At 37.2% G+C, this 57,671-nt stretch carries 57 protein-coding genes (1 of these 57 running past the window's edge); 28 read left to right on the forward strand and 29 right to left on the reverse strand.

Translation table 11 applies throughout. The annotated features are described in order from the left end of the window. Nucleotides 1-369: 369 nt before the first annotated feature. The 3 genes from ispD to RFW85_RS01685 all read right to left on the reverse strand — a co-directional run bounded on the left by ispD (nt 370) and on the right by RFW85_RS01685 (nt 3,914). Entirely contained in the window at nt 370-1,086 is a 717-nt protein-coding gene (ispD, locus tag RFW85_RS01675) for a 2-C-methyl-D-erythritol 4-phosphate cytidylyltransferase (protein WP_170248758.1), read from the reverse strand. Further along, on the reverse strand, nt 1,052-1,441 hold the full coding sequence (ftsB, locus tag RFW85_RS01680; RefSeq protein WP_170248757.1) for a cell division protein FtsB: 390 nt from the start codon (nt 1,439-1,441) through the stop codon (nt 1,052-1,054). The genes ispD and ftsB overlap by 35 nt, the downstream gene beginning before the upstream one ends. Before the next feature lie 277 nt (nt 1,442-1,718). Next, nucleotides 1,719-3,914 (reverse strand): TonB-dependent siderophore receptor, encoded by a 2,196-nt coding sequence (locus RFW85_RS01685; protein ID WP_328704628.1) that lies wholly within the window; start codon nt 3,912-3,914, stop codon nt 1,719-1,721. Between the two features lie 373 nt (nt 3,915-4,287). Here RFW85_RS01685 and RFW85_RS01690 point away from each other — a divergent pair, with 373 nt between their 5' ends. Together RFW85_RS01690 and RFW85_RS01695 are read left to right on the forward strand one after the other, a co-directional pair. Beyond that, nucleotides 4,288-4,968 carry a hypothetical protein gene (locus RFW85_RS01690; RefSeq protein ID WP_170248756.1) on the forward strand — a complete coding sequence of 227 codons (681 nt, stop codon included), beginning with the start codon at nt 4,288-4,290 and terminating at the stop codon, nt 4,966-4,968. Between the two features lie 347 nt (nt 4,969-5,315). After that, a complete protein-coding gene (locus tag RFW85_RS01695) occupies nt 5,316-5,993 on the forward strand; it encodes a DUF421 domain-containing protein (protein WP_170248755.1) in 678 nt (225 codons plus the stop codon). A gap of 82 nt (nt 5,994-6,075) precedes the next feature. Here RFW85_RS01695 and eno read toward each other — a convergent pair whose 3' ends face one another. The 3 genes from eno to RFW85_RS01710 all read right to left on the reverse strand — a co-directional run bounded on the left by eno (nt 6,076) and on the right by RFW85_RS01710 (nt 9,954). Next, nucleotides 6,076-7,365 carry a phosphopyruvate hydratase gene (gene eno / locus RFW85_RS01700; RefSeq protein ID WP_170248754.1) on the reverse strand — a complete coding sequence of 430 codons (1,290 nt, stop codon included), beginning with the start codon at nt 7,363-7,365 and terminating at the stop codon, nt 6,076-6,078. A gap of 63 nt (nt 7,366-7,428) precedes the next feature. Then, nucleotides 7,429-8,286, reverse strand: coding sequence for a 3-deoxy-8-phosphooctulonate synthase (gene kdsA / locus RFW85_RS01705; protein ID WP_017400378.1), 858 nt, complete (start codon nt 8,284-8,286; stop codon nt 7,429-7,431). Nucleotides 8,287-8,316: 30 nt separating this feature from the next. After that, nucleotides 8,317-9,954, reverse strand: coding sequence for a CTP synthase (locus RFW85_RS01710; protein WP_002121060.1), 1,638 nt, complete (start codon nt 9,952-9,954; stop codon nt 8,317-8,319). 223 nt (nt 9,955-10,177) lie between these two features. Between RFW85_RS01710 and RFW85_RS01715 the strand changes: the two genes are divergently transcribed. Continuing rightward, complete coding sequence (locus tag RFW85_RS01715; protein ID WP_170248753.1) at nt 10,178-10,633, forward strand: internalin; 456 nt, start codon at nt 10,178-10,180, stop codon at nt 10,631-10,633. 241 nt (nt 10,634-10,874) lie between these two features. Beyond that, nucleotides 10,875-11,720 carry a metal-dependent hydrolase gene (locus tag RFW85_RS01720; RefSeq protein ID WP_309171079.1) on the forward strand — a complete coding sequence of 282 codons (846 nt, stop codon included), beginning with the start codon at nt 10,875-10,877 and terminating at the stop codon, nt 11,718-11,720. Nucleotides 11,721-11,783: 63 nt separating this feature from the next. On the opposite strand, the gene RFW85_RS01725 is transcribed toward RFW85_RS01720, so the two are convergent. From RFW85_RS01725 to RFW85_RS01740, 4 genes are all read right to left on the reverse strand, one after another. Next, nucleotides 11,784-12,878, reverse strand: coding sequence for a YheT family hydrolase (locus RFW85_RS01725; RefSeq protein WP_170248752.1), 1,095 nt, complete (start codon nt 12,876-12,878; stop codon nt 11,784-11,786). Between the two features lie 19 nt (nt 12,879-12,897). Continuing rightward, nucleotides 12,898-13,614 (reverse strand): SGNH/GDSL hydrolase family protein, encoded by a 717-nt coding sequence (locus RFW85_RS01730; RefSeq protein ID WP_170248751.1) that lies wholly within the window; start codon nt 13,612-13,614, stop codon nt 12,898-12,900. A gap of 38 nt (nt 13,615-13,652) precedes the next feature. Next, nucleotides 13,653-14,060: a nuclear transport factor 2 family protein gene (locus RFW85_RS01735; protein ID WP_170248750.1), complete on the reverse strand. Its 408-nt coding sequence runs from the start codon at nt 14,058-14,060 to the stop codon at nt 13,653-13,655. A gap of 71 nt (nt 14,061-14,131) precedes the next feature. After that, on the reverse strand, nt 14,132-16,156 hold the full coding sequence (locus tag RFW85_RS01740) for an NADPH-dependent 2,4-dienoyl-CoA reductase (protein WP_170248749.1): 2,025 nt from the start codon (nt 16,154-16,156) through the stop codon (nt 14,132-14,134). 136 nt (nt 16,157-16,292) lie between these two features. On the opposite strand from RFW85_RS01740, the gene RFW85_RS01745 reads away from it, so the two are divergent. Next, on the forward strand, nt 16,293-16,853 hold the full coding sequence (locus tag RFW85_RS01745) for a PadR family transcriptional regulator (protein ID WP_213034441.1): 561 nt from the start codon (nt 16,293-16,295) through the stop codon (nt 16,851-16,853). Between the two features lie 2 nt (nt 16,854-16,855). Beyond that, on the forward strand, nt 16,856-17,773 hold the full coding sequence (locus RFW85_RS01750; RefSeq protein WP_086265563.1) for an alpha/beta fold hydrolase: 918 nt from the start codon (nt 16,856-16,858) through the stop codon (nt 17,771-17,773). Nucleotides 17,774-17,821: 48 nt separating this feature from the next. On the opposite strand, the gene RFW85_RS01755 is transcribed toward RFW85_RS01750, so the two are convergent. The 6 genes from RFW85_RS01755 to argC all read right to left on the reverse strand — a co-directional run bounded on the left by RFW85_RS01755 (nt 17,822) and on the right by argC (nt 24,268). Then, entirely contained in the window at nt 17,822-18,877 is a 1,056-nt protein-coding gene (locus tag RFW85_RS01755) for a 3-deoxy-7-phosphoheptulonate synthase (RefSeq protein ID WP_086265564.1), read from the reverse strand. Nucleotides 18,878-19,303: 426 nt separating this feature from the next. Continuing rightward, on the reverse strand, nt 19,304-19,666 hold the full coding sequence (locus RFW85_RS01760) for a YnfA family protein (RefSeq protein ID WP_086265565.1): 363 nt from the start codon (nt 19,664-19,666) through the stop codon (nt 19,304-19,306). 3 nt (nt 19,667-19,669) lie between these two features. Continuing rightward, nucleotides 19,670-21,946, reverse strand: coding sequence for an ATP-dependent Clp protease ATP-binding subunit ClpA (gene clpA, locus RFW85_RS01765; RefSeq protein WP_032036333.1), 2,277 nt, complete (start codon nt 21,944-21,946; stop codon nt 19,670-19,672). Between the two features lie 9 nt (nt 21,947-21,955). Next, complete coding sequence (gene clpS, locus RFW85_RS01770) at nt 21,956-22,369, reverse strand: ATP-dependent Clp protease adapter ClpS (RefSeq protein WP_002121129.1); 414 nt, start codon at nt 22,367-22,369, stop codon at nt 21,956-21,958. A 9-nt stretch (nt 22,370-22,378) separates the two neighbouring features. Then, entirely contained in the window at nt 22,379-23,137 is a 759-nt protein-coding gene (locus RFW85_RS01775) for a DUF6776 family protein (RefSeq protein ID WP_108010783.1), read from the reverse strand. 75 nt (nt 23,138-23,212) lie between these two features. Then, nucleotides 23,213-24,268 carry an N-acetyl-gamma-glutamyl-phosphate reductase gene (argC, locus tag RFW85_RS01780; protein ID WP_309171111.1) on the reverse strand — a complete coding sequence of 352 codons (1,056 nt, stop codon included), beginning with the start codon at nt 24,266-24,268 and terminating at the stop codon, nt 23,213-23,215. 184 nt (nt 24,269-24,452) lie between these two features. Between argC and RFW85_RS01785 the strand changes: the two genes are divergently transcribed. After that, a complete protein-coding gene (locus tag RFW85_RS01785) occupies nt 24,453-25,973 on the forward strand; it encodes a hypothetical protein (RefSeq protein WP_170248747.1) in 1,521 nt (506 codons plus the stop codon). Here RFW85_RS01785 and RFW85_RS01790 read toward each other — a convergent pair. Continuing rightward, complete coding sequence (locus tag RFW85_RS01790) at nt 25,970-26,650, reverse strand: SprT family zinc-dependent metalloprotease (protein WP_170248746.1); 681 nt, start codon at nt 26,648-26,650, stop codon at nt 25,970-25,972. The genes RFW85_RS01785 and RFW85_RS01790 overlap by 4 nt on opposite strands. Continuing rightward, complete coding sequence (gene rpiA, locus RFW85_RS01795; RefSeq protein ID WP_170248745.1) at nt 26,650-27,321, reverse strand: ribose-5-phosphate isomerase RpiA; 672 nt, start codon at nt 27,319-27,321, stop codon at nt 26,650-26,652. The genes RFW85_RS01790 and rpiA overlap by 1 nt, the downstream gene beginning before the upstream one ends. A gap of 101 nt (nt 27,322-27,422) precedes the next feature. Between rpiA and ilvA the strand changes: the two genes are divergently transcribed. From ilvA to RFW85_RS01810, 3 genes are all read left to right on the forward strand, one after another. Beyond that, entirely contained in the window at nt 27,423-28,970 is a 1,548-nt protein-coding gene (ilvA, locus tag RFW85_RS01800; RefSeq protein ID WP_170248744.1) for a threonine ammonia-lyase, biosynthetic, read from the forward strand. A 143-nt stretch (nt 28,971-29,113) separates the two neighbouring features. Further along, the gene (locus RFW85_RS01805; RefSeq protein WP_033847250.1) at nt 29,114-29,764 is read left to right on the forward strand and encodes a TrkA family potassium uptake protein; all 651 of its coding nucleotides are present in this window, start codon (nt 29,114-29,116) and stop codon (nt 29,762-29,764) included. 18 nt (nt 29,765-29,782) lie between these two features. Next, nucleotides 29,783-31,120 carry a TrkH family potassium uptake protein gene (locus RFW85_RS01810; protein WP_086265572.1) on the forward strand — a complete coding sequence of 446 codons (1,338 nt, stop codon included), beginning with the start codon at nt 29,783-29,785 and terminating at the stop codon, nt 31,118-31,120. A 38-nt stretch (nt 31,121-31,158) separates the two neighbouring features. Here the strand turns inward: RFW85_RS01810 and RFW85_RS01815 are convergent, their stop codons facing one another. Further along, on the reverse strand, nt 31,159-32,310 hold the full coding sequence (locus RFW85_RS01815; protein ID WP_068557099.1) for a phospholipase A: 1,152 nt from the start codon (nt 32,308-32,310) through the stop codon (nt 31,159-31,161). 20 nt (nt 32,311-32,330) lie between these two features. Further along, complete coding sequence (locus RFW85_RS01820; protein WP_216076554.1) at nt 32,331-35,270, reverse strand: insulinase family protein; 2,940 nt, start codon at nt 35,268-35,270, stop codon at nt 32,331-32,333. A 380-nt stretch (nt 35,271-35,650) separates the two neighbouring features. Here RFW85_RS01820 and RFW85_RS01825 point away from each other — a divergent pair, with 380 nt between their 5' ends. The 8 genes from RFW85_RS01825 (at nt 35,651) to RFW85_RS01860 (ending at nt 41,327) form a co-directional block, all read left to right on the forward strand. Further along, complete coding sequence (locus tag RFW85_RS01825) at nt 35,651-36,655, forward strand: adenosine kinase (protein WP_017480985.1); 1,005 nt, start codon at nt 35,651-35,653, stop codon at nt 36,653-36,655. Nucleotides 36,656-36,671: 16 nt separating this feature from the next. Further along, on the forward strand, nt 36,672-36,980 hold the full coding sequence (locus RFW85_RS01830; RefSeq protein ID WP_002121079.1) for a Rieske (2Fe-2S) protein: 309 nt from the start codon (nt 36,672-36,674) through the stop codon (nt 36,978-36,980). Between the two features lie 25 nt (nt 36,981-37,005). Continuing rightward, a complete protein-coding gene (locus RFW85_RS01835; protein ID WP_002121106.1) occupies nt 37,006-37,614 on the forward strand; it encodes an OB-fold-containig protein in 609 nt (202 codons plus the stop codon). A gap of 378 nt (nt 37,615-37,992) precedes the next feature. Further along, nucleotides 37,993-38,187, forward strand: coding sequence for a cytochrome oxidase putative small subunit CydP (gene cydP, locus RFW85_RS01840; protein WP_005073962.1), 195 nt, complete (start codon nt 37,993-37,995; stop codon nt 38,185-38,187). Then, the gene (locus RFW85_RS01845) at nt 38,187-39,773 is read left to right on the forward strand and encodes a cytochrome ubiquinol oxidase subunit I (protein WP_170248743.1); all 1,587 of its coding nucleotides are present in this window, start codon (nt 38,187-38,189) and stop codon (nt 39,771-39,773) included. The genes cydP and RFW85_RS01845 overlap by 1 nt, the downstream gene beginning before the upstream one ends. Beyond that, a complete protein-coding gene (gene cydB / locus RFW85_RS01850) occupies nt 39,770-40,915 on the forward strand; it encodes a cytochrome d ubiquinol oxidase subunit II (RefSeq protein WP_170248742.1) in 1,146 nt (381 codons plus the stop codon). Before RFW85_RS01845 ends, cydB begins: the two co-directional genes overlap by 4 nt. Nucleotides 40,916-40,925: 10 nt before the next feature. Further along, entirely contained in the window at nt 40,926-41,027 is a 102-nt protein-coding gene (cydX, locus tag RFW85_RS01855; protein ID WP_002120988.1) for a cytochrome bd-I oxidase subunit CydX, read from the forward strand. After that, nucleotides 41,028-41,327 (forward strand): cyd operon YbgE family protein, encoded by a 300-nt coding sequence (locus tag RFW85_RS01860; protein WP_004791954.1) that lies wholly within the window; start codon nt 41,028-41,030, stop codon nt 41,325-41,327. It abuts the gene before it with no gap. 64 nt (nt 41,328-41,391) lie between these two features. Here RFW85_RS01860 and RFW85_RS01865 read toward each other — a convergent pair whose 3' ends face one another. From RFW85_RS01865 to RFW85_RS01885, 5 genes are all read right to left on the reverse strand, one after another. Continuing rightward, nucleotides 41,392-42,063, reverse strand: coding sequence for a DUF2057 domain-containing protein (locus RFW85_RS01865; protein ID WP_086265578.1), 672 nt, complete (start codon nt 42,061-42,063; stop codon nt 41,392-41,394). 221 nt (nt 42,064-42,284) lie between these two features. Next, on the reverse strand, nt 42,285-42,881 hold the full coding sequence (locus RFW85_RS01870; protein ID WP_031948528.1) for a nitroreductase family protein: 597 nt from the start codon (nt 42,879-42,881) through the stop codon (nt 42,285-42,287). Between the two features lie 189 nt (nt 42,882-43,070). Next, nucleotides 43,071-44,183: a signal recognition particle-docking protein FtsY gene (gene ftsY / locus RFW85_RS01875; protein ID WP_170248741.1), complete on the reverse strand. Its 1,113-nt coding sequence runs from the start codon at nt 44,181-44,183 to the stop codon at nt 43,071-43,073. Between the two features lie 120 nt (nt 44,184-44,303). Beyond that, nucleotides 44,304-44,630 carry a hypothetical protein gene (locus tag RFW85_RS01880; RefSeq protein ID WP_002120920.1) on the reverse strand — a complete coding sequence of 109 codons (327 nt, stop codon included), beginning with the start codon at nt 44,628-44,630 and terminating at the stop codon, nt 44,304-44,306. Nucleotides 44,631-44,729: 99 nt separating this feature from the next. Beyond that, nucleotides 44,730-45,089: a hypothetical protein gene (locus RFW85_RS01885; protein ID WP_170248740.1), complete on the reverse strand. Its 360-nt coding sequence runs from the start codon at nt 45,087-45,089 to the stop codon at nt 44,730-44,732. A gap of 216 nt (nt 45,090-45,305) precedes the next feature. On the opposite strand from RFW85_RS01885, the gene RFW85_RS01890 reads away from it, so the two are divergent. The 3 genes from RFW85_RS01890 (at nt 45,306) to RFW85_RS01900 (ending at nt 46,904) form a co-directional block, all read left to right on the forward strand. Next, nucleotides 45,306-45,539, forward strand: a complete 234-nt coding sequence (locus tag RFW85_RS01890; RefSeq protein ID WP_002121063.1) for a hypothetical protein — start codon at nt 45,306-45,308, stop codon at nt 45,537-45,539. A 411-nt stretch (nt 45,540-45,950) separates the two neighbouring features. Next, nucleotides 45,951-46,325 carry a DUF2750 domain-containing protein gene (locus tag RFW85_RS01895; protein WP_025470625.1) on the forward strand — a complete coding sequence of 125 codons (375 nt, stop codon included), beginning with the start codon at nt 45,951-45,953 and terminating at the stop codon, nt 46,323-46,325. A gap of 147 nt (nt 46,326-46,472) precedes the next feature. Beyond that, complete coding sequence (locus RFW85_RS01900) at nt 46,473-46,904, forward strand: CBS domain-containing protein (RefSeq protein ID WP_170248739.1); 432 nt, start codon at nt 46,473-46,475, stop codon at nt 46,902-46,904. A gap of 58 nt (nt 46,905-46,962) precedes the next feature. Here RFW85_RS01900 and RFW85_RS01905 read toward each other — a convergent pair whose 3' ends face one another. Then, the gene (locus RFW85_RS01905; protein ID WP_170248738.1) at nt 46,963-48,171 is read right to left on the reverse strand and encodes an aspartate aminotransferase family protein; all 1,209 of its coding nucleotides are present in this window, start codon (nt 48,169-48,171) and stop codon (nt 46,963-46,965) included. 227 nt (nt 48,172-48,398) lie between these two features. Here RFW85_RS01905 and grxD point away from each other — a divergent pair, with 227 nt between their 5' ends. Further along, on the forward strand, nt 48,399-48,740 hold the full coding sequence (gene grxD / locus RFW85_RS01910; protein WP_002120913.1) for a Grx4 family monothiol glutaredoxin: 342 nt from the start codon (nt 48,399-48,401) through the stop codon (nt 48,738-48,740). Nucleotides 48,741-48,787: 47 nt separating this feature from the next. Here the strand turns inward: grxD and RFW85_RS01915 are convergent, their stop codons facing one another. Further along, nucleotides 48,788-49,111 carry a hypothetical protein gene (locus RFW85_RS01915; RefSeq protein ID WP_125740062.1) on the reverse strand — a complete coding sequence of 108 codons (324 nt, stop codon included), beginning with the start codon at nt 49,109-49,111 and terminating at the stop codon, nt 48,788-48,790. Between the two features lie 242 nt (nt 49,112-49,353). Between RFW85_RS01915 and RFW85_RS01920 the strand changes: the two genes are divergently transcribed. Next, entirely contained in the window at nt 49,354-50,253 is a 900-nt protein-coding gene (locus RFW85_RS01920; protein ID WP_170248737.1) for a LysR family transcriptional regulator, read from the forward strand. A 48-nt stretch (nt 50,254-50,301) separates the two neighbouring features. On the opposite strand, the gene map is transcribed toward RFW85_RS01920, so the two are convergent. Beyond that, nucleotides 50,302-51,096: a type I methionyl aminopeptidase gene (gene map / locus RFW85_RS01925; protein ID WP_170248736.1), complete on the reverse strand. Its 795-nt coding sequence runs from the start codon at nt 51,094-51,096 to the stop codon at nt 50,302-50,304. Between the two features lie 352 nt (nt 51,097-51,448). On the opposite strand from map, the gene brnQ reads away from it, so the two are divergent. The 3 genes from brnQ (at nt 51,449) to RFW85_RS01940 (ending at nt 53,873) form a co-directional block, all read left to right on the forward strand. Continuing rightward, nucleotides 51,449-52,750: a branched-chain amino acid transport system II carrier protein gene (brnQ, locus tag RFW85_RS01930; protein ID WP_170248735.1), complete on the forward strand. Its 1,302-nt coding sequence runs from the start codon at nt 51,449-51,451 to the stop codon at nt 52,748-52,750. Nucleotides 52,751-52,939: 189 nt separating this feature from the next. Further along, nucleotides 52,940-53,359, forward strand: coding sequence for a heme-binding protein (locus RFW85_RS01935; RefSeq protein WP_170248734.1), 420 nt, complete (start codon nt 52,940-52,942; stop codon nt 53,357-53,359). Nucleotides 53,360-53,618: 259 nt separating this feature from the next. After that, a complete protein-coding gene (locus tag RFW85_RS01940) occupies nt 53,619-53,873 on the forward strand; it encodes a hypothetical protein (RefSeq protein WP_005068965.1) in 255 nt (84 codons plus the stop codon). Nucleotides 53,874-53,898: 25 nt separating this feature from the next. Here RFW85_RS01940 and RFW85_RS01945 read toward each other — a convergent pair whose 3' ends face one another. After that, the gene (locus RFW85_RS01945; RefSeq protein WP_309171080.1) at nt 53,899-54,354 is read right to left on the reverse strand and encodes a hypothetical protein; all 456 of its coding nucleotides are present in this window, start codon (nt 54,352-54,354) and stop codon (nt 53,899-53,901) included. A gap of 143 nt (nt 54,355-54,497) precedes the next feature. Here RFW85_RS01945 and RFW85_RS01950 point away from each other — a divergent pair, with 143 nt between their 5' ends. Together RFW85_RS01950 and ptsP are read left to right on the forward strand one after the other, a co-directional pair. Then, nucleotides 54,498-55,358, forward strand: a complete 861-nt coding sequence (locus RFW85_RS01950) for an alpha/beta fold hydrolase (RefSeq protein ID WP_170248732.1) — start codon at nt 54,498-54,500, stop codon at nt 55,356-55,358. 314 nt (nt 55,359-55,672) lie between these two features. After that, nucleotides 55,673-57,671: the 5' portion of a phosphoenolpyruvate--protein phosphotransferase gene (gene ptsP / locus RFW85_RS01955; protein ID WP_170248731.1), read on the forward strand. It continues 854 nt past the right edge of the window; 1,999 of the gene's 2,853 nt are visible here — the first part of the coding sequence; its start codon is at nt 55,673-55,675; its stop codon lies beyond the right edge, outside the window.

Raw genomic sequence — 57,671 nt, forward strand, 5'->3', positions numbered from 1 at the left:
GGACTTACTTTTGTCAATCATTAGACAACTCCATTGTGCTCATTGAAGAAGAGATAGGTAAGAGAGTTAGGCACACTGAGGCGAGAAGAATAGATAAATATTTCACTCAATCCCGAGTGTTTCCCTTAGATTTCCCTTTTAAACATTTTTGATAATTTTCGTATTTTGATCTAGTAAGCTACATACAGTTTTGTTCGGTATAAATATATTTTGCTCGATGATCGAACATTATCTAAGTAAATTACTCAACTAATCTTATAGATTTGAGGTGTAAAAAACATTAATTCTTATAAATAGATATGTAGAAATGAAATGTTTACTTAGGCTATTTTTCAAATAAAACTACAAATATTATTATGTATATCTATCTTAAGACTGTGATTGTAAAATTAAACGTGCAAGTTCTAAATCATCAGGATAAGTAATTTTAATATTATCAGAACGCCCCATCACAACCTGCACAGTTTCACCCATATATTCGAGTGCGCTTGCCTCGTCGGTAATAGCAATGTTATTTTCTAAAGCGTATTCAATTGCTTTTTTGAGCTTCCCAATTTTAGAAATTTGAGGCGTTTGAGCCTGCCATAATGAATCCCGACTTACCGTTTTATTAATATGATTATTTGCCTCAACCTGTTTTAGCGTATCACGAACAGGAATCGCTAAAATAGCACTATGATTTGATTTAATTGCTTGTTCAACAAGGGTATTTAAACATTCAATTGTTACACAAGGCCGAGCTGCATCATGCACAAGTACCCAATCATTTTCATTAGCAAAAGTTAAAAGATGATTTAAAGCATTTAATACCGAATGGACTCGTTCAGCCCCACCTATACAAAAATGCGCCTTATCTATATTTTGAAATGCGAGCGTCTGAGCAAAGGTATCTTGGGTACCAATTGCCAGAACATAACCATTTAATGGAAGCTGGCTTATGCGTCGAACAGTATGTTCTAAAACAGTCGTATTCTGAATATATTGATACTGTTTCAATTCAGTTTTAGAAAATCGACTTCCTGAACCTGCAGCTGGAATAACTGCCCATAATTTAGTCTGGGATATCTGGGGATGCAGGTGTCTCATTCGTTTCCAAATCAACTTTAACGTTCGGGTCAATATAAATAGGCTTGTAATGGGTACTAATTGTACTCATTTGAACAAATGTCTCGTGTGGTTTAACCAAACCAAGATCAAGGCGAGCATGTTCTTCTATTGCTTCTGTACCATTTTTCAGGTCAAAAACCTCTGCTGCCAAAATACGGTTTCGTTCTTTAAGCTCTTCATTTACTTCAGCTTGTTGCTGAATTTGTTGCATGAGAGCTTGATGAGGGAGATAGCCACCCTCACCTAACCAAAATTGATATTGCAGTATGGCTACCAAAACAATAACCAGTAGTAATATCAGTTTGCTTGAAGTGGATCGAAATACTTCTAACATATCATTAAGATTTTTAATTAAAAACTTTTGTTAAGAGATTGTATTGTATAGTAATTAAGAAGTAGCATGCGAAATTCCTGCAAAAATTTAAGCAAAATTATTAATGGGCATATTACTTTAATTGACCATTGTGACATGTTTCATTTTGTCAAAAATGAATGGAATTTGAAAGGGAAATAATATTTATAAGTACAACTGCTTATAAATCAATCTACGCACAAAAAAGCCCTCTTTTAAGGGCTTTTATAAATCGGTTACTTATATGAGTATGTCTGTATCAAAAATTATAACGAACACTCAGCGTTGCATTTCTCGGTGTTCCCCAATTCATTGAGTTTTCACCAATACCTTCGTAATACTTCTCATCAAAAATATTATCGATATTAAATTGAAGTTTAATATTTTTATCTACTTGATAGCCAAACATCGCACTTGCTAAAACATAAGCATCTTGCTCAATACGAGAGCTTCCACTACCCGTATAGTATTTACTCTTATAATTTAAGCCAAGTCCTGCACTCCACTGATTAAGTTTGTACTTAACAAATAAATTTGAAGTTGTTCGAGAGTTTGTCGTATTAACCTTCGTACCCTTTGCATCTTTTGCTTCAAAATTAGCAATACCAAAATTAACCGCCCAGTTATCGTTAATTTCCCCATCAGCTTCAAACTCAAAGCCTTTACTTTCAACACCATCTACAGCACGGTAAGCTTGCTCTGTAGTTTGTGTACCATTACGGACAATAAATACTCCAGGTATCGATTCAGCAAAATTAGATTGTTCTATTCGAAATACTGACAATGCTGTATTTAAATGCCCCCCAAACCACTCACTCTTTAAGCCAGCCTCATAACTCTTACCTTTAATCGGGTCAATATATTGATCATTTATATCTTTACGATCTTGAGGTTTGAAAATTTCTGTATAACTCGCATAGACAGAATGATCTTGGGCAAAATCATAAATAGCGCCAATATATGGTGCTAATTCATTGTTAAATTCACGGTTACCTTTGTCATTTTCAGATTTATATTTCCAGTTAGATAAACGCGCACCAGCAATAATTTTCAAAGGGTCCAGAATTTGAAATTTTCCAGCAATATATGCCGCAGTTTGTGTGGTTTCATTCAGCGCATTTTTGCCGTTTAAAACAACAGGCTGAAGCAACTCTTGAGCTATATCATTATAGTTAAGCGGATCACCTAAATATTTTTCAATGTCTTGGTTTTTGTTAGATCCACCAAAAAGATCTTTGGTCTTTTCATTCTTATTCCAAGATCCGCCAATAATGATTTCTTGTTGGCGATTAAAAAGTGTAAGTGGGGCATTAATAAAAACATCAATATTGTTTTCTTCACTGGCAGCTTTTGCGCCATATACAGAAACATAATCAGTTTTATTCTCCGAATTATCATTTGGATTTTCTAATGGACTGGTGTTGGTTGCCTTGTCTACTCTTCCAGCTGTATATAACAACATAGAGTCCGTATCTTCTTTGCGGAAGGTATAAGCAACATTTAAATTAACGTCACTAAATAAATTCTGTTTTAAGTTCGCAAACACTGCCCTTGTATTCACATCCCAGTAAGTCCAAGGTGCACTTACTGTTAAGCTTCTAGAAAAATTGGTACGGGTCCCATCAGTATAAAAAGCTGGTGTACCACCCCAGCGGATACCATCACGATGCAATTCTTGATATGTAGCTCCAAGCGACATACTTGTTTTATCGCTCAGATCATAATCAAGAGCGCCATAAAATACATTCCGTTCTTTCTCATAAAAATCCATAAATGAATTTTCATCAGAATGCTTCACAAACATACGTCCACGCAATGAACCATCAGCATTAAGCGGTGCAGAAATATCTGCCGAACTACTCCAAGAGTTCCATGAGCCTAATGATGTACTGACATTACCACTAAGTTCTCTTGAGTTTGCATGTTTACGAATCATGTTCAGCGCCATCGCTGGATTTCCCGCACCTGTGGTTAGACCATTAGCACCTTTCACCACCTCAACGCGATCATAAATATCTAAATCAAGGTCTCCTGTACCTAAATTAATCGTGCTCGGTATTCCATCTATTAAGTAATAATCTACCTCAAAACCACGTGCATAAACTTTCTGACGCTCATCAGTACGTGAGGTCGAAACACCCGTAATATTGTTCATTAAATCTTGAAAAGAATCGATTTTACGATCATCTAAATATTCACGGGTTAAAACCTTCACCGACTGCGGTGTTTCACGAAGAGATAAATTTAATTTTGTAGAAGTATTTGTGCTTTTTGCTGTATAGCTGCCCGAACCTTCGGTAACAGTGGAATTTTCTTGTTCTGCTTGTACTCTTATCGTTTCTAAGGTGGCTGTTCCATTTTTCTCATCTGCATAACCAACTGAAGGAACAGTTAAAGCCATAGCAAATGCTAAAGGATGAGCTCTAAATGCTTTTCTAAAGGGCGAAGTGTACATAAGAAAATTCCATAATAATTAATGTGCTGTGCGAGATTCCTTACCCTTTTACTACTTTGTTCCTTATTACAAAGCAGCAAAAGTCGGCACAAAAATTAACATAAATGATAGTTATTATCAATAATATATTAATAATTATTCCTATTTGTTTAAATTAAATTATCAATGGTTCTAATCACTTATATATTTTCACTCTCTTCAAACCTTGTTTGGTCATCACATCTTTTAAATTTATTGCTCTTTCAATTAGCCAATAAAATGTTATGCAATAGTTTTATGATTAACTCAAAAAATAACAAACTAAACAGTATTTTCTTTTATATTTTATTATTCTTCCAAAATCTCATCATAGAGAATAAAGGTAAAAGTTGTAGTGCATAAAGTTTTAGCATTTTCTTTAGTAAGCTTAGGTTTGAGCGCTTGTAATAATCATACTGATGATAGTCCATCAAAAATAATTAATGTGGAGGACTCCCAAAAAACAAATAGACCTATTAATACCTATACATATGAATTTAATGACATTATTTATAAATTAAATACTGAACAAGACCAAATAACAGCCCATATAAAATTAAAACGTTTATTAAAAAAGATGCCATCTAACGATAACAACTTAAACATTTTAAAAACTAAACGTAAAATACTTGTACATTTAGGTTGTCTTAATGAAGCTTATCGCGTTACCGAAAAAATACTAACTAAATCAGAAAATTCAAAATTACAAGAGATGCAATGTATTTTCTTAAGTAAAATGAAGAAAGATGCTCATGAAATAAAAGCATGTTATGAAAAAACCGCGAATAGTTATTTAAATGAGATAAATTTAATTCCCAAAGCTGCTTTGCGATATCAATATACTTTATGGGGACATTATGCAGCAATGTTCCATGCTGGTCATATAGAATATAAAGATAAACTCCAAGAAGTTATTGATTATCACAACATTGAAGATCACAAAAAAACATATCAACAAATGTATAAAAATGTTATGGATCCTCAAGTTTTTCAAAAACGTCTAGATGAGATTCCTTATACTCCTGATTGTCATTAAACTATTTTTTTAAATCTTAATATCAGTTATTTTTATAGCTTGCATCCTTATTAAATCTAATCTACCTAATAAGAATGTTCTTGTTGATATATCTTTTAATATTTCCTTCCCTTTGGGAATAGCATCACCTCTTAATAGATCTATTTTTGAATAGTACAGGACATAATTAGACTAACAATATTAAGTTTATTCACACAGAATTAGTTGCGAATAAAATTTATAAAAAGTCACATATGCTTCACTCTTTTAACCAATAACTACCTAAAAAGTATATTTTTTTATTTTCTAATTTGTTAAGAATTTTATAAGGATTTCTCTCAATATTTTAATAAGGAGAAAGGTGAAAAATGGATTTTATTAATATATTTATAGGTGATACCACCTGGAACTTTGTTTTAGAAGTTTTAGTTCGATGTACCGTGATGTTTATCATCATTATTAGTTTTTTAAGATTATCTGGTAAACGAGGTGTACGTCAGCTCTCCCTTTTTGAACTCGCAATCATTTTATGTTTGGGGTCAGCAGCTGGCGATCCGATGTTTACTGAGGATATACCTATTGCACATGCCTTTGTTGTGTTTATCGTTATTCTTTTTCTTTATCGATTTGCTACATGGAGCATGGTAAAGCATAAAAAAATTGAAGATTTACTTGAAGGAAAAGCGCTTTGTATTGTTAAGGATGGTCTTATAGTCTACAAAGATTTCCAAAAACAATCATATTCTCATGATGAGTTTTTCTCAGAAATGCGGCAACAACATGTTGAGCATCTTGGACAAGTGAGAACAGCTTTATTAGAGTCTGATGGTATTCTTAGTCTGCTTTATTTTGAAGATGAGGACGTAAAATGGGGCCTACCATTATTCCCTGACGCTTACCGCAGAGCCAATGTACTTAAACTTAATACTTTTTATTCATGTATGAAATGTGGTGAAACTAAAATTTTAAATAAAATCGACCAAGAATGTAGCCGATGTCAACATCACCGTTGGGCTGAGTCTTTAAAAACACGCCGATTAGGATAATAGAAAAGGTGCTATTTCCTACTAAAAACAGAAAATAGCACCTTAAAATGTTAAAAAATTAATTTTAACTTTTATTTAAAGATTAGTTTAAACCTTTAAACTCAGCTTTACCACGGTAAGCAGCTTTAGTCATTTCTTCAATACGAAGTAATTGGTTGTACTTAGACACACGGTCAGAACGGCAAAGTGAACCGGTCTTGATTTGACCAGCTGCTGTACCTACTGCTAAGTCAGCAATTGTTGAATCTTCCGTTTCACCAGAACGGTGAGAAATAACAGTCGAATAACCATTTGCTTTAGCAAGATAAATTGCGTCTAAAGTTTCAGTCAAAGTACCGATCTGGTTGTATTTGATTAAGATTGAGTTACCAACTTTTTCATCAATACCACGTTGTAAAATCTTAGGATTAGTTACGAACAAGTCATCACCAACCAATTGGATTTTATCACCAAGGATTGAAGTCAAGTAGCTCCAGCCTTCCCAATCAGACTCATCTAAACCATCTTCGATTGAGATAATTGGATATTGATTTACAAGACCAGCTAAATAATCTGCAAACTGATGGCTTGTAAATGCACGGTTGCCTTCGCCTTCTAAAACGTATTGACCGTTTTTGTAGAATTCTGAAGATGCGCAGTCTAACGCAAGCATCATGTCTGAACCAGCTTTGTAACCAGTCAATTCAATTGCTTGTAAAATGATTTGAATTGCTTCTTCGTTAGAACGTAAGTTAGGAGCAAAACCACCTTCATCACCCACAGCAGTATTCAAACCTTGTTTCTTTAAAACTGATTTTAAAGAATGGAATACTTCAGCACCAGCACGTAAAGCTTCAGCAAATGAAGTGAAACCTACAGGCTCAATCATGAACTCTTGAATATCAACAGTGTTGTCCGCATGCTCACCACCATTTAAGATGTTCATCATCGGTACAGGCATTGTCAAAATTGTTTGACCACGAAGATCTGCGATGTATTGGAAAAGAGGAAGTTTCTTTTCTTCAGCAGCAGCGCGCGCAGCAGCCAATGACACAGCTAAAGTTGCGTTAGCACCTAATTTTTCTTTGTTTTCAGTACCGTCAAGCGCGATCATTGTGTTATCAATGTCTTTTTGCTCAAAAACTGATTTACCCAACAAAGCATCACGAATCAATGTATTAACGTTGTTAACTGCTGTACGAACGCCTTTACCTAAGTAACGCGATTTATCACCGTCACGTAGTTCTAAAGCTTCACGAGAACCAGTTGAAGCACCAGATGGTGCACATGCACGACCAACAACCCCAGATTCTAAAATTACGTCTGCTTCGATGGTTGGGTTACCACGAGAGTCCAAAATTTCACGTGCACGAATGTCAACGATTTGGCTCATGAACAATTCCTCTTTGAATGAATATGAGCTGCGGTTAAAGCAGCGTAAGGGTTATAAAACAACTCAATGGGTGTCTAACTTTTTGAATCCTTTAACTAAAGTATCCAATTCTTTTATTTGTGCCAAAAATGGTTCAAGTTGGGACATACGTAATGCACAAGGTCCATCGCATTTTGCATGTTCTGGGTCTGGGTGTCCTTCCAAGAACAATCCAGCCAAACCAGTTGCCATTCCAGCGCGTGCTAAAGTTGTAATTTGAGCACGACGACCACCTGCTGAGTCAGCACGACCACCAGGGGTTTGTAACGCATGTGTCACGTCAAAGAAAACTGGCACATTCATTTCTTTCATTGTGTCAAAGCCAAGCATATCTACAACAAGATTGTTATAACCAAATGCTGAACCACGTTCACAAAGAATAAGTTTGTCGTTTCCTGCTTCTAAACATTTATGCAGGATATGACGCATTTCATGAGGTGCTAAAAACTGGGCTTTCTTAATATTAATAATAGCCTGTGTTTTTGCCATCGCCTCTACAAGATCAGTTTGACGACTTAAGAAAGCGGGTAATTGAATAATATCGGCTACTTCTGCGACCGGTGCAGCCTGATATGGCTCATGCACATCAGTAATGATAGGAACATTAAAATGTTTTTTAATATCACCTAACCATTCAATACCTTTTTCAAGTCCAGGACCACGGAATGAATGTAGACTAGAACGATTTGCTTTATCGAAACTCGCTTTAAATACATAAGGAATATCTAAGCGTTTGCAAATATCAACATACGTTTCTGCAATTTCAAAAGCTAAATCTTTTGATTCAAGTACGTTCATTCCGCCAAATAATACAAATGGCAAATGATTTGCCATTTGTATATCGCCTAAACGTACAACTTCTTGTGGTTTTAATTGTGACATTTAAACTTTCCCAGTTTATTTAAAATCGCATTATTTACTTTTTTGATGCTGTGTTTTTGCAGCGTCAATAAAACTAGCAAATAATGGATGTCCATCACGTGGTGAACTTGTAAATTCCGGGTGGAATTGTACAGCAATAAACCAAGGATGTTCAGGAATTTCTACAGTTTCAACTAAATGTTGTGCTGAAGAGTAACCTGAAATCTTCATACCAGCTTGTTCAATCGACTCGATGAAACGGTTATTCATTTCATAACGGTGACGATGACGCTCAGTGATTTCAGCTTTACCGTAGACTTCACGTGTTTTTGTGCCTTCAACCAATTCAGATTTTTGAGCACCTAAACGCATAGTTCCACCTAAGTCAGACTCAAGGCTGCGTTGTTGTAATTCACCACGCTCATCTAACCATTCAGTAATTAAACCAATGAGTGGATATTTTGTAGAGCGGTTAAATTCTGTAGAAGAAGCTTCTGGCATACCTGCAACATGGCGAGCGTATTCAATAACAGCCAATTGCATGCCTAAACAAATACCCAAGAATGGGATTTTGTTTTCACGTGCGTATTGAATAGCTTTCATTTTGCCTTCAGTACCACGTTCACCAAAACCACCTGGAACTAAAATTGCATCAGCTGTACTTAAAATAGATACGTCTTGGCTTTCAAGTTCTTCAGCGTTGACATAATCGATTTGTACTTTTACGCGATTTTTAATACCTGCGTGTAATAACGCTTCATTCACAGACTTGTAAGCATCTGGTAATTCAACATATTTACCAACCATAGCTACACGTAAAGTGTATTCAGGATTTAGTAATGCTTCGACTACATTGTCCCAATCTTCCAGGTTTGCTTCTGGAAGATCATTAAATCCAAAACGCTCACAGATCAAGTCATCAACGTTTTGTTCATAGAATGTACGTGGAATTTGATAAATCGTTTTCGCATCTTTACATACCACTACAGCACGCGCTTCTACGTTAGTGAACAATGCAATTTTGCGTTTAGTGTCAACATCCACATCATATTCAGTACGGCAGATAAGAATATCTGGCTGAATACCAATCGAAAGCAACTCTTTTACAGAGTGTTGAGTTGGTTTTGTTTTAAGCTCTGCTGCAGATTTGATATATGGCAACAAAGTTAAATGCATAAGCATGGTTCTTTTATGACCAAGCTCAACCATTAACTGACGAACTGACTCCATAAATGGAAGTGATTCAATATCACCTACCGTACCGCCAATTTCTACGATAGCAACATCGTAGCCTTCACCTGCGCGAAGTACGCGTTCTTTAATGTTGTCAGTAATATGAGGAATAACTTGAACCGTACCACCAAGGTAGTCACCACGACGTTCTTTATTTAGAACGTCCTGATATACACGACCACTGGTAAAGTTATTAAGTTTGGTCATTTTCGCACGACGTAAGAAACGTTCGTAATAACCCAAGTCTAGATCAGTTTCGGCACCATCCTCTGTGACAAAAACTTCACCATGTTGGAAAGGGCTCATTGTCCCTGGATCGACATTAATGTAGGGATCCATTTTAACCATTGTGACTTTTAAGCCACGGGCTTCCAAAAGTGCAGCAACTGAAGCAGCAGAAATACCTTTACCTAGCGATGAAACTACACCACCAGTGACAAAAATAAAATGGGTCATTAAGTTTCTCGTACAATCAAGCCGAAATCGGCCTACAATGTTTGGCAATTTTACTGTACTCTGCCCCTATAAAGCAAAGTCAAACCGCATCAATTCAAAGATCATTAAACAACTGGCTATTCTATCAGCATTTTTAATAAAAATTTAGGTCAATCTCACATGATTTTTTCATTCTCTTTTGCTGTTATAATGCCAGTTCCTCAATTAAATGTTGTTTAGGACAATGGCAAATAAAAAACTTTTAATCTGTGCTGCAATTGCTGCTGGACTATTGTTAACCGCATGTGTCAAAAAAGAAACACCTAAAGAAGAAGAGCAAGAAAAGGTTGAAACTGCTGTTTCAGAACCTGCACCTGCTGAACCTGCAAAATTTGAGTCTCTAGAAAGTGTTCAAACTGAAGAAGCTCAAACTCAGGAACCAACGCAAGTTGAGGTGCATCACGAAGAAACAGCAAATACGACAACTGAAATTCGCCGTGAAACTCGCCCTACCCAAGCTGAGCAAAATTCACAAACAAATGTTTCTGAGCAACCTAAAGCAGAACCAAAGCCAAAACCTGAACCTAAGCCTGAGCCAAAAGCAGAGCCAAAACCATCTAAGCCAGCTGAACCAGCTCAAAGTGAAGATGATGCTGTTGCTGCTGCAATTGCGGCTGCCACTCCAGCGCTTAAAAACTAAGTTCGTATGCGAATATGCCCAAATTGAACCATCAGTTTGGGCTTTTTAAATATTATTTAAGTTATCAACACAATAATAAGTTTTACTTTTCTTGCTATTTATCTTTAAAGTTTGCCCAGTTATCAATTAAGGACAATCTACTTTTTCTGCCAAAAAAAGCATTGACGATAGATATAGGGCGATGTAGTTTTTGATCAAGTTCCTTTTTGGAACTTTAATTAAAAGAAGATTGGAGCCTAGAATGAATACAGTATCAAATCGTGTCCCCGCCTCATTTCCAGTCCGTCATATGGACTATAATTTTGAAAACGTACCTCGCTACTGGTGTAATAACGAGCCTACTTTTACACATTATTTTACTGGTTTATCAACATTATTCCCTGAAGGTGAATCATATTTTGTTCGCTCTGTTCGAGCTTTACGCGCCAAAGCAAAGTCGAATGAAATTTTAGATCGGGAAATCAGTGCTTTTATTGGCCAAGAAGCAATGCACTCTAAAGAACATCATGCTTTTCATGTAAGTGCACAGCAATATGGTTTAGATCCTCAATCTTTAGAAAAAGTAACTGGCATCGTTTTAAAAGCTATTGAAAAAGTTTTTAGTAAGAAATGGAATTTGCTTGTAACAGTAGGTCTAGAACACTACACCGCAGTACTTGTGGTTAGTATGATGCAATCTGTTAATGAATTGATGACGGACTCAACTATTCGCAATTTATGGCTATGGCATAGTATTGAAGAAACTGAACATAAAGCTGTGGCCTTTGATCTCTATCAACATTTATATGGTAGTGGCTTAAGCGCATACCTTCCTCGCATTACAGTCTTTACTTTAAGTCTATTTTTGATTACTGGTTTTTCAACAATTTATCAATTCGTTCTTATGAAACGGGATCATCAACTCTTAAATTTCAAATCATGGCGTAAGTTCTTTAGTTTTGCGAATAAACAATATAGAACATTGATCCCTCAATTTTTTGATTATTATCGATTTGACTTTCATCCCAACCAAACAGATGAAAAAGACCTCGTAGCTAGCACAAAAATCAAAATTGGACTAAAAGATCCCAAATTGCTTTTATCTTGATCTAATGAAATTATAAAGCCCATCTGTTGAATGGGCTTTATTTAACATATTGCAAAGTTACCGTTATTGCTTATGTTCGACCAAAAAATAATTTGATATTAATTTGGCCGCCCACGAGGTACTTTTCCAGCCTTCGTAGAAGCCACAATGACTTCCTTTTTTTGTGGTGATTACCGCAATGTTACTCATTTGCTGAATCGTTTCTTTGTAAGGCTCCAAATTTTTAATAGAACAGACTGGATCATCCTCAGCATTAAGAATCATTAATGGTATTTTTACATTCTCAAATACATAAATTGGATTAATGGCTTGGCAATAACTTTGATAATCCTCAAAGCCAGCCATTTCAAAATATTCTTTCTCAAATTCTTCCAGACTTGTCGTTGCAAGAACCTTTTCTAAAGAAGCAATCTGGTTCCAAGTACTTTGATAAGGATGAATAAAATACTTGAATAACTTTTTGGTCATCATTTTGCTATAAAACGGATGAACATTTTTAAAGCCAATCTCTGTGTTATAGCCTGGACACATTGCAAAAGCAGCTTTAAATGGCGTGTCAGTACCTTGCTCTCCTAAGTAGCGAACCAGTAGTCCTGTTCCAGCAGAGGAACCTACAGCGTATAAATCCGATTTAGGAAACAAATTTTGAATATGCTCAAGTTGCTCTTTAAGATCGCTTGTTGACCCAAAAAGAGAAATCTGTGGTACAGGCATAGGTAAGCCAGCATGCCCACGGCGTAAGCATAAAGCTATTCTCCATCCTGTATAGTGATGTATATCTTTCACAAGTTCACGCATACTTTCAGGGGTCCCTGTAATGGTATGCATAATGACAACTGTTGGAGTATCTGGAGGAAGATCATAGCCATACCACGCGATCGCAGTTACGCCCCCATCTTTCATGGTGAGCTGATCAATACGATCATATTCAAGCTTAATGGTTTTTTTTCTAATAATATCAAAATACAAAAGATGAACGTGATTGTTGCTCAACCACGGTGTGGGCCGATATTTTTGCTTGAGCTGGGGCAATTTCTCAAGAATATCTTTTATTTTCCCATTTGGGTCATAATAGATTTTTGGCTGTTCAGCACCTAATACCGAATCGAACAATTCTGAACCGAAAGCTTTAATTTTATTTAAAGTAGATATGCCCATTTTCAATCACTACCTCTGATTATGAGTTAAATGATTGCCGCACTAAGGCTGCAACCTGTTGTCCCCCAATTGCATAAATTTCTTTACTCGGATGAAAGCCATCACTTGCCATAGGCAGATTCATCGCTTGAAAATGCTCAATATCATATTGAATGAATCTAAATTGGTTTTGTGATTGTAACCATTTATCTAATGTCTGATTCATTTGTTCCGCATATTTTCCAAACAACCAAGCCAATGGATTTGGTAACACTGGAAAATGCTGCATTGGCGGAACACCAGAAACAATAATGAGCTTAGGCTGAAAACGTGCCTGTATGTATTGAAATAATTGTTTTTGTTGTTTTATCCATGAACTTGCTGAGGTTAGTTTCGTGACATCATTAACACCAATCGACGTAACCACCACATCGTAATTTTGCTGCTCTAAATGCTGTACTGCTTGAAAAACCTGCTTAGTTGTATCACCTGTTTTTGCATGCAGTTTCCAGCGTATCGAATATTGATCTTGCAACTCAGAAATAATCGCACCCGATAAAGCATCTTTTTGGGTTTCTACCCCAACACCTGCTGCGGCAGAATCTCCTAAAATAAGTAATGATAGAGGTCTTCCCTTACCAACGATGCCTTGTCTCTCACCACTGGCTTCTAGCAAGCGTGGTGTATTCTTACGAACCTTTGTTCCCTGTACAAACAGTACTGGAAGCAATGCTAGAGTTGAAAGCTTTAACCACATTTTATTGATCTCTATCTTACTTAGGCTATTTACTAAAATTATTGAGGTTGAAACTTAGCAATTCTTATACCCATTTGTTCAGCCAATGCAGCTAAGCCACTCATTGGACGAATCATTACTTCAAAATCAATAATTTTGCCTTGTTCATTAAAACGAATCATATCGATACCTTTTAGTGATTTACCACTGACATTGGCACTGAACTCAAGCACTACACTTTCACCGTCTTCTGTGTAGAACTCACGATGATAGGTAAAGTCTTCGAACACCTGAATCACGTTGGTAAGAATGAAGAAAACGACCTGCTTTCCTTCATAGGGTTTGTAAGCAACTGGTGAGCGAAAAACTACTTCATCTGCCAACAAATCATTTAGATCGGATAAGTTACCAGCCTGAACCATTTCATGCCATTTTTCTAAAGACTGTTTTGTTGTTTCGAGTGTCATTGTTTTTTATATCCTATAATTTAACCAAAGAAGTAATGGGCATTTCTCTTTAAAAAAATGCCCATAAAAATTTATAGTGTCGCTGCTAATTCAGCACCTTGGCGTATTGCACGTTTTGCATCTAGTTCACCTGCCTCTTTAGCGCCACCAATTAAATGAACATTTTTTCCATCTGTTTTTAATTGATCATACATTGCGGTAAATGACTCTTGGCCTGCGCAAATCACCACATTATCAACCTCAAGTACACTTGGTTTCCCATCCACAGTAATATGTAAACCTTGATCGTCTACCTTGTTGTATTGCACACCTGCAAACATTTTGACCTGACGATTTTTTAGTCCTGTGCGATGAATCCAGCCTGTTGTTTTACCTAAACCAGCACCTACAGCAGCAGTTTTACGTTGTAGTAAATAGATTTCTCGTTCAGAGGCCTCAACTTTTGGCTGTTTTAAACCGCCTACATGTTCATATTGAGTATCGATTCCCCATTCTTCATAAAACTTTTCTGGATTTAAGCTGCCACTTTCACCTTCATGAGTAAGATATTCAGCTGTGTCGAAACCAATACCACCCGCTCCAATAATGGCAACACGTTGTCCTACTGGCACACGCTCTTTTAAAACCTGTAAATAGCTCAGTACTTTAGGATGATCAATTCCCTCAAACTGTAATTGACGAGGCGTTACACCTGTTGCAACCACAATTTCATCAAAATTTGCTTGACTTAATTCTTCATAAGTTGCTTGATGATTTAACACAAGTTCAATATTTGGTCGCAATTCAATTTGACGACTAAAGTAACGTAAAGTTTCGTAGAACTCTTCTTTTCCAGGCACCGTTTTTGCAATATTAAACTGACCACCAATTTGATGACTTGCTTCAAAAATTTTAACTTGATGCCCGCGATCAGCTGCATATACCGCAAAACTTAAACCTGCCGGACCCGCGCCAATAACAGCGATATTCTTTTTAACCTGAGCTTCTTTAAAGATCAGTTCAGTTTCATAACATGCACGCGGGTTTACTAAACAAGTTGCAATTTTCATTGAGAAAATATGATCTAAACAAGCTTGGTTGCACCCAATACACGTATTAATTTCATCACTCCGGCCTTGACTTGCCTTCAAGACAAACTCAGCATCAGCTAACATTGGTCGTGCCATAGACACCATATCAGCATGACCAGATGCCAACACATGCTCAGCCATTTCAGGCGTATTAATTCGGTTAGAAGTAATTAAAGGAATAGAGACTTCACCTTTAAGTTTTTCAGTCACCCAAGTAAATGCAGCACGTGGAACTTTGGTCGCAATTGTTGGAATACGTGCCTCATGCCAGCCAATACCTGTATTGATAATTGTTGCACCCGCTTTTTCAATTTCTTTTGCAAGCTGAATCACTTCATCAAAACTTGAACCGCCTTCAACTAAATCAAGCATGGATAGACGATAAATAATGATAAAGTTTTCACCCACTAATTCACGCGTACGCTTTACAATTTCAATTGGAAAGCGTATACGATTTTCGTAACTACCGCCCCATTCATCATCACGATGATTCGTACGAGCTGCAATAAACTCATTAATTAAATAACCTTCGGAGCCCATAATTTCTACACCATCATAGCCCGCATATTGAGCAAGTTTGGCACAGTTGGCAAAGTCATCAATGGTTTGTTGTACTTCCGCAGAGCTTAAAGCTTTAGGCTTAATCGGGTTAATCGGTGCTTGAATTGCTGAAGGTGCAACGTTATTTGCCTGATAAGAATAACGACCCGTATGTAAAATCTGCATAGCAATTTTACCCCCAGCTTCATGAACAGCTTGGGTAATTACTTTATGTTTTTCAGCTTCTTCAATTGTATCTAGTTTGGTTCCGTGGCTAAAGACAACACCATCATCATTTGGAGAAACACCACCAGTTACAATCAGCCCCACATCACCTTTTGCACGCTCAGCATAAAACGCAGCCATGCGCTCATATCCTTGTGGTGCTTCTTCTAAGCCAATGTGCATAGACCCCATAAGCACACGGTTTTTTAAAGTAGTAAAGCCTAAATCAAGTGGCTTTAATAAATGTGGATAAGCTGACATATTTTCTCCTATGGCTAGCAATAAGCATTGCTAATGCAACTTGTTGCATAAATTTATAATCAAATTTTGACTTTTATGCAACATGTTGCATAATCTCATGAGTCACACTTTACTTTTGCTTACAAACTGGATTGCCATGTCACTTCCTCATGTTTTATTGACCAGCTTGCTTGAACGTCCAAGTACAGGGTTTGAACTCGCCCGCCGCTTTGACCGATCAATGGGCTTTTTCTGGAATGCCACTCACCAGCAAATTTATCGTGAACTCAATAACATGCTGAAAAAAGGCTGGGTTTCCACTTTAGAAAATGAAATGGATAATGGTCGTAAAAAAACCTATCAGGTCGAACAACTGGGTCGTATAGAACTGGCTTCATGGATGACGCAACAAAGTGAACCTGCGCAGCTTCGTGATGATTTGATGGTTAGATTGCGTGCAGAAGCACAATTGAGCAATAATCAGATATTACCTGAACTGTTAAGGCATCTTGGTTTACACCACGAGAAGCTCAAACTTTATCAAAGTATTTATGATAAAGATTTTAAAGACAGTGATGATCTAAATGACCGTGTGTTATACATCCATAAAATGATCTTAGAACTTGGAATTACGATGGAAAGTGAATGGATCAAATGGTTGGAACAAGTCATCCCTCAATTAAAACGCTTTGCCCAAGATAACCCATCTGGAGAATAGCCATGCCGTATTACACCATGCCCGATCAGGAAAATTTATTTGTACGCCGTGTTGGTCGTGGTGAGCCTGTTTTGGTTTTATCTGGCCTTGGCATGCAAAGTTGGCAGTGGCTACCGTTTATTTATGCAAACCGCAAAGAATATGAATTTATTATTCCAGACTGGCGTGGTTTCGGTGGTTCAAAGAATTGTGCAATTCCCGAACAAGATGCTATTTCTAGCCATTGGCAAGATGTTGCTCATTTAATAGATCAATTAAAACTTAATAACTTTATCTTGATGGGCTATTCAATGGGCGCAACGACCGCCATGCATGGTATGAAACATGCGCAACTGGCACAACAGTTAAAAGCCTATTTACATATTGATCAGACACCGAAAATATCAGTAGATTCGACTTGGGAATATGGTTTATTCGGCCCTCTTCACACCCAGTTCAAACAATTATTAAATGATATTTATCAATTATTGTTAAAGCATAAAAACGCAAAATATCTTTATGAGCTCTCACTTCCAGATCGACAAGAACTAGTCCGTCTATGGGTAGATTTTATTGAATTGCAAAGTAGCAATCCTTTTAGTCCGCTAGTTTTTAAAACAGCTTTAAAACAGCCTTTTTTACAAAAATATTTATTACCTATTCAACGATTGGATTACTTGTTTTGGTATGTTGAAAATTATCTTTATCACAATGAAGATTATCGAGAAGCAATTCAGCAGTTAGCATGTCCTACCACCTTCTTTATTGGTCGCAATTCTACACTTTATCCAGAAACTGGTCAGACGCTGATTGCACATAGTGTCGAGCATGCAAAAGCCATATATTTTGAACGTTCAGGCCATACACCTTTATTAACCGAGCCTAAAAAGTTTGGACATGAAATCAATACATTCCTATCCGAACTCAAACATGCTTCTTAAAAAATAAAGGGATCTATTTATAGATCCCTTTTTAAAATCTAAAAATAATTAAGCGGAATGAGCTAATTCTTTTGTCTTTAATTGCTTAGAAACATTTAATAAAAGCTGCTCTGTTTTTTCCCATCCTAAACAACCATCAGTTACTGACTGGCCATAAGTCATATCACAAGAAATCTTTTGGTTACCATCAACCAAATGACTTTCAATCATGACACCTCGAACTTGTGTTTTTAAACGTTCAGCAACGATTTGCTGTAAAACTTCTGGCTGACGCAACGGATCTTTCCCACTGTTACCATGACTACAATCAATCACCAGTGCAGGTAGATTTTGTTTGTGTTTTTCTCGTATCGCCTGAATTGAAGCTAAATCGTAATTTGGCCCATGATTTGCACCACGCAAGATCAAGTGCGGTAATGGATTCCCAGCACTTTGAATCACTGAAGGCAAGCCTTGTTGATTCATTCCTAAAAATTGATGTTCATTTTGCGCGGACTGAATCGCATCTAATGCAATCTGAATTGAGCCATCAGTACCATTCTTGAAACCAATACTGTATGGCATATGACTTGAGATTTCACGGTGAATCTGAGATTCGCTTGTGCGAGCACCAATTGCACCCCAAGCCAATAAATCATCAAAATAGCCAGTTGCCATAGGACTTAAAATTTCACTCGCAATTGGCAAACCCTTTTCAATGATTTGTAGGTAGAGTTCACGAGACTTTTCTAAACCAAGTTGTAAATTTGATGAACCATCTAAATTTGGATCATACATGAACCCCTTCCAACCCACTGTCGTACGTGGTTTTTCAATGTATGTACGCATCACGATAAAAATCTGATCTTTAACTTTTTCTTGTAATTTTTGCAGTTTTTCAGCGTACTCAAGTACTGCAACTGGATCATGAATTGAACAAGGCCCTGTAATTACCATTAGACGATGATCGTTGCCGTTAAGAATATTTTGAATAATTTGGCGGTGTTCGGCAATTTGACGTGCGAAAGAGTATGCAAGCGGGTATTTCGCTTTTAACTGGATAGGTAAACTAACTGGTGTTTCTTTTGTATTGGTTTGAGTCAGTAAAGTATTTAGGGCATTCATTGGTTTTTTCCTTGGGACTGCAATCTACTCAGTCCGATCATTTATTTGAGCGTTTTGGATCTATTCGTTGGTAAAGGTAAGCAAAAGTAAAACCAATAAAAGTTGCTAAAGTATGAATAAGTCATGTTGTTCATTTTAAGTTCCTCGATTCTAAAAAGATAAAGCATAAAAAAACCTGATCGGGGTTGCCGATCAGGTATTAACTGTGATGGGCAACTTTCTCATGCCCGAATACGCTCAGGCAACTATCTAAATTGCCAAAAGTAATAGTAAGCGTTAGTGTTCACAGATTGATTTAACATCTTTATCTCAAATATTAAAAAATGTTCCTTAAATCTAAAATACGCATTGTTGATGAGTTTGACAAGTCTTTTTTTTGAAAAAAACTTCTTATTTTTCTCGCTTACGATTTGATTCAATGATGCATTAACGAATCAACCCTTGAGGTTGCAAAATAATTAAACCAGCTCCACAAAGCACAATTAGACCACCTAATATATCCCATCTTGTTAATCCCACCTGGTCAACAAAGCGTAGCCACATAAGCGCAGTAAAAATATAGATACCACCATAGGCCGCATAAATGCGTCCAGAAGCTGCCGGATGTAAAGTCAACAGCCATACAAAGACCGCCAAGCTTAAAATAGTAGGTAGCCATAACCAAGCCGACTTCCCTTCTTTTAAAATCAGATAAGGAAAATAACAACCAAGAATTTCAGCAATTGCCGTGATAATAAATAACCCGAATACGCTCAGTATTCGGGTTATAGTAAAACTCTCAATTAACATAACTTATGCTGGTTCTGCCGTATGATGATCTTCAAATACTTCAAGTTTTAAGCCGACAGCTTTGCCATCTTCTTTTTTCACCGATACAGCCACATTACCACCATGATCTGCAAGTTCACCAAACAGAATCATTTCAGCGAGTGGTTTCTTCAAGTGCTCTTGAATGAGACGTTGCATTGGACGAGCACCCATCAAACGGTCATAACCATTTGTAGCCAACCAATCTCTCGCACTTTGATCAACATCAAGAACAACTTGTTTTTCATCCAATTGCGCTTGTAATTCTGTTAAGAATTTGTCGACTACAGACTCAATCACAGTAGTTGGTAATGCTTTGAATTGAATAACACCATCTAGACGGTTACGGAACTCTGGAGAGAAAGCACGTTTCATCGCTTCTTGGTTATCAGAACTATGATCTTGTTCAGTGAAACCAATACTCGCGCGAGAAATACTTTCCGCGCCAATATTCGTAGTCAAAACAATAATCACATTTCTAAAATCTGACTTGCGTCCATTGTTATCCGTTAAAGCGCCATGATCCATGATTTGTAGCAATAGATTAAACACATCTGGATGTGCTTTCTCAATTTCATCAAGCAACAAGACACAATGCGGATTTTTATGGATCGCATCAGTGAGCAAACCACCTTGGTCATAACCCACATACCCTGGAGGTGCCCCAATTAAACGTGAAACTGCATGACGTTCCATATATTCAGACATATCGAAACGTACAAGCTCTACACCTAATAATTTAGCGAGCTGCTTAGTAACCTCGGTTTTACCTACACCTGTTGGACCAGCAAAAACAAAACTACCCACTGGTTTATCTGGTGACTTCAATCCAGCACGAGATAACTTGATCGCTGAACCTAATGCAGTAATTGCTTCGTCTTGACCAAAAACCACACGTTTTAAATCACGCTCAAGATTTTCAAGCACTGACTTATCGTCTTTAGACACAGTTTTTGGTGGAATACGAGCAATCTTAGAAACGATATCTTCGATATTCTCAACAGTAATCAAGCTATCATCAGTTTCAGCTTTCAAACGGCGTTGAGCACCTGCTTCATCGATGACATCAATTGCCTTATCTGGCAAGAAACGATCATTAATAAATTTAGCAGAAAGCTCTACAGCGGATACCAAAGCCTTATCGTCATATTGCACGTGGTGGAAATCTTCAAACTTAGTTTTCAATCCACGTAAAATATCAATCGTTTCAGCAATACTTGGCTCATTGACATCAATCTTTTGGAAACGACGTGATAACGCATGGTCTTTTTCAAAAACCTGACGATATTCTTGGAAAGTCGTTGAACCAATACAGCGTAAAGTACCATTAGCTAAAGCTGGCTTAATAAGATTTGACGCATCCATTGTGCTGCCCATACTTGAGCCTGCACCAATGATCATATGAATCTCATCAATGAATAAAATCGCATTTGGATTTTTCTTCAATGCATTAAGCAATTGTTTTAAACGTTTTTCAAAGTCACCACGATATTTAGTTCCAGCAACCAATGCACCAATATCTAAACTATAGATCTCAGCCTGACTTAAAGGTTTAGGTGCTTTACCGTTCACAATTAACCATGCCAAACCTTCAGCAATCGAAGTTTTACCCACACCTGGATCACCTACAAGCAATGGATTGTTTTTACGACGGCGGCATAGAATTTGTGCTGTACGCTCAATTTCTTTTTCACGACCAATTAGTGGGTCAGTTTTGCCTTTTTGCGCTTCAACATTTAGGTTCAGTGTATAAAGCTCTAATGGCCCTGCATTGCTTGCGCTAGTTTCACCCTCAATATCCTCAACCTCTTCTTCAACTTGTACTTCGTCTTTACGTGTCCCATGAGACAAGTATTGAGTCAATGTCAAACGATTGATTTGATGACGTTTAAGTAAATACACAGCAAAAGAATCACGCTCTGAATACATTGCGACCAAAACATCTGCACCTTCAACAGTACGATCGCCGCCACTTGATTGCACGTGGAAAATAGCACGTTGCAAAATGCGGTCAAAACTTTCTGTTGGATGAGGAGCTTGCTCGCTATTTTCGCCAAGCTTAGGAGTATGTTGTTCTACATATTCTTCTAATTCTTTACGCAAAGAAACTATATCAGCCCCACATGCTTTTAATGCATTCACGGCTGAATCGTTGTCGAGTAGTGCTAATAATAAGTGTTCGACTGTAAGAAACTCATGTCTCTTTTGACGAGCCATGCTAACAGCCAAACGTAATGATACTTCTAATTGACGACTGAGCATGTAACCCCCTTATGCTTTAGGCTCAATCTGGCAAAGTAATGGATGACCTTGCGATCGAGCGTAATTATTAACAAGGTTTGCCTTAGTTTCCGCGATGTCTCTTGGATAGACTCCGGCAATACCTTTACCTTCATAGTGTACTGTTAGCATTACTTGAGTTGCTTGGTCAAGATTCATTGCAAAGTATTGTTGTAAAATTTCAATTACAAAGTCCATTGGAGTGTAATCGTCATTCATTAATACGACTGCATATAATGGGGGACGCTTGAGTTCAGGAGGAGCTGTTTGTACAACAACTTCACCATCATGATCTTCGTTTTGCGAATCACTTAAGCGTGGGTGGAAGTGCCAATCGACATAGCCAGACTGCTGGAAAGAAGCCTTGATATCTTTTAAGTTTGTTTGACGCTTATTTGTTCGCATAGGATGTTACTATTGTGAATTTGCTTCAGCTTGAGGAATTTCTGCCACGAAAGCAGAAGATGTTTCGACAGGTTTACCACGCTGCCAACTAAAACGTTTAATGACAGGTGTATCAGAGCTACCTGTTAAACGCACTTCAATAAATTGAGGCGTGAAACCTTTAGGCATTGTCCAACGACCTGTTAAACGCTCAAAGTCAGTAAAGTTAAAGTTCTTCGCTTCAAGCGGCACGACTAAAACTTCACTATCTTTGATCAATCTGATTTCAACCGATCCCAAAGCACGACGCTTACTTGGACTAACTTGGACTAAATCTAACTGATATTCATAAGCATTTTCAGGCAAGGGCTTAATTGCCAGATTTTGAATCGTTAAGCTTAAACCACCGCGCTGTCTCAAAATCTCACGATAGATATTACTCATACCCTCTTGCTGAGTCTTATCGGCGTTTGCTTGATTAAGTGCCTCAAACAGATCATTTGCATTGGTCACAGCCACATCACGCTCTTGCACTGCTGCATTAAGGCTTTTGTTAACTGCGTCTAAAGCTGTTTTTTGCTTTTGCACCACTTCAACCAATTGCTCCGCATCTGCATCGTAACCAACAACAGTTAAACCTTGACGGTGTCCAATTGTATAGCCGAGCGCAAAACAACCACTCATTAAAATGGCAGCACCAATAAACAAAGGCTTGTTGGTGTTTAAAAAATTTTTCTTTTGCAACGAACTTTCTACTGAAGTCGTCTGTCCAGAGTTTTGCATCGTCATCTCAGTGTTCAAGATCAGAGTCAAGACACACATTTAAATCGAAATTTAAATGTGTGTGAAGCAAAAAAGAGTTTTTTATGGTAATAAACCAATCCCTTGTAAGCCTTCATCTTCATTAAAGCCAAACATAAGGTTCATATTTTGTACAGCCTGACCAGATGCACCTTTTACAAGGTTATCTTGAGCCGCCAAAATAATCAGTTTATTTGGTTGTGGTTTATACAAAGCAATACGAAGCTCGTTTGCACCGCGTACACTACGTGTTTCAGGTGAACTATTCGCAGGCATCACATCTACGAATTTTTCATTAGCATAGAAGTTTTCATATAAAGCTTGTAAGTCTGCCTGCTTACCCGCTTCCGTTAAGTCTACATAAATTGTACTTAACATACCGCGAATCATCGGTACTAAATGCGGAACAAACAAGAGTCCTTCAAACCCACCTTTTTGTTCTGCAATCTTTTCTAGTGCTTCTACAATTTCCGGATGATGACGATGTCCTGCAACACCATATGCTTTAAAGTTATCTGCATTTTCACTGTAAATCATGCCTAAGCTTGCTTTACGGCCAGCACCAGAAACACCAGATTTCGCATCAATAATAATATTTTTTGTTTCAATCAGTGCTTGTGCTGATTTTAACAGTGGCGCTAAACCTAATTGAACAGTCGTCGGATAGCACCCAGGGTTACCAATCACTTGAGCTTGTTTAATTTTTTCGCGGTTTAACTCAGTTAGACCATATACAGAATCTTTTAATACATCTGGGCAAGCATGCTCCATGCCATACCATTTTTCAAACTGTTCAAGATCTTGTAAGCGAAAGTCTGCTGCTAAATCAATAACTTTAGTTCCAGCTGCGATCAAATCTTTGGCATGCTGCATCGCAACACCATGTGGAGTTGCAAAAAATACAACATCACACTCTTTTAATGCATCAATGTTTAAATCTGAAAATTGAAGATCTGTATGTCCACGTAAATTAGGGAACATATCTGCAACTGGTTTGCCCGCTTCTGTACGTGAAGTAAGAACTCGAACCTGCGCTTTAGGATGTCGTAATAAAATACGTAATAGTTCAACGCCTGTATAACCCGTTCCACCAACAATTCCGACAGAAATCACGTGCATTACCTCAATTTTTGAATCTATACTTGGGCAGTAGTATGACAGGATGTCCAAGCTTACAAAACCATTTCATGCTTGGTAATTTTAATTTTTTTAATTTTAACGACAATCAGATAGCACATACTGAACTGTCATAATCACATAAATATCAGCAAATAAATACCAGATTAATTTTTGGAGAGCTAGGATGCTTCAACAATCAAAAGAAAGAAAATTACGTAACTACCTTGACTTGAGCACATTAATTTTAAGTGTAGCCCTTACTGGTTGCGGAGGTGGAGGTAGTAGTAGTGGCAGCTCACCAAGTACTCCGGCACCCGTGGATCCTACACCTGAAGCAACAACTGATGTTACTTTAAAAACCCCTGTAGAAATGCGTAATATCCAGCTTAAAGTATATGACAACACCAACAATGCTGTTTTAGTGGGTACTTCAATTGCGAGTTTAAACAGCTTTAATGTCAAAATTCCTACTGCAAAATTGAATCGTTTATATCGCGTAGAAATTACAACTCAAAGCTCATCTCAAGTGTTTGACCCAATTACTTCACAATATCAAAATTTGTCAGGTATTTATCATGCATTTATTACACCAAATACGGTAAGTAACAGAACCCAATTCATCAGCCCAAGCAGTGAAGCGGTTTATCAACGAGCTGTCATACGTTCGGGACAACTTCCTCAAGAAACGGTTGACCCAACCCGTATTGAACAATTACATGTTGATTTAGCAGCTCAAGATGTCTACAAATCGTTAATGAACGCATTTAAAGACTCAGCTATTCCCAGTTTAAGCCCAGCTAATACATTAACAATTTTAAATTTACAGCAGTATTCAACCAAACAACCTATCACATATGTGGATAGCTACCTTAGCTTTGGCTATTTAAAATATTGGGCAATGGCTCATGGCGGAACAAACATTTACCAAGAACTCGTTAAAAGTTTAGCAACTGATTTGAAAGATGGATTTTTGGATGGTAAAAAACTTCATGGAGATCAAACATCCTTCACCCCTATTTTTACTGCTGCCCCCGATAATATTGATCCAATCAAAAATACACTGTTAGATATTGCAGCTAATCAAAAAGTAACGCGCGATTACTTTGGAACCAACCTAAAAGCATCTACTTTGCAATTAGCTACAGATAATTCACAACAGTCTTTAGATCAAACAGGTTATAATCTACTGGACAAGAAACAATATTCAGGAATTGTTCCTACCGTAAATTCCACTACCTTCATTCGCATTGACGGTGCTGGAGATTACCGTAGAGCTGTTGGATTTACCACCACAGCGACGTGTAATGGAGCAAACTATCCATGCAAGCAAGGCTTGACCAGCATTAACCTATCAGATCCAAACCTACCAGCTACAGACTATTTAGTGGGTCACTATGAAGACACCTCAACTGGATGTCAGCTTAATTTTCGCGCGAACGGTCAAATCGACTTAAGTAAAGGTTCACAAATTTATCGTGCTGCTTTAAGTGCTGATAGTACCGATAATTTATTGCAAACAGATGCTGCTAGTTCAAGTTATTTACTCAATTCAAGTTCAGCCGAACCAAATAACACGACGCAACAATACAACTTTATCCAATTGTCTATTAAAGCAAATAAGATCATTAGTGCTACAGCAGGTTTAGATAGCCGAAAAGCACCCGATAGCTTACAAACACCTCAACTAGAATGTAGCTTTAGTTAAGCTGAAACATACCACCATGCAGGCAATGGATTTGATTTAAGTTGTCTGCGGTGTTTTTGAAAATATGGATCGTATTTTTCGACTTCTGCCCAAAATGCAGGACTATGGTCAAAATGTTTGGTATGCGCCAATTCATGAATAGCCACATAGCGAGCAATTTGATGCGACATCAGCACCAATCCCGCATGTAGCATAATATTATGCTGGCTACTACAACTTCCCCACCGAGTTTTCGGGCGGCGAATTGTACACTCCCTATAAGCCAAATGAGTGTGCTCACTTAATTCTTTCAAAAACTCTGGTAATTCTTGTTTCGCATAGGAAATAACTGCGTTTTGCAATGCCAAATAAGGCTGTGTATCTTTAATAAATAAAGAGTTGTTTTCCCAGTCGAATTGAAAAACACGATGCTGCTTTTGAACAATCACTTGAAATGGCTGTTCTTTATTAAAGAAATAAATTTCAGAAGGAATATCAATGGACGCCGATTGGACGTTTTGTTGTTTATTCCACGTTTCGGTTAACCATTGTTCAGATTGCGCTAAAAAATGCTGAATTTGCTTCTTACTACAAAATAGCGGAACAGTAAGTCGTATAGACGCAGGCTCAACACGTAAGCGCAATTTTCGTGCTCTTACGTGTCGAACGATTTTAATCTCTGGCATTTCCACAGACATTACTGTGCTGTACGCTCTTCAATACCATTATTTGTCGCAACAATTGCGATCGTTGCTGGATTTAACGCAAAAATACCGTTAGTCACAACACCTGGTATATTATTGATGGTCTTTTCCAAATCAATTGCGTTTAAGATGTTCAAATTAAATACATCTAAAATAACATTACCATTATCTGTAACTACACCTTCACGATAAACCGGATCACCACCTAAACTGACCAATTTACGGGCTACAGCTGAACGCGCCATTGGAATCACTTCTACTGGAAGTGGAAAATCACGTCCAAGTTGATCAACCCATTTTGAATCATCAACAATACACACAAATTTCTTAGCGATTGATGCAACGATTTTCTCACGTGTTAATGCAGCACCACCACCTTTAATCATATGCATATGGCGATCAATCTCATCTGCACCATCAACATAGGCATCTAGGCTACCTACATGGTTCATATCAACCACTTCAATACCAAGTTTTTTAAGACGATCAGCTGTTGCTTGAGAACTTGCCACAGCTGCTTCTAATTGTAATTCAGGTAATAAATCAATTAGAAAGTTTACGGTACTTCCAGTCCCAACACCCAAAATGCCACCTTTGGGTAAGTGTTTTAAAGCAGCTTTCGCAGCTGCTTGTTTCTTTTCATCTTGGGTTCCATATAGGCTCATTACATCACTCAACTATTTTTTGACATTTATGCGCCAATAAACGGCGCAAATGCACAAGGGTTTGCTACAATAATTTCCTATTTTAAACTGTAATAGGGAAGATGAACATGCTGTCTCGTGTGGTACGACAAATTTTACAAGCAACGGTTTATGATGTTGCAATTGAAACACCTCTCGAAGCAGCTCCACGAATTAGTCAAAAATTAAACAATACAATTCGTTTTAAGCGTGAAGATTTACAACCCGTTTTTTCTTTTAAATTACGCGGTGCCTATAACCGTATTAGTCAATTACCAAAAGAACAACTTGAACGCGGAGTAATTTGCGCCTCTGCTGGTAACCATGCTCAAGGCGTAGCTTTGTCAGGTCAAAGACTAGGAATTCCCGCTATTATTGTTATGCCGAGCACAACACCTGACATTAAAGTTCAGGCTGTTAAACGCTTAGGTGGCCAAGTTGTGTTACATGGCGATAGCTTTGATATCGCAAATAAATATGCTCAACAACGTGCTGAAGTTGAAGGTCTTGTATTTATTCCACCTTATGACGATGAACTTGTCATTGCAGGTCAAGGCACAATTGCCAATGAAATATTACGTCAATGGCGCGATGTAGAATACGTATTTGTTGCTGTAGGTGGTGGTGGCCTTATCTCAGGTGTAGCGGCTTACCTTGGTGAAGTTGCACCGCACGTAAAAGTTATTGGTGTTGAATATGAAGAGTCTGCTTGTTTAAAAGCAGCTTTAGAAGCAAATGAACGTGTAATTTTACCACATGTAGGCCTATTTGCAGATGGTACAGCTGTTGCACAAATTGGTGCTTTACCATTTGATATTATTCGTTTGCGCAAATCTGATAATTCAGGACCGATTGTTGATCCTGATATTGTCACTGTGAATACAGATGAAATCTGTGCAGCAATTAAAGACACATTTGATGAAAACCGCAGCATTGTTGAACCTTCTGGAGCAATGGCTTTAGCGGGTATCAAAAAATATATTCAAGAGCATAAAATCAGTAATAAAAATATGGTGTCGATTGTTTGCGGCGCCAATATGAATTTTGACCGCCTACGCTATATTGCCGAACGCACCGAGTTAGGTGAGCAACGTGAAGCGATTTATGCAGTTACCTTATCTGAAGAAAAAGGCGCATTCTTAGGCTTCTGTCGTGCTTTACAAGGTCGCAATATCACTGAGTTTAACTACCGCGCAAACAATACAGACGAAGCGCAAGTATTCGTCGGTATTAGTTTAAAAGGTGGAGATGCAGAGCGTCATGAAATTTTAGAGCAACTTAAACAGCAAAACTATGTAGTTGATGACCTTTCTGACGATGAAGTTGCAAAATTACATATTCGTTATTTAATTGGCGGTCACGCAAATCTAGATGATGAAAGATTGTTCCGTGTTGAATTCCCTGAACGTCCGGGTGCGCTCTTAACATTCTTAACTCGTTTAGGTCCAACCCACAACATTACCCTCTTCCATTACCGTAACCATGGTGCGGCAGAAGGACGTGTGTTAGTGGGCTTACAAGCAACTGATGCGAAACAAAATCCTGATGGATTGATTGAAACACTCGAGCAGATTAATTATCCGTATGCAGAAATTACTGATAACGTCGGCTATAAACGTTTCTTAAAATAATCTTTAGTTTTGATAAAAAGCCGACAAAGTTGTCGGCTTTTTTATACAATTCTTTTATATTTCTATCATCTTTACATTGCCGCTCTTTATCTTAAAGAAAATATCCTTAAAAATAATGATCTAACTCGGGAAAAAGGACCAACATGGCACAGTTCGCAGTCATTGGCTTAGGTAGTTTTGGAGCAACAGTTGCCCAAGAACTCACAAAATTAAATCATGATGTTATTGGCATCGATACGGTGAAAAAGAATGTTGAAAATCTTGCCGATGTTTTAACTCATGCCGTCATTGCTGATGCCACTGACGAACATGTGCTTGACGAACTGAATATACAAAATTGTGACGCAGTTGTAGTCGCAATTGGTGAAGATATTGAAGCCAGTATTTTGTGTGTGCTGAATTTAAAAAATCTGGGAATTGAGAAAATTTGGGTTAAAGCAAAGACCAAAGCTCATCACACCATTTTGTCGCACCTTAATATCAATAAGATTATTCATCCTGAAGAAGATATGGGGGTAAGAGTTGCTCAAGCTCTGAACTACCCTATGGTAAGCCGTTATATGTCTTTAGAAGATGATCATTACATTATCAAAATTGAGATCCCAGACAAACTTAATGGCATCAATTTATATGGCATTATGCAGCAAGCGCCTCAAGTCAAAACATTGCTCGTGAAAAGACAGCAACAGATTTTGTTTGAGACTGAAGAAAATTTCACTTTGCAAACACATGATATTCTTATTTTAGAAGGTCATCTACCTCAGTTAAAGAAACTTTCTAACTGCTTCATATAAGAAAACGAACTCTAGAATATGTCTATATATCCCAAGCCCCATAAAACGTTAAATTTAAGCCCGCCTTCACTTTTAGCGTTAGGTTTTTTAGGCTTCATTATCTTTGGTACTTTATTGCTTAAACTGCCATTTGCCAATACAGGCAATGTCAGTTGGATGGATGCGCTGTTTACAGCCACTTCAGCAGTAACAATTACGGGTTTATCTGTTTTAAATATTCATGAGTCTTTTACCCTGTTTGGGCAAACTATTATTTTATTACTAATCCAATCTGGCGGTTTGGGGTTTATGACTTTTGCGATATTGGCGGCATTAAGCTTGTCTCCTAAAGTCGGTCTTAAACAGCAAATGATGGCTCAAGATAGTCTCGGACAAACGAGTCTATCAAAAGTTACTTTTGTTGCTAAAGGAGTTGTTACCTACACCCTTATTTTTGAACTGATTGGTACAATTATTCTCACGACTGCTTTTACACCAATATACGGGTTTGCACGTGGTTTATATTATGCAGTTTTTTACAGCATTTCCTCATTCAACAATGCTGGTTTTTCATTGTTTTCAAATAGCTTAATGAATTTTCAAAGCAACTATATTATTTGTATAACAATTAGCATTCTTTACACTATAGGTGGTCTTGGTTTTTTAGTGCTCATGGATATTAAACAAAACAAAAAATGGAAAAAACTAACACCAAATAGCAAGCTTATTCTTATCACTATTGCAATTATTAACCTAGTCGCTTTTATTTTAATATGGGCTTTAGAAGCTCAAAATCCGGCAACTTTAGGGATGTTAAACTCAGGAGAACAAGCATTAAATGCTTGGTTTCAAGCAACAGTTCCACGATCTTCAGGCTTTAATACCATTGATACGGGTGCAATGACCAACAGTAGTTCCTTACTGATGATGTTACTGATGTTTATTGGTGGTGGTTCACTGAGTACAGCTGGTGGAATCAAAGTTGGAACCTTTGTCATTTTAGTACTTAGTGTAATTTCATTTTTACGCCGTACAGATGAAATTAGAATATTTAACCACTCTGTATCTCATGAAACGACCTATAAAGCATTAGCGGTAACTGCTATTACGAGCATCCTCATCTTCATGGGCTTCTTTATTCTTTTGCTTTTAGAGCCTAAAGCAGATTTTATGAATTTGCTTTTTGAGGTTGTTTCAGCAGCATGTACAGTAGGTCTTTCTCGTGGAATCACACCAGATTTACATAATGGTAGTTTATTCATTTTAAGCTTACTCATGTTTGCTGGACGGCTTGGCCCTTTAACACTCGCCTATTTAATCGCTACTCCGAAAAAGAGTCGACTCAAACATCCTCAAGCCAATATTCAAATTGGATAATAAAAAAGCCGCTTTAAAAGCGGCTTTTTTATAGGTTTTTAGTACCAATTCAGGAGTGATACACCCAAACCAGCATAAGTTGCTCGATGGTTATAATCAATCAAGCTTTCACCATAACCGTTAAACAATTGGAAATGTCCACGCAGCTTGCCACTAATCGGGAAAGCCCAGTCAAACTGAACAGCGCCATGAGAATCATCACCACCCTTCAACGAATGACGCAGCATTAGAGAGAAATCATTCTGCTTCCACTTATAAAACGCTGTTAAATCACCACGGCCGATGTAATCTTCCATATCCGGGTTATTATCATCTTTACTATCTTCTTCAAGACGAATCCATGGACGAAGCATTAAAGCAAAGTTACCCCGCTCCAATCCAACATTAAAGATGACACGGTTCCAGCTACGAGATAATGGATCTGAACGACCATTTGACTGATGGTTTAAGGTAACTCCAAGCAAACGCCCATCTAAACCAAGCAACTCGTAGTTCGTTCTAAACATTAAACTTGCTTCTGGCTCATAGTTCGTTTCACGAAATGGACGAGATTCTTCAGCATTAAACGTCTGCCAACGTGAAGATTGGGTATAACCCACCCACAAATCGCCATTATTTCCAAAAATATTTTCCCAAGCTTTCGTTTTCAAAGAAATCTGAAACTTACTTTCTGTTGATTTCAGATTCTGAGCATCCGTTACAGTATTATTTGGATTTGGACTACTTGGGAATTCATTCTTATCACTGGTCCAAAATACGGGTAATAAATAGACTGGCTGATAAGCACGAATATTCCAAACACCTAGCTTACTTTTTTCTGATAACTCCCAACGTTGATCCAACAAAGAAGTAGTAGGTTCAAGTGTAGGCGCTTTACCAATCACTTTAATATTACTAACCGTATCTACAACCTTCTCTTTCAATGTTGTTGGCTGAACAGCAGGCTGATCAATTTTTTTAACAGGCTCAGGTACTACCGCGGCTTGCACAACTGGTAGAGCTGCTGGTTTAAATACAGAGTCGTAACAAGCCAGACGATCAGCATTTGAAGCAAGAGCAACACATGCATCAACTGTCGCAGGGGTTACAGGTGCCAACGTGTCAGCATATGTCACAGACGCACATAAACAGCTAAGCACGATTCCCATGCTCAGCTGTAAAGATGTGCGTTCAAATTGTCTGAACGCCATGTTCATCTCCAATTTTTATTTTAATTAACTTGTTGAATGGTAAATCCTAACTGCTGCAATTCATCGCGTTTTGCAAATGGCGCAACTACAGCTTTTACAGGAGTTTGCTCTACTAAATATTGACGAGCAACACGTTTTAAATCATCCAATGTTACATGCAACAATCTTTCACGCAAAGTACGGCGGAAAGCTGGTGTTCTTGCATGCAACAATGCATAACATGCTGTAATCGCTTCACCTGCTGGAGAGCCTGGTTTATCCATACTTGCCACTAAACCAAGAATCGCCTCTTCAAGTTGATAAGGTTGTTGCTCTGTATTTAATAACCATTGCACGCTTGCTTCAAAGTCCTTAAAAGTCTCTGCTAAACGTGGATCGCGGTAGCTAAAGAAACGGAATGAGCAGGCATTTCCATCATAACTAGCACCGCCGCCATAAGCACCACCTTTTTCACGGATAGCACTGTGTAAGAATCCATTACGTAAATAAGCTGCCAATACCATTAATGGAGCTGCATCTGGATGCGACACTTCCACAGCCTGATATGCAGAAGCACAGAATTGAACATTTGCCTGAATTAACCACGCTTCATGGTTATTATCATTGGTTTGTTCTACTTGAGTTAACTCAGTTGTAGCTGGATTAACGTTCAATTTATCCCAAACATTCTGAATTTCTTCAACCAAACGTTCAGATTGATGTTCTTCACATACAAGTAAGAACTGTTTAGGTGCTTGCAACAACTTACTATGAATACGTTTTAATTCTGCAATCAGCTCATCGTAAGCGGCATCATCTTGGGTAATTTTAGTAACAAGCTCACCCAGCCAATTCAATGCACCTAAACCCGTGTTTTGATAGTCACGTTGAGCCAGGGCACTCATGTTACGAGAAGCAATCTGCATCGCATAGCTGTGACCTGAACCAGATAAACGAGATTGCCAACGTGTTTTACGTTGTTGCAGTAACTCGATAATTCGTTCTTTTTCATCAAATCGAAGCTGTTCAAATGCTAATTTTAATAAATGAATTGCATCAAATTTCTGAGTCAACGATTTAGTCGTTAAAGTCAGCCAAGCACTAATTTTATCTTTATCATCAACTTTACTACGTAAAGAAGCGCCCATTCCTAAACCACCACTTACAGCGGTTTGCAAGTTTTGTAGTTCAAGATAGTCATATTCGCCTGCACCTACTTCACCCATCAAAATAGAAAGCAAATTGAAGTAAGGTGACTTCACAATATCTTCAGGAATCTGAATGAGTACTTGTTGATAGTAAATGCCGTTAGTACCCGCATGATACAAGTTCAACGGCGTATCCATACGATTACAAATAATTTCACGTAACTGACCTTGCACAATATGTAAGTCAGCAGGTACATCTTCCAAACCTACTTTTGGCAATAACTCCAGATTATCAGGAGTATCTTGACGTTCCTCTAGGGCCTTGGTTTTAGCAATGATTTCAGCTTTATCAGCGTCTGTTAGCTTTTCACCGATAGCTGCTAAACGAGCTTTTTCCGCTTCCTGCTCTTTTACAGACTTGGTCGGATCTGGAACTAAAGTCATCTGTACGCGATGAGGGTTGTCGAGCAAATGTGTTTGAATCAGATTTGATAGCCACATTGGGTCTTTCAACTCTTCTTTAACCTGCGCAATTGCGCTGTCGACGTCCCAAATTTGAATTGGGTCATTATGGTGAATCGCACCACTTAAACCATTTAAAATTAGACTTAAACCATACGGTGTACCATCACCATTAATTTCACGTTGATGTAACTCGATTTGATGCAAAATTGCATCGACTAAATTACTATCAATTGGTTTAGCAGCAACATCACGCAGAATATTTAAAACACCATCTCTAAAGCTTTGAGCATGTTCAGGATTTGAACCTTGAACGCCACAGTAGAAAGTCATTTCAAAATTACTGTCATCTACGCCCATTAATGGACCTGTAGATTGAGCATAACCACAAGTTTCTAAGTAATGACGTAGTGGCGAAGCTGAATTTTCTAATAAAATCCCTTCAACTAAACGCATTCCTAAACGCAATTTAATGTCGTTTGCTTCTGGTAATAACCAAGATAGAACATGATAAGTTTTATCCTTTAAATCATCACTATCAACACCATAGTTTTCCGTTACTTCAATTGGCGCTGCTAAGCGCTTTTCGGGCTTAGAATATAGAGTTGTTCCCGCAGAAAATTTATGTAGGGCTAGTTTTTCAAATTGGTCTTGCAGCTCGTATGCTGTTTGATTACCAAAGGTCATGAATACAGCATTACTTGGGTGGTAATGTACCTTATAAAAATCGACTAACTGCTCATACGTTAAATCAGGAATATCTTTCGGGTCACCACCTGAGTTGTAATGATAGGTGGTTTCAGGGAATAAATGATGAGCCAACTGATGGTAAAGTTGGTCAGACGGTGCACTCATCGCACCTTTCATTTCATTAAAAACAACACCTTTATATACAGGTTGCCCATTTTCAAGTTCAATACGAATACCTTCTTGAGCAAAATCAAGTGGATTCAAATTAGCAGCAAATGCCGCATCCAGATAAACAGAGAGTAAGTTTTGGAAATCTTTTTTGTTTTGAGTAGCAAATGGATACGCAGTCCAATCTGCTGCTGTAAACGCGTTCATAAAAGTATTTAAAGAACGACGAATCATTAAAAAGAACGGATCACGTACCGGAAACTTTTCAGAGCCACACAAAGCCGTATGTTCTAAAATATGTGCCGTGCCTTTAGAGTCCATAGGCTGTGTTCTAAAAGCAACAAGAAATACATTTTCATCATAATCAGTTGCCAAGTGATAATGCACCGCACCTGTGACTTTATGCTTATATTCAGACACTAAAATATCTAATGCTTCTACATGGTGCTGACGTAGCAACTGAAACGCAGGGTGAACAGTTTGAGAAATGGTTTCAGTGACATCTACAGTCATGTGATCTCCTAACATATCGGATAAGTGAATAAGTCTCATTATAGCCTGAGTCAGCTTGAGATTGGCGAACAAAAACCAAGTAAAATACTATGTTTTTGTTGAGTATTAGTTTTCATTGGCATAGCTTTGATATCAAGCACATAGCGATGAATGTTTTATCCTACCAGAACAAAAGCTTTTAATTCTATGTATATGATAGACATTGAATAAAAAAGCTTATCAATTTTATTTGGCTGACCTACCTCGAATCTAAAAAATATTCATACAACAATATTTTTCCACTAACTTTTGATTTAACTGAATTTTATTCAACAAACTACAGCAAACCCAAGCAATGGTGTAAACTTAGCAACCTGATTTTTTATTTTGTGACAACACATATGGCAACTGTAGATCTTTTTGCAATTGGTAATGCATTAATCGACCAAGAATTTAAAGTGTCTGATGATTTTCTTAGTCAGCAAGGCTTGCAAAAAGGCACAATGCAGTTGTCCGATGGCGACACTCAGTCTGCTCTTTATGCAGAGTTAAAACAGCATCAAGATTACAAAGGTCAAGCAAGTGGTGGTTCTGCTGCAAATACGACTGTGGCCTTTAGTGCATTAGGTGGAAGTGCTTTTTATGGTTGCCGCGTTGGTAACGATGATTTGGGTTCAATTTATCTGCAAGGTTTAAATGAAGCTGGCATTCAAACCACTCCAAAATCAATCAGTGAAGGCGTGACAGGTACCTGTATGGTACTCATTAGCCCTGACTCTGAACGTACGATGCATACTTATCTAGGTATCACTGCTGAACTCTCTCAAGATCAAATCGACTTTGAACCATTAAAAACAGCAAAATGGCTTTATATTGAAGGCTACCTTTCTACAAGTGAAACAGCGCGTAAAGCTGTAAAACAAGCCAGAGAAATTGCAAAAGCAAATGGTGTTAAGATTGCTTTATCCCTTTCAGATCCTGCGATGGTGCAATACGCTCGCGAAGGCTTAGAAGAACTTATGGATGATGGCGTAGATCTACTATTTTGTAATGAACAAGAAGCCTTAATGTATACAAATACAACAACTGTAGAAGACGCTCTTGCGCAATTACGTTTTAAAAATCATACAGTAGTCATTACACAAAGCGCTAAAGGTGCTTTGGTTTCTAATTCTACTCAACATTTCCATGTTGCAGGTCGCCACGTAGAAGCGGTTGATACCAATGGTGCAGGTGATGCATTTGCAGGCGCATTCCTTTATGCCCTAAACCATCATCAAGATTTGAATGCTGCTGCACAGTTGGCTGTCTTGATTTCTAGTGAAGTTGTTTCTCAATTTGGCCCACGTTTAGCGATTAATGATTATGCTAAACTTCTTGAAAATTTTCAGAAGGAATGTGCTTGAAATGGAAAGGATCTGTATGACGGAAGAAGTTCCTGAGCGTGAAGCTAGAGCTTTTGACACTTTACAAGGAACTACTATTTTCATTACGCAACGTGATGGCGCATTCTATGCTTATCAAAACTTATGCCCTCATTTGCAAACAGAGCTTGAATATTTAGAAAATCAATTTCTCGATCAGGACCAAGAATATATTCAATGTTCTACCCATGGTGCTTTATTTACAGTGGAAACAGGCGAATGTATCTCAGGACCATGTTTAGGTGATTTTTTAAATAAAGTTGAGATTAAAGTACATTCAGATGGCGGTATCTATATCGTAGACTGAAGCGATCAACATTAGAGTTTCTGCCATGGCTGATTTCTTTTTCAATTATTATCTTATGCCATTTCACTTAAGTGTAGTGGCTTTGATATTACTCAGCGTGGTAGAAACCATTGGTATGTATATTGGACTTCGTCCAAGTCAATTACTCAAAAAAATTGCGCCTGTTTGGCTTTCTAACTCACCACTACTTAACGTTAAATTTTCTAAAGCCTTAATTTTCGTTTTTTTACTTATAAATTTTAGTTTTGCAGGTTATTTTTTACAGCTTTCTTTCTTTGCAATCCAACATTATTTTATTTCACCATTTTATTTAATCGTCCCAGCCCTTGTCATCGCAATCTTTTTTACTGTATTCATGATTCACTGCCTTGACCAAGTAATTAAACCAAAGCTTACTCATACAAATTATAATCTTTTAGGACGATTAGCGACGGTTTCCAGTGGTAATGCTAGACCTGGGTTTTCTGCCCAAGCGCGAGTGCGTGATGAATTTGGCCAGCTCCATTACGTTCAAGTCGAACCAGAATACGGCGAACTCGAATTATACTCTCAAGTTATCCTTGTCAGAGTGCATAAAAGCCATTATGTAGCCAAGAAAATTTCTGTATCAAACGATCTTTTCGCCCCCGATTAAATTCTTACTACTATTCTATTTACTTACTGCTTTGAGCAGGCTTTATTACGCCTATATTTTATTATTTTCTTTTTAATTAATTATTTATTATTCCAACCATTTTAGTTTGAAATATAATTTATAAATATAATATACAACCATTTTAGTCGGTATTAAATTAAAACAAACCATTTTAATCAACTTAATATTTTTATTTACAAGTGTTTTAGTAGGATTTAATAATTAATTCAAACTATTTTAGTATAGTATTTATTTTAAAATATTAAGTGATTGTTTTTTATAAATTAATTATTTAAATATTCATTTAAAATATATTTAATGTTTATTTTTATTATATTTTGATTAATAATAAAAATAATATCAAATGAGGTTTAATTTATGAGCCTTAATTTTAAAAATCTTAATGGTCGTTTAGTTAAAGAAATCACTATTATTCTAATAATAAAAATAGTGCTCCTCTTAACGATCAAACATATTTGGTTTGATGCTCCCACCATCCCCAAAAATTTTGACAATCAGGTCGCCGAGCATATTGCTGGCGATAACATTTCCCACATTAAGGAGACCCGTTGATGATTTCTGAAAGCGTGGTTGATCTTTCGCGGTTTCAATTTGCGATGACCGCAATGTATCACTTTCTTTTCGTCCCTTTAACTCTAGGTTTGGCATTTATTCTTGCCATCATGGAAACCACTTATGTCATTTCAGGTAAAGAAATTTACAAGGATATGACTAAGTTTTGGGGAAAATTATTTGGTATTAACTTTGCTTTAGGGGTAACAACTGGCTTAACCATGGAGTTCCAATTTGGAACAAACTGGGCTTATTACTCACACTATGTAGGTGATATTTTTGGTGCTCCATTAGCAATTGAAGGCCTTATGGCATTCTTTCTTGAGTCTACATTTATTGGTTTATTCTTCTTCGGATGGGATCGTTTAAGTAAGGTTCAGCATCTAGGCGTAACATGGTTAGTCGCTCTCGGGTCGAATATGTCAGCGCTTTGGATTTTAGTGGCGAATGGTTGGATGCAAAACCCTGTAGGTGCTGCATTTAACTTCGAAACGATGCGTATGGAATTAGTTGATTTCGGCGCGCTTATCTTTAACCCTGTAGCTCAGGTGAAATTCGTCCACACTGTATCTGCGGGTTATGTAACTGGTGCAATTTTTGTACTCGCCATCTCAAGCTATTATTTACTTAAAAAACGTGATCTTCCTTTCGCACGTCGTTCATTTGCAATTGCTGCCATTTTCGGTCTCGCATCTACGCTTTCAGTGATTTTGTTGGGTGACGAATCTGGTTATGAGCTAGGTGATGTTCAAAAAACTAAACTCGCTGCGATCGAAGCCGAATGGGATACTCATCCTGCCCCTGCTCCGTTTACTTTGTTTGGTGTACCAAACCATGAAGAGATGCGGACAGATTACGCAGTTAAAATTCCATATGCATTAGGTTTAATTGCAACTCGTTCAACAACCAAAGAAGTTACTGGTCTTAAAGATCTCATGCAACAGCACGAAGTTCGTATTCGCAATGGTATGCTGGCCTATGCTGAACTTGAAAAATTACGTGCAGGTGATCGTTCACCAGAGTTATTGGCCTCTTTTGAAAAAAATCAAAAAGATTTAGGTTATGGCCTACTTCTTAAGAAATATGCACCAAATGTAGTTGATGCAAGCGAGCAAAATATTAAAGCTGCTGTAAAAGATACTATTCCAAATGTTACAGCGCTATTTTTCTCTTTCCGTGCAATGGTTGCCTCTGGCTTCTTGATGCTATTACTCTTCATTTTAGCGACTTGGGCCGTAGCAAAAAGAAATGCTGAAAACAAACCTTGGCTACTTAAATATGCATTGTTTGCTCTGCCGCTTCCTTGGATTGCTGCACAAACTGGTTGGTATGTAGCTGAAGGTGGTCGTCAACCATGGTCTATTGGTGAAATCTTACCAACACATCTATCTGCTTCTAGTTTAAGTACTGGTGACGTGTGGGGTTCAATTATTGCGCTAGCAGCGTTCTACACCGCTCTTTTAATTATTGAAATGTATTTAATGATCAAATTTGCTCGTTTAGGACCAAGTTCTCTACACACTGGTAAATATCATTTTGAAAAGCAAGAGCCGAAAACAGCTGTTAATGGGGAGGCTTTATCATGATTGAATATGAATTATTGAAAGTCATTTGGTGGGTGTTAGTTGGTGTACTACTCATCGGCTTCGCACTTACCGATGGCTTTGATATGGGGTCTATGGCTCTTATGCCTTTCGTTGGAAAAACCGATAACGAGCGTCGTGCTGCAATCAATACCATTGCCCCACACTGGGATGGTAATCAAGTCTGGTTTATTACGGCGGGTGGTGCATTATTTGCTGCATGGCCAATGGTCTACTCAGTCGCTTTCTCAGGCATGTACTGGGCACTCTTATTAGTTCTATTTGCACTTTTCCTAAGACCAGTAGGTTTCGATTATCGCTCTAAACTTGAAAATACCAAATGGCGTAACTCTTGGGACTGGGGTCTGTGCATCGGTGGTGCTGTTCCAGCGCTTGTGTTTGGTGTGGCATTCGGTAATTTGTTTTTAGGTATTCCTTTTAGTTTAGACAGCACTTTACGCTCTGAATATACAGGCAGCTTTTTTGCTCTTCTTAACCCCTTTGCTCTAGTTTGCGGTGTAGTAAGTTTGTCTATGCTTTGTGCACATGGAGGTGCGTGGCTCATGCTACGTACTGATGAAGCTTTAAAACAGCGCTCTGCTAAAGCTACTCAAATTATGGCAATTATCTTTTTAATTTGTTTCCTTGTAATCGGAGCATGGCTGTATTTCGGGCAAGTGCCAGGTTATAGCTATGCTGTTGCTATAGATCCAAATGCTGCGCTCAACCCTTTAGCTAAAGAGGTGATTACCAATAGCAATCCAGGTTGGATGAACAATTACAGCACCTATCCAATCACTAAAGTTGCCCCTGTTCTTGCCATATTAGGCGCAATCATTGCAATTGTTGCATCTTCAAAAGCAAAAGCAGGCCTAAGTTTTACTGGTACAAGTTTAATGATTGTAGGAGCAATTTTAACTGCTGGTTTTGCCCTATTCCCATTTCTACTTCCGTCTAGTATTAATCCTAACTCTAGCTTGACAATGTGGGATGCTGTATCAAGCCACCTTACTTTAGGCGTTATGACGGTTGCTGCCTGCATTTTTGTTCCTCTTATTTTGATCTATACCAGTTGGTCTTATTACAAAATGTGGGGAGTCATCACTAACAAACATATCGAGTCAAACTCGCATAGCTTGTATTAAGGAGAAAACTATGTGGTATTTCGCATGGATCCTAGGCATTTTGATGGCATGTTTTGCGGGTGTACTCAGCGCGCTTTATATCGAACATCATCAAGATTTAGATGAGGAATAAATGATGGCAAAAGCAATGACAGCATCAAATCATCGAAAAGCTCAAGCATTTGCAATGGCCCTTTCTTTTCTGTTGGCATTGCCTCTTGCTGCAATTTTATTGGTTTACCCTTCACTCATGCTAGATGCTAATGGGCACTACAATCATAGCCAACTTATGCTGGTCATGATTGGTATTTCTGGTGGATTTATTTACGGAGTGGGTTTCGTACCAAACTTCTGGTTATGGAAGTGGTTATTTAGCCCATGGGTGGCTTGGCCTCTCATGCTTTTAGGCTATTACATCTGGTTCCTAACCTAAATCAAAAAGACCTCATCTGAGGTCTTTTTTCATTTCAACCAACTTAATAGGTACTAATATTAAATTAATTTGATTGTTCAGCTAACCATGCCATAAATTTTTGACGCTCAGCTTTAGAAGCTTTTTGCCAAGTTTCAACTAAACGTTGATCATTCGTTTGGGCTACACCTGTTACAGGCATAGATGTTGGAGCTGGTACAGCCACCTGAGCAGAAGTAGGTTTAGCAGAGGCATACACTGCCTCAGGCTGCGATTTAGATGATTTAGTCGTAAAGTCAGTGACTTTACCCAACAAGCCAGTTGCAAACCATGGTTTTGCCTCATTGTTTGCACCAGTTTGTTGTACGATTAATTCATTATTAGCGCTGTACAAAGCCACTGTTGGTTGCTCAGCATATTTCTTAGCCTGTTCAAATTGTTTTGGTGCATCTACCATTGCGAGCTTATAAGTTTGCCCATCTTTGAGAGCCGGAGTTTGAATTGTAACTACTCCAGATTTAACAATGTCATGTTCCCCGCTTAAATGTTCAAAGTATTCTTGGTAGCGCACACTTAAGCTTGTTTCACCAGCATCGACTTTATAATTATTTTTAGATGAACGAAATAACCCAGAGTTGACTTCCTGACCATTCACCGCAAGGATTACAATTTCCTCTGGCGCTGTAATTGTAACTGCTGAAAATACCGAACCGCTGAGTAATAAACCAATTGCAGCAACACCTAATCTTAAAGTCATCTGTCTCTTTCTCTGTGTTTGATAAGCTATTAAATCATGAGCAATATGCAATATGATTGTGACTATTTTATGACAAAGCAGTTATCGACTAATTTCTTGATTTATTATTTTGAAATATGTATTTGAATTTCATAAATTTTCGTTTTATGTATTCCTCCTATTCATTCTAAAAATATAAAAAAAGCACCTAAAATAGGTGCTCTTTTTTAACTTCAATTAAATTAATTGAAAGTTTTGAAACGATCAGCATCATTAATAAATGCTTTTTCACCTGCTGGTGCTTCAACTGAACCAAATACTAATTGAGCACGTAATTTCCAAGTTGCAGGAACATCAAATGCTTCAGCTGCATCTGCATCAACAATTGGGTTATAGTGCTGTAAAGATGCACCTAAACCAAGCTCTGAAAGTGCAGTCCAAGTTGCAAATTGAGCAATTGCACTTGAATGTTCAGACCATACTGGGAAGTTGTCTGCATATAATTCGAATTGCTCTTGTAAGCTTTTTACAACAGCTTGGTCTTCATAAAATAAAACCGTACCAACACCAGCTACAAAGCTATCAATTTTTGCATTTGTACCTGCAAAAGCATCGGCAGGAACAATTTTACGCAAAGCTTCACGAACTAAATTCCAGAATTTAGCATGAGATTCACCGTATAGTGTCACTACACGTGAAGATTGTGAGTTAAAAGCTGAAGGACTATGCTTAACTGCTTCACGGATAGTTTCTTCAATTTTAGTGCGATCTAATGCAACGTTTTTACCAATTGCATAAATTGTACGACGGTTTTTAATTTTATCTAAGAAAGTAGACATTTTGTTATTTCCTACCTATTGATTTGACCAAGGGCCGTTGTTTGGGAATGAATACAGTGTATTAAAGTCATTTTTCATAGTCAGCATTAAAAATATGACAGTTCGTTTTATTTTCGCAACAATAAAAAAAGATATACATATAAAAAAAGCTTCACGATTTAGTGAAGCTTTTTAAGGTTACCAACCAATTTACTTATCGGTTTCAAACAGTGCAGCAACAAAAGATTTAGCCGAGAATGGTCTTAAATCATCAATTTTTTCACCTACACCAATAAAACGAATTGGCACATGGGTACGGCTTGCAATATTAAAGAGTACACCGCCTTTCGCAGTTCCATCCAGTTTGGTAATGGTAATACCCGTTAAACCTACGGCTTGATCAAACTCTTGTACTTGGTTAATCGCGTTTTGACCTGTGCCTGCATCTACTACCAACATAATTTCATGAGGTGCAGTTGCATCAATTTTTTGCATAACACGTTTAACTTTCTTGAGTTCTTCCATCAAGTTACTCTTATTATGTAAACGACCTGCCGTATCCGCAATTAATACGTCAATTCCTTTAGCACGAGCACTTTCAAAGGCATCAAAAATAACAGAAGCACTATCAGCTCCATGACCTTGCGCTACTACGGAGATATCGTTACGTTCGCCCCAGATCTGTAATTGCTCAGTTGCTGCGGCACGGAATGTATCACCAGCGGCCAACATCACTTTTTTACCTTCACCTTGTAAACGTTTGGCCAACTTGCCAATAGTTGTAGTTTTACCCACTCCATTTACCCCAACCATTAAAATCACATACGGTGATTTATTAGGGTCAATATGCAATGGTTTAACACGTGGAGCCAACAAAGCAACCAACTCTTCTTGTAACGCTTTATATAAAGAGTGGGAATAGATCAAATCACCACGAGCTGTACGCTCTGTTAAATTGGTAATGATCGTTTTTGTTGCTTCAACACCAATATCTGCAACCAATAATTGCTCTTCGACTTCTTCAAGTAACTCATCGTCAATTTCCTTTCCGCCAATCAAGATATTGACCATACCATCAGCGAAATTACGACGAGTTTTGGTTAAACCTTCTTTCATCCGGCCAAAAAAACCAGTTTTTGGTTGTTCAGCCGCTGTTTCTGTAGAAGCTAATTCAACTTTGGCTACTTGAATATTTTCTTGTGATTTAACAGGAGATTCAACGATGGGAACATCGATAGCAGGTAAATTAGGTAATGTGACATCGTCATCACCGATCTCAGCATCTATCAAGAATTTATTTTGCATATTCGATTGTTGCTCCATGCGGATTCCTTGAAAAGCAGCGTGTTTAAAAAGATAAAGTTTAGCATAAATTCAAAATTTTGCCTGTCACAATAGTGCTCAAAAAGCTTTGGAAACCAAGATTTAACCTGATTAACCTATTTACTGAGTATCTTCCTGAGCAAGTGCTGGATATTGTCTAATATGAGCACCTTCAAATTGATATGCATGCATTAACTTTAAATACTCTGCTCTATGAATTTCAGATTGAGCTATTAGCAGCTCAGCCATATCCTGAGTTTTAGGATAAGTGGCCTGATGAGAGAGTTGTATAATTCGTTGATATTGTTCCGGACTAATAGGCCGAAGTAATGCTAAATATGACAGCACAAAAATACAACCAATGACAATAACCACAAATAGGTTAAAACATTGATCAACTTTTAACTCAGACTTTAATTTAAGAAAATTTTGTTTGAATATGAGCATGACCTACCTCGAATTAGTGTAGTGTAGGGTTCAATACTCATAAGCACAAGATCAAACATCCAGTAAGGCCAAGAATCATACCTTACTGGATCATAATACTTAGCTTATTAGCGAACGAATAACGGAAAAGTATAAAATTGCTGCAATAATCACCAAGACTAAAAACATCGCAAAAATACTTAACCCTTCTTCAGCATCTGCTGGATGCAGTTCATCTTCGTCGGCGATTTTTCTCAGTTCACCATCATAAACTTGATAAAACCAGTTTTTTTGTGAAGGTTCCAAATGCCGTGCAAAGTCAAATACCCTTTTGCGCTGAGCAAGACAATAATCCCCTAAATGGATCTCTTGATGAAAGATCGCTTCGTCTAATAGCTTACGATGATAATGGGCTAGTTCTATGATTTGTTCCTCTCTTGGTGGAGTATCAAAAACAAAGCCATCAATAGTATTTGTCATATTTTATTCTCCTTGTCTTTTATTCTCATATTGATTTTACTCAAAATTATTTGTGAATAATGTTTAATCATGTATCCTAATAGTGAATTAACTGGTATGCACCAATAGTTGACAAATCCATTAATTTGTAATATTAGTTTAATAATTCTAAGTTAAATTAATTTAAAGGCAGTGGCCTTTAGAAAAAGTAATCATAATTACAATAAGGAGTTTTCTATGATTCAACGTATCTCTCATCATGATTTAGAACATGTGTACGCAACTGCAGTAAACACAATTCACTCTCAAATGAATTTTCAGGATGCGGTTGCACAGTTAGAAGAAGTTGCTCGCGCTGGGCACGGTAAAGCTGCTCTGTTTTTAGCAGAATTGTATTATCAAGGTTTCCGTGTTGAACGTGACTCACTTAAAGCACAATATTGGCAAAAGTTAGCCACAATGCAAGCATAAAGAAACGTCACTTAGGTGGCGTTTTTTTATGTCTGTAAAAATTTGATATAAACCAATTTATCCCTTATCTCTTCTTGCGCTTCACTAAAGCTTTAATCGCTTTGTTTTGCTCAGGTGGCGTTTTTCTATACCTGTAAAAAACCCAAAGTTATCAATTTGTCTAAAGCCTTACTTCGCCACTTCAGTCATGGCTCAGGTGGCGTTTTTTTATGCCTGAATAAAAATTTCTCTAAATATAATTCACTACGGACTTGGTTTGTATTGTATTACACCATAGGCTTTAGCCGCTTTAAGTAAAGGACATGAATTTCACAGTTGGAATATTTGTTTACGATTTGATACCTGTTTAAACTGAAATGTCATCTGATTTTTTTATAATAAGCAAGACAAGTTAGAACCTTTAAATTCACAATGAAAAGTTTAAGTAATCTACAACCGGTTTCAAGAGACTTGATGATTAAGATTTATATTTTAAGAACCATGATGTATTGCGGGGTTCTTTGGGGATTATTTCATCAAGGATGGGCAATTAAATCAGATCAGGAAGACTTTATTTTTCCTTTTTGGCTTAATGGTTTGCAGGCACATCGCTACGCAAAAGAGCATTGGCCACATTACAAACCAAGAAGAATTACACCTAAAGATTTCCATGAGTCTTTACTACCAACTTTAACTCGACTCAACGTCACTCCTGCTTTGTTTAATTCATCTCATAGAAAATTAAAGTTATCTACACAGCAAATGCAACATTTCTTTTTCAAACATCCGCATTGGCAAGGAGCATAAAACTTTTCTTTAGTTTCCTACTGATCAATATAGAATGCTTTTTGAACGCTTGAATGTGAAACTTGTATTTGAATGACTATCAAGTCTTTGCATTTTTATAAAATCAAGCTAATTTAAATCAAAATGATAAAACACAGGACAGAAGAAATGACAATCGTTGCACAAGTAATCACGAACAAATCAGAGCAAGATATTTTTACAATTTCTCCAGAAGCCACTGTCCTTGAAGCAATTAAGATCATGGCTGATAAAGGGATTGGTGCACTCGTGGTAGCTGAAGGAGAAAAAGTTGTCGGAATTTTATCTGAACGTGACTACACGCGAAAAGTAACGCTTATGGAACGTTCATCATATAGCACCACAGTCGCTGAAATTATGACATCCAAAGTACTTACAGTAAGCTTAAATAACACGGTTGAAGAATGTTTACAGCTCATGACAGATCGTCATTTACGTCACTTACCTGTATTAGACAATGAAAAACTAGTTGGATTTATCTCTATTGGTGACTTAGTAAAAGCAGCAATGGAAGATCAGAAAAATCTCATTGAACAGTTAAAACAGTACATTTCTGGTTAATTATTTCGCATAAAAAAAATGGGCATTTATATGCCCATTTTTTATTGATATAAAAAACTTAAAGATAATTATTAATTAAAGCGACTAAACGCTCTAGTAAGTCATCAGCCTGTGCTTGAGTCATATTAATTGGTGGCAATAAACGCACTACAGAACCAGCTGTAACATTAATAATAAGCTTGTGTTGATCACGAGCAATTGCAACGAGCTCAGCACAGTCTTTAGGCAATTGAATACCAATCATCATACCAAAGCCACGTACTTGCACATTTTTATGTGCCAATTGCGCACGTAATTGATCAACAATATAACCACCAACAACTGCCGCGTTTTCTACAGCATTCTCTTTTTGGATTGTATCAATTACTGTATAAACCACACGAGAACCTAGCACTGTGCCACCATAAGTAGACCCATGGCTACCAGGTCCTAATAAGCCAACAGCTTTACCTTGGGTCATTACCGCACCTACTGGAAAGCCATTACCAAGTCCTTTCGCAGTCGTCAAAACATCAGGCACAATGTTTGTATACTGATAAGCAAAATACTTACCGGTACGACCGTTACCTGTTTGGATTTCATCTAGCATCATTAGCCAGTTATGTTGATTACATATGGTGCGGACTTCTTCAAGATAGCTAAAGCCTTGAGGTGCTGTATTAATACCGCCCTCACCTTGAATAGGTTCAATCAAAATCGCAACAATATCTGGGTGCTGTAAAGCAGCTTCTTGAATTGCTTCTACATCACCAAATGGCACGCGAATAAAATCCTTGGTTAAAGGAGCAAAACCATCTTGTACTTTCTTATTACCAGTAGCTGAAAGTGTTGCTAAAGTACGACCATGAAATGATTGCTCTGCCACAATTATCTTTGGGGAGCTTACACCTTGTTGAGTACCAAATTTACGAGCAATTTTAATGGCACCTTCATTTGACTCAGCACCACTGTTTGAAAAGAAGATCTCTTCCATCCCCGAAACTTCAGCAAGCTTCTGAGCAGCTGCCGTTTGCCAAGGAATCTCGAATAAGTTACTTGTATGCACAAGTGTTGCAGCTTGTTCAGCAATTGCTTCTGCAATGACTGGATGCGCATGACCTAAACCACATACAGCAATACCGGTTAAAGCATCTAAATACTCAGTGCCATCTTCGGTATATAGATATGCTCCTCGGCCTCGTACAAAACTGATCGCTTGGCGACCATAAGTAGCCATTAAATGTGATGGTTGATCAGGTTGTATTGGAGCTAGGGTAATATCATTCATAACGAACTCTGTCTGTATGAGGTTTTAGGAAGGGTTTATATAAGCAAAAACTAGCTCTGATGAAAAGTCTCATCACTCATTTATCTAAAATTTCGTCCGCTTTCCGCTATCACTTCGGTTTATACAATAAAATATTGAATATTCAATGCAACTTTAAGTAATCAGGTGGTTTGCAAAGCGATGTAAACACCCCCTATAATGCTGCTAGATTAGTTGAGGATCTCTTTATGACTGAACAAGCACGTGATACTGAAGCGTTAATCCGCGATCAAATTGCGAAGCATCCCGTTTTACTTTACATGAAAGGCACTCCACAGTTTCCACAATGTGGTTTCTCTGCACGTGCTGTAGAGGCGCTCAGTCAAATTGGTCGTCCATTTGCATATGTAAATATTTTGGAAAACCCTGATATTCGTGCAACCTTACCAAAAATTGCGAACTGGCCAACATTCCCGCAACTTTGGGTAAATGGCGAACTTATTGGCGGTAGCGATATCATGCTCGAAATGTTCCAAAATGGCGAATTAAAACCATTAGTTGAGCAATACAGCGCAGCGCCAGAAGCGTAAATAATAAAAAAGCCAATCAATAGATTGGCTTTTTTATACTCTCAATTTCAACGATCACTTACGCCAACATAGCGAAATAAATTTTCCACACCTAAATCAGATTTTAAAATAATTAGATTTTCATAAGTTGTTGTCGTGAGAGCTTCAAAAATATTCATATTCGGATCTTCGTGCAACTCATCCACATTTTGATTCATACACTCTTCAAATCGATCAGCAATAAATTCAAACCCCAAATCCATAGCAATAAATAAAGTATGTTCACATGGCTGAATATATTGTTCTTGCGCCCAGTCAATTATTGCTTGTTTGCAAAATGGACATTCAATATTCGCAGAAGCATCGTTAAGTTCAATCAATTGATAATGCATTAGATTTGAAAAGAATAGAAAATTCTAGTGTAAAAGAAATTAATTGAAAGTTCTAGAAAAGGCTAGAACCACTCATCAAAAAACACACAATAAAATTACATTGTAATGACAATATAATTTCAAATTCTCAGTTAAAGGAAATATCTTAGTATATGTTTTAATTACAAAAAATTTAGTTTAAGAATTATCGTTGCAAAAATAATAATGTAAAATCATGGTTGTTGCAGAAATAGGATATTTTAATGCTCACTGATCTTGATGATTTTTATTGTTTTGCTCTCGTCGTTGAGCATGGTGGTTTTAGTGCCGCTGAGCGTGTAACGGATATACCAAAATCAAAACTAAGTCGTCGTGTATATAGCCTAGAAGAAAACTTAGGTGTTCGCCTGATTCAACGCAGCTCTCGTCATTTTGCTGTTACAGATATTGGGATGGATATTTATAGACATGCTCAAGTCATGATGAATGCTGCACAAGCTGCTCATGATTTGGTTGATCATCTAAGCATTCAACCTAGAGGTGTTGTAAAGGTTAGTGTTCCTGTTGATATTGCTCAAAATCAACTGCCTAAAATTTTGCCTGCTTTCTTAAAAAAATATCCAGAAATTCGTTTGCAACTTATGGTCAGCAATCGTCGAGTAGATGTCATTAATGAAGGAATTGATATTGCTTTACGTGTTCGCTCAAAACTTGATGACGATCCAAGTTTAGTTCTTAGACAATTTGCACTTATTGAACAGAGTCTATTTGCAAGTCAGGCATATCTAAATGAATTTGGAGATATAAAAAATCCAGAACAACTTAGTGAGCATCGCATTTTAAGTTTGTCGGAAGAGCATCTTGATCAACAATTCCTTTTGCACGGTCCAGACAATCAGCAAAAGAAAATCAAAGTCAGTCCTATCGTAATGGGTACAAATATCCATATGTTGGCGCAATTAGCGAGTCAAAACTGTGGCATCGCTTTATTACCTGAGAGCGCAGCAGAAGATTTTGTAAAATCTGGGCAACTCCTACCAATCTTACCCGAATGGAAAGCACCACATGGTGTATTCCATGCAGTTTATCCATCACGCCGAGGGTTACTACCTGCTGTACGAGTATTTATTGATTATTTGGTAGAACATCTTTCCGAGCATTAAAATGAATGAAAATAAAAAAGTTCGACAATTATCGAACTTTTTTATTATTCAAATTGTAGGGTAGTTTCCTACACCTTCCGGCCAAGGCGTTAATAATTCAAAGCCAGTATCTGTTACTGCAACCATATGTTCCCATTGAGCAGATAGCGAAAGATCCTGAGTAACGACGGTCCATCCATCATTTAACTCTTTTACCTGTGGCCTACCTGCATTAATCATAGGTTCAATAGTAAATACCATACCTTTCTTTAAGACCATGCCTTGTCCGCGTTGCCCATAATGCAAAATATTGGGTTGCTCGTGATAAACCTTACCAATCCCATGTCCACAATATTCGCGGACAATACTATATCCCTCTCGATGAGCAACCGACTGAATAGCATAGCCAATATCGCCTAACGTAGCTCCGGGCTTAACAGTATGAATACCTGCAACCATTGCCTCATATGTTGTTTCGACAAGTTTTTTTGCCTGTGGATTTACATTACCCACAAAATACATACGGCTCGTATCACCAAAATAGCCATCTTTAATAATGGCAACATCAATATTAATAATATCGCCATCTTTTAAAATTTTATTGGGTGATGGTATCCCATGACAAACAACTTCATTTACTGATGTACATATTGTTTTAGTGAAACCATGATAACCCACATTCGCAGGAATAACTTTTAAAGTATTTACAATATAGTCATTACACAGGTTATCTAAATATTCAGTAGATACACCTGGTTTAATATATGCCCCTATCATTTCTAAAACTTTCGCAGCAAGACGTCCAGAAACTCTTAACTTTTCTAGATCTTGTTCAGTTTTTATTGTAACAGTAGAAGCTCTCATTCGGTTTTATCCTCGTAGATACTGCTTTTACAATACCTACAAAAATGTAAGTTAATTTAGAATATTTTAGAACGGATATAGGATAGGCTGGAAGCTTTATATGCCCAAATATTCAACAGTCATAATAGAAATTTATATTTTTATTCTTGCATAATTTCTTTAAAAAGTCAGATATAAAAAATAATTTCCTAATTTCTTTCAATGGTTTTTCAATTAGATACCTTAACCAGTTGATATTTTTAATATCTACTAAAGGTTTTTATGCTCTGAAAAAAATCTTTTTCACATAAAATACCGCTTGATCATGATCTCTTTTGCTCTAAAATTCCTTCTTTTTTATTAATTTTAATTTATGCAACATCTTCGTACTGGAGATATTATTGCCCTAGGTTTTATGACCTTTGCTCTTTTTATTGGGGCTGGCAATATTATCTTTCCTCCCATTGTCGCTCAACAAGCCGGTGATCATGTATGGCTAGCCGCTATAGGCTTTTTGATTACTGCAGTTGGTTTACCCGTAATTACCATCATGGCACTCTCTCGTATGCAGGGTTCCATTGAAATTATTAGCTCTCCTTTAGGTCGTGTAGCAAGTCTGATTTTAACCGTAGTTTGTTATTTATCAGTAGGCCCTTTATTTGCTACTCCACGTACAGCTACTGTTTCTTACGAAATTGGTTTTTCTTCTTATTTTGGGACATCAAGTACTAGCCTTTTAATTTACAGCGCAATTTATTTTTCTTTTGTAACTGTAGTTTCACTTTATCCTAACAAGTTATTGGATACAGTTGGACATGTACTGGCCCCTCTAAAAATTATTGCTTTAGCAATTTTAGGCATTGCAGCAGTTATGATTCCTGCGGGTTATGTTCCTGCTCCAATCAACCATTACGTTGCATCTCCAGTTTCGGAAGGTTTCGTAAATGGTTATCTCACTATGGATACTTTAGGCGCACTAGTATTCGGTATCGTAATTATTCAAGCGATTTATTCGCGTGGTGTTACTGATAAAAAATTAGTAACTAAATATGCAATTATTGCCAGCCTTATTTCCGGTGCAGGTCTTACTTTAGTCTATTTAAGCTTATTCAAATTAGGTGTAGGTAGTCACGAAGTTGCGCCAAATGCAGCAAATGGTGCAGTAATTTTACATGCATATGTTCAACATGCTTTTGGCAATATGGGTTCATTATTCTTAACTGGCCTAATTTTTCTGGCATGTATGGTGACAGCGATTGGCTTAACTTGTGCTTGCGGTGAGTATTTTGCACAGTTAACTAAATTGCCTTACAAACTTTTAGTATTCATTTTAGTTGGTTTCTCTTTCATTATTTCTAATCTTGGATTAACCAAACTTATTGCTGTATCAGTACCTGTTTTAAGCGCAATTTATCCCCCTGCAATTGTTGTGATTATGCTGAGCTTCTTTTGGAAATTTTGGCAAAAACCTTCTTTTATTGTCGGTTCGGTAACAAGTATTGCTTTAATTTTCGGTATTATTGACGGTATTAAAGTTGCTGGTTTTGGAGATTATTTACCTGAATTTCTTCAACACTTACCTTTAAATGAACAAAACTTAGCTTGGTTGATCCCATCTTTAATTGTTCTAGCAATTACCGTAATTATCGACAAAGTTAAATTTAAAAACATTTAATTTAGTGTCTCTTTTGAAATCGAGTTTTACCCAAACATGATTTTATATATTGAATAAAATGCTGAGTTTACCCAACCGGCATTTTATTTCCACACTACTTTCAATGACAAATCAACTATAGATATAATCATTTTTTACTGTAAAATTACACTAAAATAATTTTTAGCTTACTGGGAAAGAAGAGCAACAATGAAAAGTAAATATTACCTCACACAAGCCGATGCAGAGTTTTTAATGGAAGAAGCTCAAAAATATGCAATTGAGCACAACTTTAAAGTCAGTATCGCTATTGTTGATGAAACAAGTTCTCTACTATTTATGAAAAGATTAGACGGCGCTTCACCTTTATCCTCACATTTATGTTTAGAAAAAGCAAAATGTTCTTCAATATCAGGTAGACCTTCAAAATTCTATGAAGAACTACTACAAAGTGGGCGCTTAGGTTTTTTAAGCATGCCTAGCGCGCAAGGAATGTTAGAAGGTGGAAAACCAATTATTTATGAAGGCCAAATTCTAGGGGCTATTGGTGTTTCTGGCGTTCAATCTTTTGAAGATGCAGAAATTGCTCAACATGCGATTGATACTTTTTTGAAAAAACAAAGTAATTAAACCAATTCTTGCAGAAAAGAGAAATTATTATAATTTTCACTTAAATATTTCTCTTTTCAAAAATATTATACATTTTATACAAAAATATTTAATATTTACCTTTTTTATACCTTAACTATTTATAAACATAGAGCTTTTTATAAAATTGCTTAAAATTTTTTCTATTGACTATTGAATTGAACTAAAAATAGAAGTACAACATTAAACTTATTCTTGACTAAAACATTCGGTTTTAGCGCAACCACAAGGAGGGATGGAGATGTTATCATTACATTTCAACAAACAAGTCTTCATTAACACTCTGAACAGCAAAGATTCAGTTGTTTATGGAGTAACACCGCTTGCTCTTATGCTGACTTTACTGTTTCAAGGTATGATTAAAGGAAATCTGAAACCCGAATACTTTATGTACGCGATGGTTGTTTCTTTCATATTTTGTGTGTGGGCCTTTGTCGATCATAAGATGCGAAAACTAGCTAAAAGACGTCTTAGTCAACAAAACTCGAATACTTAAAAAATGGATGAGCGATCATCCATTTTTACATACCTAAAAATAAAAAAATTGTTCCGATAACTAAAATAGCCGTAGCTACTAGTTCAGTCACAATCAATCCTAACATCATCAAAGACATTAGCCATGAAGGCAAGCTAAAACGACCTAACTTGTGCGGACGTTTAAATTGATTTGTCGTATCCTGTAAATAGCCGTGTATGATATAAACCAAAATTGAAAGGCTAAAAAATAAAATATTTGCGAATACACACAACAGAGCAATATTTTCATTTAAAACAGTATAATAGCTTAATACAGCTAGAATTAGGGTAGCAGCTGCATAGAGCAAACTACTTCGATGAGCGATATCCACATAATAATGCGCACGACTTAATGCTGAACGGCGTATTTGCCAATATTTCCATACCCCAGTTAACATCCCTATCCATAAAAATACGCCACTAAACACAATTGCAAGCTGTACAGCTTTCGATAAATCCATCTTTTTTCCAATTATTCGTTTTATTGAAAATTTAATGAGCTATATAACATAAATATTGACTTTGCAGTCACATTTTAATCAAGTTTCATTTTGGAACTCATGTAAATTTAAAGTCATCAATAAACCAATCTTTACTTAATATTATGGATAACACTTTTGAATCATTTTGGATGACCTGCAAAGACGGTTATCAACTTGCAGCACATTTTTATCCAGCTCAATCCCCAAAGTCAGCAAATCCCGTGTTGATCTGTCCGGCAACAGGTATTACCAAAAACTTTTATCATTCTTTTGCTAACTGGTTAAGTCATCAAGGCTATGATGTATTAAGCTTTGATTTCCGTGGAATTGGAGATTCATTGCATGGGCCGTTAAAGCAAAGTACTGCAAGTATTAATGATTGGGGAGTTTTTGATATCCCTTGTGCAATTGATACCTTACTGGGGAAAACCGAAGCACAGCAAGTTACTCTTCTTGGCCATAGTGCTGGAGGACAGTTATTAGGAATTGTGCCTAATTTTCATAAAGTAGCAAAAGTTATCGCGGTCGCAGGTTCCACTGGCCATGTAAAAGGTCTTAAAGGTAAAACCAAGTTTTTAGCACCAGTAATGTTCAATGTCATATTTCCAATTTCTAGTGCTTTTAAAGGTTATGGTGCTACTCAATTTATTGGAATGGGAGAAAACTTACCTAAAAAAGTCGCCCAACAATGGCGAGAATTTTGCAGCCATCCTGGCTATGTGAAAAATGCTATTGGTAAAACAATCCACCATGATTTTCATACTGAAATTATCTGCCCTATTACTTCTATTTGGGCAAGTGACGATGAAATTGCAACCAAGCGTAACGTTGAAGATTTATTAAAACTTTATCCTAATGCACCCACAAAAATGCTAGAGCTAAATCCCGTGAAACTTGGGCATAAATCAATTGGGCACATGCTAATGTTTAAAAAATCACACCAAAACTTATGGTCACTTTTAGAACAGGAAATCCAATACTAACCTATTCATCTTTTACTTTTGCCTCTATACCCGTAATCCGGTATAGAGGTTTTTTAATATTATTACCCACTTCTTTTATAAAGTTACTTTATTAACCTAATAATTATCATAAGAAATTAAAATATATTAATCACCCATTCCTTTGTATTAAAAACAAGCATTTTTTACGTAAATACGTCGATATAGCTTTAAAGTTCTGCTATCGTTATTTATACGAAGCTGTTGTTTAAAAACGGTTAAACTAACCTATTTTTAATACAAACAGCTTCTTTTTTTCTGTTTAGCTAAACCAAAGAAATTGTTCAAGGATAAGTATGCTAGCACTAGAGCCTCGACATATTCATATGAATCAACATGCTGTTGATAAAAAGCATGCATTACAGTGTCTAGTAGATATATTGGTAAAAGATGGGTTAGTTACACCTAACTACATTACAGGACTCATCAATCGGGAACAGCAAAGTGCCACCTATTTAGGTCAAGGTATTGCTATTCCCCACGGTACCCCCCAATCTCGCGAATTTATTTTAGAAACAGGTATCCGTTTAGCTCACTTTCCAGAAGGAATAATATGGGATGGTGAAAACAGAATTTATTTAGCTGTCGTGATTGCAGCAAAATCTGATGAACATTTACAAGTTCTACAAATATTAACTCGAGCTTTAATGCATGATGTAAGTGAACAGGTAAAAAATGCTAAACAACCTGAACAAATTATTGAAATCTTACAAGCTCAACCATTATCTTTAACTTTACATGAGAATTTAATTCAAACTGAAATTGAATCTCAAGATATTGAAGATTTATTTTGGTCTGCTTCTCAGATTCTAAAAAAACACAATTTCGTAAAGTGCGGTTTTCTAAGTTCACTTGACCCTGATCAAGTTATTCAACTACAAGATCAAATCTGGTCTATTTCAAGCAGTAAGTTTGTTCAACAACCAGCAATCAGTATTGTAAAGCCCCGCCATGCTTTAGACCTAGGCGGACAAAAATTAAATACGCTAGTTTGTATAGCTGCCAATGAACAATTAGATAGCCAGAGATTTAATCGACTGATTGATATTCTGTTTAATCCAGAGCAAATTGCACAATTAGACCAAACACAAGCACCAAATGAAATTGCTAAAATCATTGGTGCAGATGTTATTCCCGATTGGCCCCACCGTTCTGTTGTACTCGCTAATGCACATGGATTACATGCTCGACCAGCAACTCATTTAGTAAACTTAACAAAAAGTTTTCAAGGTGATATCCAAGTCGCAGTAGATGAAGGCAATTTTGTTTCAGCTAAAAGTTTGACACGTCTCTTGGCTTTAGGTTGTAAACGCGGCCAAACTTTACGTTTCATTGCTGAACCAGAAACGGATGCAGTTGAAGCTTTAGATAAAGTTATTCTGGCAGTGCAACAAGGCTTAGGTGAAGAAGTTGAACCTATAAAATCTTCAGACATCAAAGTAGAGCAATCTAGTGAAATCCCAAGCCATTCAAAACCACTTAGCACAAATACAGGAATTGCTGCTTCAAGCGGTTTAGCTTTTGGCCCTGTACATGTAATTAAACCTAAGGTTTACCAATATGAACGCATGGGCTTAAGTGTCAAAGCAGAAAAAGAAAAACTTGATATTGCACTTCACGCAGTTAAAAACAATATTCACCAAGTTATTGCAAAATCTGAAGTGGCTGAAATTAAGCAAATCTTCCAAGCACATTTGGAAATGCTTGATGACCCAGATCTTATTAATGGTGTTTATCAAAAGATTAACCTAAATCTTTCTGCTCCTGCTGCTTGGCATGAGCATATTGAAGCAGCAGCCAAAGAGCAAGCAGCTTTACCAGATCGATTATTAGCTGAGCGTGCTACAGACTTACGTGATATTGGTGATCGCGTTTTGGCTCAACTCTGCGGTGAGGTCATCATTGAAGAACCTAAAGAACCTTATATATTGATCATGTATGACGTGGGACCAAGTGATGTAGCCCGCCTTAATAAAGATCGTGTAGCAGGTATTTTGACCGCCGTAGGTGGTGCAAGCGCTCATAGTGCTATTGTTGCTCGTGCTCTAGGTATCCCTGCAATTGTTGGCGCTGGCGATCAAGTACTAGATATTGAGCAAAAAAGTTCTCTTTTAATTAATGGAGATACTGGAGCTTTTATCTTAAATCCTAATGCTCAACAAATCGAACAAGCGAAACAAGAGCGAGAGCTTCAGAAAAAAATTCGTGAAGAAGCTGAACGTCATAGCCACGAACCCGCGATTACACTGGATCAACACCAAATCGAAATTGCTGCCAATTTAGGAAAAGTTCAAG

It is taken from the genome of Acinetobacter sp. 12966 (assembly GCF_031196995.1).
Taxonomy (GTDB): domain Bacteria; phylum Pseudomonadota; class Gammaproteobacteria; order Pseudomonadales; family Moraxellaceae; genus Acinetobacter; species Acinetobacter geminorum.

Coding starts and splice junctions, on each gene's coding strand:
- ispD (WP_170248758.1), bottom strand. CDS start 1,086: ATGAGACACCTGCATCCCCAGATATCCCAGACTAAATTATGGGCAGTT.
- ftsB (WP_170248757.1), bottom strand. CDS start 1,441: ATGTTAGAAGTATTTCGATCCACTTCAAGCAAACTGATATTACTACTG.
- RFW85_RS01685 (WP_328704628.1), bottom strand. CDS start 3,914: ATGTACACTTCGCCCTTTAGAAAAGCATTTAGAGCTCATCCTTTAGCA.
- RFW85_RS01695 (WP_170248755.1), top strand. CDS start 5,316: ATGGATTTTATTAATATATTTATAGGTGATACCACCTGGAACTTTGTT.
- eno (WP_170248754.1), bottom strand. CDS start 7,365: ATGAGCCAAATCGTTGACATTCGTGCACGTGAAATTTTGGACTCTCGT.
- kdsA (WP_017400378.1), bottom strand. CDS start 8,286: ATGTCACAATTAAAACCACAAGAAGTTGTACGTTTAGGCGATATACAA.
- RFW85_RS01710 (WP_002121060.1), bottom strand. CDS start 9,954: ATGACCCATTTTATTTTTGTCACTGGTGGTGTAGTTTCATCGCTAGGT.
- RFW85_RS01715 (WP_170248753.1), top strand. CDS start 10,178: ATGGCAAATAAAAAACTTTTAATCTGTGCTGCAATTGCTGCTGGACTA.
- RFW85_RS01720 (WP_309171079.1), top strand. CDS start 10,875: ATGAATACAGTATCAAATCGTGTCCCCGCCTCATTTCCAGTCCGTCAT.
- RFW85_RS01725 (WP_170248752.1), bottom strand. CDS start 12,878: ATGGGCATATCTACTTTAAATAAAATTAAAGCTTTCGGTTCAGAATTG.
- RFW85_RS01730 (WP_170248751.1), bottom strand. CDS start 13,614: ATGTGGTTAAAGCTTTCAACTCTAGCATTGCTTCCAGTACTGTTTGTA.
- RFW85_RS01735 (WP_170248750.1), bottom strand. CDS start 14,060: ATGACACTCGAAACAACAAAACAGTCTTTAGAAAAATGGCATGAAATG.
- RFW85_RS01740 (WP_170248749.1), bottom strand. CDS start 16,156: ATGTCAGCTTATCCACATTTATTAAAGCCACTTGATTTAGGCTTTACT.
- RFW85_RS01745 (WP_213034441.1), top strand. CDS start 16,293: ATGTCACTTCCTCATGTTTTATTGACCAGCTTGCTTGAACGTCCAAGT.
- RFW85_RS01750 (WP_086265563.1), top strand. CDS start 16,856: ATGCCGTATTACACCATGCCCGATCAGGAAAATTTATTTGTACGCCGT.
- RFW85_RS01755 (WP_086265564.1), bottom strand. CDS start 18,877: ATGAATGCCCTAAATACTTTACTGACTCAAACCAATACAAAAGAAACA.
- RFW85_RS01760 (WP_086265565.1), bottom strand. CDS start 19,666: ATGTTAATTGAGAGTTTTACTATAACCCGAATACTGAGCGTATTCGGG.
- clpA (WP_032036333.1), bottom strand. CDS start 21,946: ATGCTCAGTCGTCAATTAGAAGTATCATTACGTTTGGCTGTTAGCATG.
- clpS (WP_002121129.1), bottom strand. CDS start 22,369: ATGCGAACAAATAAGCGTCAAACAAACTTAAAAGATATCAAGGCTTCT.
- RFW85_RS01775 (WP_108010783.1), bottom strand. CDS start 23,137: ATGACGATGCAAAACTCTGGACAGACGACTTCAGTAGAAAGTTCGTTG.
- argC (WP_309171111.1), bottom strand. CDS start 24,268: ATGCACGTGATTTCTGTCGGAATTGTTGGTGGAACGGGTTATACAGGC.
- RFW85_RS01785 (WP_170248747.1), top strand. CDS start 24,453: ATGCTTCAACAATCAAAAGAAAGAAAATTACGTAACTACCTTGACTTG.
- RFW85_RS01790 (WP_170248746.1), bottom strand. CDS start 26,650: ATGTCTGTGGAAATGCCAGAGATTAAAATCGTTCGACACGTAAGAGCA.
- rpiA (WP_170248745.1), bottom strand. CDS start 27,321: ATGAGCCTATATGGAACCCAAGATGAAAAGAAACAAGCAGCTGCGAAA.
- ilvA (WP_170248744.1), top strand. CDS start 27,423: ATGAACATGCTGTCTCGTGTGGTACGACAAATTTTACAAGCAACGGTT.
- RFW85_RS01805 (WP_033847250.1), top strand. CDS start 29,114: ATGGCACAGTTCGCAGTCATTGGCTTAGGTAGTTTTGGAGCAACAGTT.
- RFW85_RS01810 (WP_086265572.1), top strand. CDS start 29,783: ATGTCTATATATCCCAAGCCCCATAAAACGTTAAATTTAAGCCCGCCT.
- RFW85_RS01815 (WP_068557099.1), bottom strand. CDS start 32,310: ATGGCGTTCAGACAATTTGAACGCACATCTTTACAGCTGAGCATGGGA.
- RFW85_RS01820 (WP_216076554.1), bottom strand. CDS start 35,270: ATGACTGTAGATGTCACTGAAACCATTTCTCAAACTGTTCACCCTGCG.
- RFW85_RS01825 (WP_017480985.1), top strand. CDS start 35,651: ATGGCAACTGTAGATCTTTTTGCAATTGGTAATGCATTAATCGACCAA.
- RFW85_RS01830 (WP_002121079.1), top strand. CDS start 36,672: ATGACGGAAGAAGTTCCTGAGCGTGAAGCTAGAGCTTTTGACACTTTA.
- RFW85_RS01835 (WP_002121106.1), top strand. CDS start 37,006: ATGGCTGATTTCTTTTTCAATTATTATCTTATGCCATTTCACTTAAGT.
- cydP (WP_005073962.1), top strand. CDS start 37,993: ATGAGCCTTAATTTTAAAAATCTTAATGGTCGTTTAGTTAAAGAAATC.
- RFW85_RS01845 (WP_170248743.1), top strand. CDS start 38,187: ATGATTTCTGAAAGCGTGGTTGATCTTTCGCGGTTTCAATTTGCGATG.
- cydB (WP_170248742.1), top strand. CDS start 39,770: ATGATTGAATATGAATTATTGAAAGTCATTTGGTGGGTGTTAGTTGGT.
- cydX (WP_002120988.1), top strand. CDS start 40,926: ATGTGGTATTTCGCATGGATCCTAGGCATTTTGATGGCATGTTTTGCG.
- RFW85_RS01860 (WP_004791954.1), top strand. CDS start 41,028: ATGATGGCAAAAGCAATGACAGCATCAAATCATCGAAAAGCTCAAGCA.
- RFW85_RS01865 (WP_086265578.1), bottom strand. CDS start 42,063: ATGACTTTAAGATTAGGTGTTGCTGCAATTGGTTTATTACTCAGCGGT.
- RFW85_RS01870 (WP_031948528.1), bottom strand. CDS start 42,881: ATGTCTACTTTCTTAGATAAAATTAAAAACCGTCGTACAATTTATGCA.
- ftsY (WP_170248741.1), bottom strand. CDS start 44,183: ATGGAGCAACAATCGAATATGCAAAATAAATTCTTGATAGATGCTGAG.
- RFW85_RS01880 (WP_002120920.1), bottom strand. CDS start 44,630: ATGCTCATATTCAAACAAAATTTTCTTAAATTAAAGTCTGAGTTAAAA.
- RFW85_RS01885 (WP_170248740.1), bottom strand. CDS start 45,089: ATGACAAATACTATTGATGGCTTTGTTTTTGATACTCCACCAAGAGAG.
- RFW85_RS01890 (WP_002121063.1), top strand. CDS start 45,306: ATGATTCAACGTATCTCTCATCATGATTTAGAACATGTGTACGCAACT.
- RFW85_RS01895 (WP_025470625.1), top strand. CDS start 45,951: ATGAAAAGTTTAAGTAATCTACAACCGGTTTCAAGAGACTTGATGATT.
- RFW85_RS01900 (WP_170248739.1), top strand. CDS start 46,473: ATGACAATCGTTGCACAAGTAATCACGAACAAATCAGAGCAAGATATT.
- RFW85_RS01905 (WP_170248738.1), bottom strand. CDS start 48,171: ATGAATGATATTACCCTAGCTCCAATACAACCTGATCAACCATCACAT.
- grxD (WP_002120913.1), top strand. CDS start 48,399: ATGACTGAACAAGCACGTGATACTGAAGCGTTAATCCGCGATCAAATT.
- RFW85_RS01915 (WP_125740062.1), bottom strand. CDS start 49,111: ATGCATTATCAATTGATTGAACTTAACGATGCTTCTGCGAATATTGAA.
- RFW85_RS01920 (WP_170248737.1), top strand. CDS start 49,354: ATGCTCACTGATCTTGATGATTTTTATTGTTTTGCTCTCGTCGTTGAG.
- map (WP_170248736.1), bottom strand. CDS start 51,096: ATGAGAGCTTCTACTGTTACAATAAAAACTGAACAAGATCTAGAAAAG.
- brnQ (WP_170248735.1), top strand. CDS start 51,449: ATGCAACATCTTCGTACTGGAGATATTATTGCCCTAGGTTTTATGACC.
- RFW85_RS01935 (WP_170248734.1), top strand. CDS start 52,940: ATGAAAAGTAAATATTACCTCACACAAGCCGATGCAGAGTTTTTAATG.
- RFW85_RS01940 (WP_005068965.1), top strand. CDS start 53,619: ATGTTATCATTACATTTCAACAAACAAGTCTTCATTAACACTCTGAAC.
- RFW85_RS01945 (WP_309171080.1), bottom strand. CDS start 54,354: ATGGATTTATCGAAAGCTGTACAGCTTGCAATTGTGTTTAGTGGCGTA.
- RFW85_RS01950 (WP_170248732.1), top strand. CDS start 54,498: ATGGATAACACTTTTGAATCATTTTGGATGACCTGCAAAGACGGTTAT.